46 protein-coding genes and 7 pseudogenes (1 of these 53 running past the window's edge) are annotated in these 57,671 nt (G+C 64.7%); 26 read left to right on the top strand and 27 right to left on the bottom strand.

Annotation, left to right across the window (positions count from 1 at the left end; translation table 11 throughout):
* On the bottom strand, positions 1–14 hold the 5' end (the start) of the coding sequence (locus tag IE00_RS14090) for a hypothetical protein (protein ID WP_072297840.1). Its footprint begins 172 nt before the window's first position; 14 of the gene's 186 nt are visible here — the first part of the coding sequence; its start codon is at positions 12–14; the stop codon falls past the left edge of the window.
* Positions 15–50: 36 nt separating this feature from the next.
* Positions 51–873 (bottom strand): annotated as a pseudogene (locus IE00_RS14085) (manganese catalase family protein).
* Between the two features lie 274 nt (positions 874–1,147).
* Here IE00_RS14085 and IE00_RS14080 point away from each other — a divergent pair.
* The 3 genes from IE00_RS14080 to IE00_RS14070 all read left to right on the top strand — a co-directional run bounded on the left by IE00_RS14080 (position 1,148) and on the right by IE00_RS14070 (position 3,703).
* Positions 1,148–2,368 carry an MFS transporter gene (locus tag IE00_RS14080; RefSeq protein ID WP_240493911.1) on the top strand — a complete coding sequence of 407 codons (1,221 nt, stop codon included), beginning with the start codon at positions 1,148–1,150 and terminating at the stop codon, positions 2,366–2,368.
* Between the two features lie 127 nt (positions 2,369–2,495).
* The gene (locus tag IE00_RS14075; RefSeq protein ID WP_072297839.1) at positions 2,496–3,197 is read left to right on the top strand and encodes a cytochrome c oxidase assembly protein; all 702 of its coding nucleotides are present in this window, start codon (positions 2,496–2,498) and stop codon (positions 3,195–3,197) included.
* Positions 3,194–3,703, top strand: a complete 510-nt coding sequence (locus tag IE00_RS14070) for a CopD family protein (protein ID WP_072297838.1) — start codon at positions 3,194–3,196, stop codon at positions 3,701–3,703. Before IE00_RS14075 ends, IE00_RS14070 begins: the two co-directional genes overlap by 4 nt.
* Here the strand turns inward: IE00_RS14070 and IE00_RS14065 are convergent.
* Positions 3,673–4,191, bottom strand: coding sequence for a DUF2231 domain-containing protein (locus IE00_RS14065; protein WP_072297837.1), 519 nt, complete (start codon positions 4,189–4,191; stop codon positions 3,673–3,675). The genes IE00_RS14070 and IE00_RS14065 overlap by 31 nt on opposite strands.
* 45 nt (positions 4,192–4,236) lie before the next feature.
* On the opposite strand from IE00_RS14065, the gene IE00_RS14060 reads away from it, so the two are divergent.
* From IE00_RS14060 to IE00_RS14045, 4 genes are all read left to right on the top strand, one after another.
* Positions 4,237–4,866: a cytochrome c oxidase subunit II gene (locus IE00_RS14060; RefSeq protein ID WP_371328447.1), complete on the top strand. Its 630-nt coding sequence runs from the start codon at positions 4,237–4,239 to the stop codon at positions 4,864–4,866.
* On the top strand, positions 4,863–7,310 hold the full coding sequence (gene ctaD / locus IE00_RS14055) for a cytochrome c oxidase subunit I (RefSeq protein WP_072297835.1): 2,448 nt from the start codon (positions 4,863–4,865) through the stop codon (positions 7,308–7,310). The genes IE00_RS14060 and ctaD overlap by 4 nt, the downstream gene beginning before the upstream one ends.
* A complete protein-coding gene (locus IE00_RS14050; protein ID WP_072297834.1) occupies positions 7,310–7,615 on the top strand; it encodes a hypothetical protein in 306 nt (101 codons plus the stop codon). The genes ctaD and IE00_RS14050 overlap by 1 nt, the downstream gene beginning before the upstream one ends.
* A gap of 215 nt (positions 7,616–7,830) precedes the next feature.
* The gene (locus tag IE00_RS14045; RefSeq protein WP_072297833.1) at positions 7,831–9,108 is read left to right on the top strand and encodes a GAF domain-containing sensor histidine kinase; all 1,278 of its coding nucleotides are present in this window, start codon (positions 7,831–7,833) and stop codon (positions 9,106–9,108) included.
* Between the two features lie 96 nt (positions 9,109–9,204).
* Here the strand turns inward: IE00_RS14045 and IE00_RS14040 are convergent, their stop codons facing one another.
* Positions 9,205–9,921: a response regulator transcription factor gene (locus IE00_RS14040; RefSeq protein ID WP_072297832.1), complete on the bottom strand. Its 717-nt coding sequence runs from the start codon at positions 9,919–9,921 to the stop codon at positions 9,205–9,207.
* A complete protein-coding gene (locus tag IE00_RS14035; protein WP_072297831.1) occupies positions 9,914–11,314 on the bottom strand; it encodes a sensor histidine kinase in 1,401 nt (466 codons plus the stop codon). Before IE00_RS14035 ends, IE00_RS14040 begins: the two co-directional genes overlap by 8 nt.
* A gap of 486 nt (positions 11,315–11,800) precedes the next feature.
* On the opposite strand from IE00_RS14035, the gene IE00_RS20815 reads away from it, so the two are divergent.
* The gene (locus tag IE00_RS20815) at positions 11,801–18,145 is read left to right on the top strand and encodes a peroxidase family protein (RefSeq protein WP_072297830.1); all 6,345 of its coding nucleotides are present in this window, start codon (positions 11,801–11,803) and stop codon (positions 18,143–18,145) included.
* 109 nt (positions 18,146–18,254) lie between these two features.
* On the opposite strand, the gene IE00_RS14025 is transcribed toward IE00_RS20815, so the two are convergent.
* A complete protein-coding gene (locus IE00_RS14025) occupies positions 18,255–19,142 on the bottom strand; it encodes a LysR family transcriptional regulator (protein WP_072297829.1) in 888 nt (295 codons plus the stop codon).
* 141 nt (positions 19,143–19,283) lie between these two features.
* On the opposite strand from IE00_RS14025, the gene ampC reads away from it, so the two are divergent.
* On the top strand, positions 19,284–20,435 hold the full coding sequence (ampC, locus tag IE00_RS14020; protein WP_072297828.1) for a class C beta-lactamase: 1,152 nt from the start codon (positions 19,284–19,286) through the stop codon (positions 20,433–20,435).
* Between the two features lie 61 nt (positions 20,436–20,496).
* Here the strand turns inward: ampC and IE00_RS14015 are convergent, their stop codons facing one another.
* The 8 genes from IE00_RS14015 to IE00_RS13980 all read right to left on the bottom strand — a co-directional run bounded on the left by IE00_RS14015 (position 20,497) and on the right by IE00_RS13980 (position 30,531).
* Complete coding sequence (locus IE00_RS14015) at positions 20,497–23,130, bottom strand: nitrate reductase (protein WP_072297827.1); 2,634 nt, start codon at positions 23,128–23,130, stop codon at positions 20,497–20,499.
* A gap of 9 nt (positions 23,131–23,139) precedes the next feature.
* Complete coding sequence (locus IE00_RS14010; protein ID WP_072297826.1) at positions 23,140–23,985, bottom strand: formate/nitrite transporter family protein; 846 nt, start codon at positions 23,983–23,985, stop codon at positions 23,140–23,142.
* A gap of 37 nt (positions 23,986–24,022) precedes the next feature.
* Positions 24,023–24,487, bottom strand: coding sequence for a cyanase (cynS, locus tag IE00_RS14005; RefSeq protein WP_072297825.1), 465 nt, complete (start codon positions 24,485–24,487; stop codon positions 24,023–24,025).
* Positions 24,488–24,497: 10 nt separating this feature from the next.
* Positions 24,498–24,833 carry a nitrite reductase small subunit NirD gene (gene nirD, locus IE00_RS14000; RefSeq protein ID WP_072297824.1) on the bottom strand — a complete coding sequence of 112 codons (336 nt, stop codon included), beginning with the start codon at positions 24,831–24,833 and terminating at the stop codon, positions 24,498–24,500.
* Positions 24,830–27,259 (bottom strand): nitrite reductase large subunit NirB, encoded by a 2,430-nt coding sequence (gene nirB / locus IE00_RS13995; protein ID WP_072297823.1) that lies wholly within the window; start codon positions 27,257–27,259, stop codon positions 24,830–24,832. The genes nirD and nirB overlap by 4 nt, the downstream gene beginning before the upstream one ends.
* A 12-nt stretch (positions 27,260–27,271) precedes the next feature.
* Positions 27,272–28,477, bottom strand: coding sequence for a nitrate/nitrite transporter (locus tag IE00_RS13990; protein ID WP_072297822.1), 1,206 nt, complete (start codon positions 28,475–28,477; stop codon positions 27,272–27,274).
* Between the two features lie 288 nt (positions 28,478–28,765).
* Positions 28,766–29,947 carry an ABC transporter substrate-binding protein gene (locus tag IE00_RS13985; protein WP_072297821.1) on the bottom strand — a complete coding sequence of 394 codons (1,182 nt, stop codon included), beginning with the start codon at positions 29,945–29,947 and terminating at the stop codon, positions 28,766–28,768.
* Entirely contained in the window at positions 29,944–30,531 is a 588-nt protein-coding gene (locus IE00_RS13980; protein ID WP_072297820.1) for an ANTAR domain-containing response regulator, read from the bottom strand. The genes IE00_RS13985 and IE00_RS13980 overlap by 4 nt, the downstream gene beginning before the upstream one ends.
* A gap of 280 nt (positions 30,532–30,811) precedes the next feature.
* Between IE00_RS13980 and IE00_RS13975 the strand changes: the two genes are divergently transcribed.
* The 8 genes and pseudogenes from IE00_RS13975 (at position 30,812) to IE00_RS20595 (ending at position 36,226) form a co-directional block, all read left to right on the top strand.
* The gene (locus tag IE00_RS13975) at positions 30,812–31,807 is read left to right on the top strand and encodes a cytochrome c oxidase subunit II (RefSeq protein WP_072297947.1); all 996 of its coding nucleotides are present in this window, start codon (positions 30,812–30,814) and stop codon (positions 31,805–31,807) included.
* A gap of 184 nt (positions 31,808–31,991) precedes the next feature.
* Positions 31,992–32,339, top strand: a pseudogene (locus IE00_RS20910) (cbb3-type cytochrome c oxidase subunit I); the annotation flags it as partial.
* 76 nt (positions 32,340–32,415) lie between these two features.
* Positions 32,416–33,048: pseudogene (locus IE00_RS20905) on the top strand (cbb3-type cytochrome c oxidase subunit I).
* A gap of 310 nt (positions 33,049–33,358) precedes the next feature.
* Positions 33,359–34,186: a hypothetical protein gene (locus tag IE00_RS20900; RefSeq protein WP_240493907.1), complete on the top strand. Its 828-nt coding sequence runs from the start codon at positions 33,359–33,361 to the stop codon at positions 34,184–34,186.
* Between the two features lie 11 nt (positions 34,187–34,197).
* Positions 34,198–34,584 (top strand): hypothetical protein, encoded by a 387-nt coding sequence (locus IE00_RS13965; protein WP_072297819.1) that lies wholly within the window; start codon positions 34,198–34,200, stop codon positions 34,582–34,584.
* Positions 34,581–35,180, top strand: a pseudogene (locus tag IE00_RS13960) (cytochrome c oxidase assembly protein). The gene IE00_RS13965 and the pseudogene IE00_RS13960 overlap by 4 nt, the downstream one beginning before the upstream one ends.
* Positions 35,181–35,516: 336 nt before the next feature.
* Positions 35,517–35,975, top strand: coding sequence for a c-type cytochrome (locus IE00_RS20600; RefSeq protein WP_072297818.1), 459 nt, complete (start codon positions 35,517–35,519; stop codon positions 35,973–35,975).
* Positions 35,900–36,226 (top strand): c-type cytochrome, encoded by a 327-nt coding sequence (locus IE00_RS20595; protein WP_240493906.1) that lies wholly within the window; start codon positions 35,900–35,902, stop codon positions 36,224–36,226. Before IE00_RS20600 ends, IE00_RS20595 begins: the two co-directional genes overlap by 76 nt.
* Here the strand turns inward: IE00_RS20595 and IE00_RS20185 are convergent.
* Both IE00_RS20185 and IE00_RS13945 read right to left on the bottom strand, forming a co-directional pair.
* On the bottom strand, positions 36,124–36,348 hold the full coding sequence (locus tag IE00_RS20185) for a hypothetical protein (protein WP_170864161.1): 225 nt from the start codon (positions 36,346–36,348) through the stop codon (positions 36,124–36,126). The two genes, IE00_RS20595 and IE00_RS20185, sit on opposite strands and share 103 nt — an antisense overlap.
* Positions 36,349–36,437: 89 nt before the next feature.
* Positions 36,438–37,025 (bottom strand): type II secretion system protein N, encoded by a 588-nt coding sequence (locus IE00_RS13945; protein WP_072297816.1) that lies wholly within the window; start codon positions 37,023–37,025, stop codon positions 36,438–36,440.
* A gap of 714 nt (positions 37,026–37,739) precedes the next feature.
* On the opposite strand from IE00_RS13945, the gene IE00_RS13940 reads away from it, so the two are divergent.
* Together IE00_RS13940 and IE00_RS13935 are read left to right on the top strand one after the other, a co-directional pair.
* On the top strand, positions 37,740–40,055 hold the full coding sequence (locus IE00_RS13940; protein ID WP_072297815.1) for a multicopper oxidase family protein: 2,316 nt from the start codon (positions 37,740–37,742) through the stop codon (positions 40,053–40,055).
* Between the two features lie 133 nt (positions 40,056–40,188).
* The gene (locus IE00_RS13935) at positions 40,189–41,220 is read left to right on the top strand and encodes an SCO family protein (RefSeq protein ID WP_170864162.1); all 1,032 of its coding nucleotides are present in this window, start codon (positions 40,189–40,191) and stop codon (positions 41,218–41,220) included.
* 53 nt (positions 41,221–41,273) lie between these two features.
* Here the strand turns inward: IE00_RS13935 and IE00_RS13930 are convergent, their stop codons facing one another.
* From IE00_RS13930 to gspL, 8 genes are all read right to left on the bottom strand, one after another.
* The gene (locus tag IE00_RS13930) at positions 41,274–41,726 is read right to left on the bottom strand and encodes an A24 family peptidase (RefSeq protein WP_072297814.1); all 453 of its coding nucleotides are present in this window, start codon (positions 41,724–41,726) and stop codon (positions 41,274–41,276) included.
* 293 nt (positions 41,727–42,019) lie between these two features.
* A complete protein-coding gene (locus IE00_RS13925) occupies positions 42,020–42,871 on the bottom strand; it encodes a general secretion pathway protein GspK (RefSeq protein ID WP_072297813.1) in 852 nt (283 codons plus the stop codon).
* Positions 42,871–43,446: a type II secretion system protein GspJ gene (locus tag IE00_RS13920; RefSeq protein WP_072297812.1), complete on the bottom strand. Its 576-nt coding sequence runs from the start codon at positions 43,444–43,446 to the stop codon at positions 42,871–42,873. The genes IE00_RS13925 and IE00_RS13920 overlap by 1 nt, the downstream gene beginning before the upstream one ends.
* Positions 43,446–44,561, bottom strand: a complete 1,116-nt coding sequence (locus IE00_RS13915; RefSeq protein WP_072297811.1) for a penicillin-binding protein activator — start codon at positions 44,559–44,561, stop codon at positions 43,446–43,448. Before IE00_RS13915 ends, IE00_RS13920 begins: the two co-directional genes overlap by 1 nt.
* 164 nt (positions 44,562–44,725) lie before the next feature.
* Positions 44,726–45,961: a type II secretion system F family protein gene (locus tag IE00_RS13910; RefSeq protein WP_072297810.1), complete on the bottom strand. Its 1,236-nt coding sequence runs from the start codon at positions 45,959–45,961 to the stop codon at positions 44,726–44,728.
* A 4-nt stretch (positions 45,962–45,965) separates the two neighbouring features.
* On the bottom strand, positions 45,966–47,426 hold the full coding sequence (gene gspE / locus IE00_RS13905) for a type II secretion system ATPase GspE (RefSeq protein ID WP_072297809.1): 1,461 nt from the start codon (positions 47,424–47,426) through the stop codon (positions 45,966–45,968).
* Complete coding sequence (gspM, locus tag IE00_RS13900) at positions 47,423–47,884, bottom strand: type II secretion system protein GspM (RefSeq protein ID WP_072297808.1); 462 nt, start codon at positions 47,882–47,884, stop codon at positions 47,423–47,425. The genes gspE and gspM overlap by 4 nt, the downstream gene beginning before the upstream one ends.
* Positions 47,881–48,951, bottom strand: coding sequence for a type II secretion system protein GspL (gene gspL, locus IE00_RS13895; protein ID WP_072297807.1), 1,071 nt, complete (start codon positions 48,949–48,951; stop codon positions 47,881–47,883). The genes gspM and gspL overlap by 4 nt, the downstream gene beginning before the upstream one ends.
* Positions 48,952–49,072: 121 nt before the next feature.
* Here gspL and gspG point away from each other — a divergent pair, with 121 nt between their 5' ends.
* The 6 genes from gspG to IE00_RS13865 all read left to right on the top strand — a co-directional run bounded on the left by gspG (position 49,073) and on the right by IE00_RS13865 (position 54,232).
* The gene (gene gspG / locus IE00_RS13890; protein WP_072297806.1) at positions 49,073–49,552 is read left to right on the top strand and encodes a type II secretion system major pseudopilin GspG; all 480 of its coding nucleotides are present in this window, start codon (positions 49,073–49,075) and stop codon (positions 49,550–49,552) included.
* The gene (locus tag IE00_RS13885; protein ID WP_072297805.1) at positions 49,549–50,043 is read left to right on the top strand and encodes a prepilin-type N-terminal cleavage/methylation domain-containing protein; all 495 of its coding nucleotides are present in this window, start codon (positions 49,549–49,551) and stop codon (positions 50,041–50,043) included. Before gspG ends, IE00_RS13885 begins: the two co-directional genes overlap by 4 nt.
* Entirely contained in the window at positions 50,040–50,402 is a 363-nt protein-coding gene (gspI, locus tag IE00_RS13880) for a type II secretion system minor pseudopilin GspI (RefSeq protein ID WP_072297804.1), read from the top strand. Before IE00_RS13885 ends, gspI begins: the two co-directional genes overlap by 4 nt.
* Positions 50,399–50,980 (top strand): type II secretion system protein N, encoded by a 582-nt coding sequence (locus IE00_RS13875; RefSeq protein ID WP_083554390.1) that lies wholly within the window; start codon positions 50,399–50,401, stop codon positions 50,978–50,980. The genes gspI and IE00_RS13875 overlap by 4 nt, the downstream gene beginning before the upstream one ends.
* Before the next feature lie 5 nt (positions 50,981–50,985).
* Positions 50,986–53,148, top strand: coding sequence for a type II secretion system secretin GspD (gspD, locus tag IE00_RS13870; protein ID WP_083554388.1), 2,163 nt, complete (start codon positions 50,986–50,988; stop codon positions 53,146–53,148).
* A 397-nt stretch (positions 53,149–53,545) separates the two neighbouring features.
* Positions 53,546–54,232, top strand: coding sequence for an MmgE/PrpD family protein (locus IE00_RS13865; protein WP_083554386.1), 687 nt, complete (start codon positions 53,546–53,548; stop codon positions 54,230–54,232).
* On the opposite strand, the pseudogene IE00_RS13860 reads toward IE00_RS13865, so the two are convergent.
* Positions 54,231–54,846, bottom strand: a pseudogene (locus IE00_RS13860) (IS5 family transposase); the annotation flags it as partial. The gene IE00_RS13865 and the pseudogene IE00_RS13860 overlap by 2 nt on opposite strands.
* Before the next feature lie 932 nt (positions 54,847–55,778).
* Positions 55,779–56,459, bottom strand: a complete 681-nt coding sequence (locus IE00_RS19810) for a hypothetical protein (protein ID WP_139291456.1) — start codon at positions 56,457–56,459, stop codon at positions 55,779–55,781.
* 170 nt (positions 56,460–56,629) lie between these two features.
* On the opposite strand from IE00_RS19810, the pseudogene IE00_RS19525 reads away from it, so the two are divergent.
* Positions 56,630–56,897, top strand: a pseudogene (locus IE00_RS19525) (IS3 family transposase); the annotation flags it as partial.
* A gap of 37 nt (positions 56,898–56,934) precedes the next feature.
* Here IE00_RS19525 and IE00_RS19520 read toward each other — a convergent pair.
* Positions 56,935–57,375, bottom strand: a pseudogene (locus IE00_RS19520) (DDE-type integrase/transposase/recombinase); the annotation flags it as partial.
* Between the last annotated feature and the right edge of the window lie 296 nt (positions 57,376–57,671).

Raw genomic sequence — 57,671 nt, 5'->3', positions numbered from 1 at the left:
TCATGCTGTTTCATGGCAGCCTCCGGTTCGTGTCAGGGTGTCGGTGCGCGTTACTGCTGTTCGGTCTGGGTGCCGCTGTTCGGGCGGGCCTTGCCTAGGTCGGGTTTCTGACCCAAAGGCTCGGGACGTTCCCGCACCGAGAATTCGGCGCGTCCGTCCAGCGAGGGGCCAGAACTCCACCGACCTTCGGGGGTCGGTTCGTCCAGCGACGTGTTCAGGAAGTAATAGGAATGTTCGGTCGCCTCGTGGTCCTGGGGCGTCGAATTGGGGACCGGCAGGGCCTGTTCCCAACCGCCCAGTTCCTCGATCACCGCCAGCCACTGCTGCTGATGCATGGTGTCGCGCGCGATCAGGAAGGACAGCATGTCCTTCATCCCGGCATCATCCGTCATGTTATAAAGCCGCGAGGCCAGAACCCGCCCGCCGCTTTCGGCGGTGGCATTGGCCATCATGTCGGCGGCCAAGTTGCCGGTGGCATAGACATGGCTCATGTCGAAGGGGACGCCATTGGCGTTCACCGGCATCGCCGACAGCCCCGACGACAGGATGTGGCGCGGGTTGGCCCCGCCCATGATCGCGTTGACGACGGGGTCCTTGGCAGCCTCTTCCTGCACGCTGAGTGGCGCCCCTTCCAGGTTCAGCGCGACGGCATGGCCCAGGAATTCGATATGGGACAGTTCCTCGGTCGCCGTCATCATCAGCATGTCACGGTACTTGGCATCGCCGCGCGCCCATGGCCTGAAAGAAATACTGCATGGCGACGCGGATCTCGCCCTCGACCCCACCGATCGCCTGCTGAAGGTACTTGGCAAATTGCGGATCGGGACGGTCGACGCGGACCTGGCATTGCAGCTTGCTGGAATGGTGAAACACGGGGCTTCCTCCTTGGAAACAGGGATGACCGCCCGTTGCGATCACAGGGAAGAAACAGGGGCGGCGCGGCCATCGTTCCCCCGGCAAATATAGATCAATCCGGGCTGTTTTCCGCCGATGACGGGATGGCCCGCCAGACCCCGCCAAGTCACGCTCTGGGCGGCCAAGGGCGCGGTTTTGCCCCGTCGCCGCGCGTGACGACCGGGGCGGCGACAGGGGAAGGTCCATGGAACAGGGCGGAAACGCATGTGTTCGCCTGCAGATGCCCCCCTGAATGCCCCTGTCGGAGACGCTGACCATGTCACCCTTCCTTACTCTGTCGATCGCGGGTTTCGCGGCGACCGCCATCAGCTTTGGCCCCGCCCGGATGGGGTTCGGCCTGTTCCTATCCCAGTTCAGGGACAGCTTCGGGATCGGGACGACCATGGCCGGCCTGATCTCGGGGGCGGGCTTTGCGGGCTTTCTGCTGGGGCTGATCGCGGCCTATGCCGCGACGGCATGGCGCGGCCCGCGGCTGCCGGTGCTGATCGGCCTGTTTCTGGCGACGACCGGCATGGCCATCGTGGCCGTGGCCCCCAATGCGGGAACGCTGTCGGTGGGGGTCGTCATGGCCATGAGCAGCGCGGGCTTTGCCTGGTCGCCCTTCAACAACGCGGTGCATCAGCAGGTTGAACCCGACATGCGGTCCCGGTCGCTGTCGGTTGTCAGCACCGGCACCAGCCTTGGCGCCGCGCTGGCAGGCGCCATCGCGCTGGCGCTGATGTTGGGCGGGGCATCCTGGCGGATCGCATGGGCGGCCTTCGCTGCGGCGGCGCTGGCCAGCCTGATCGGCAATCTGGTGGCGATGCGGGGCGTTGCGGGTCAGCCGGGCAGGGGGCGGTCGAACTGGCGGGTGCTATGCGTGATGCCAGCGCTGCCGCTTTATCTGTCGGCACTGTCCTTCGGGGTCACCACGACCGTCTTCATCTCGTTTGCGACGGACAGGGTCGTACGGGCGGGCGGGTTGGAGGGGCTGCCCCTGCAGGCATCCCCCGCCGTGATGTTCATCATCTATGGCATCGCCGGGCTGGCCGCCCTGGGGACGGCGGCGATCAAGGACAGGATCGGCCTGCCACGTCTGGTGCGGGGGCTGCTGGTGGTTTCGGCGCTGTCGCTGGCGCTGATCGCGGTCCTGCCCACCAGCTGGCCCGGCGTGGCGGCCGCAGCGGGCCTGCAGGGCATCTTCGTCATGATGATGAGCGCGGTGCTGGCCTTCTGGTCCGAACGCCTGTTCCCGGAACTGCCCTCGTTCAGCTTCACCGCGACGCTGCTGGCGGTGGCCCTGGGCAGCGTGATAGGTCCCGCGCTGGCGGGGGTCCTGTCGGACGGCCTGTCCCCGGCCGCGATGTTTCTGGCGGCGGCGGCCCTGTCGGGTGCCACGGCCATCGCCATGCGCCCCCGGCTGATCCGCGAAACGCCGCTGGATTGCGAAGATCAGCCGGGTCCCGCGCGCTGATTTGCTGCGTGCGAACACCATCGGTTGATCCGGGCCGCGGAAGTCTGCATCTTCGGGGAAACCAATCGCAGCCTTTGCGCTTGTATCATCACGACAAATGCCTGCCACGCGCAGAGGATGGAACATCATGCCGATAACGATCCTTCCCGGCAGCTATTGCGGGGCCGCACCGCCGCCCGGAACTGCATGGCAATCCTGGAACCTGGACCCCGTTCTGCTGGGCGTCCTGCTGCTGATGTGGCTGGTCGTCAGGCGTCAACCGACGGGTACGCCCGCCATGCTGGTGCTGGCTGTGGCCTTCGTGTCGCCGCTTTGCGCGATCTCGGTCGGGCTCTTCTCGGCGCGGGTGGTGCATCACGTGCTGCTGGTGGCGGTGGCGGCGCCCTTGCTGGCGGCAGCGATGCCGCGTCGGGCAGGGCATGTGGGGGTGCATTTCGCCATCTCGACCAGCGTCCTGTGGCTGTGGCATGTGCCGGCGGCCTATGACCTGGCGCTGGCCGACATGGGCGTCTATTGGATCATGCAGGTCAGCCTGCTGGCTTCGGCGGTGCTGTTCTGGAACGCCGTCCTGTCGCAGAAACCATCGGCGCAATCGGTGCTGTGGTCGCTGGCAGGGCTGATCCAGATGGGGATGCTGGGCGCGATCCTGACCTTCGCACCCGCGCCCCTTTACGAGGCGCATGCCATCGCGCCGCTGGCCTGGGGCATCAGCCCGCTGTCCGACCAGCAGCTGGGGGGCCTGATCATGTGGGTGCCCGCGATGATCCCCTATGCCGCGATGATCGCCCTGCAGGCGCGTCGCGGCTGGCAGATGGCGGAACGCGCATGAACGGTCTGGAGGCGGTCATCCCGCATCTGAAATCGCTGCATATCGGCATGCTGGTCATCTGGTGCGCGGGGCTGTTCGCGCTGCCGCTGATGCTGGCGCGCCATGATCCGGCCATCGGGCAGGCGGATTATGCCCGCATCAGGCGGGCGACGCATTATGCCTATGCCTTTGTCATCACGCCCGCGGCGGTGATCGCCATCGCCTCGGGGACGGGGCTGATCTTTCTGCGCGGGGTCTTTTTCACCTGGCTGTTCGCCAAGCTGGTCTTCGTGGCGGCCATGGTCGGCTTCCATGTCTGGATCGGCTATGTCCTGGTCGAGGTGGCCGAACGCAAGGGCGTCCACAGGGTCCCCCGTGCGACCATGCCGCTGCTGGTGCTGATGGTGCCCATCACCTGCGTCCTGGTGCTGGTCCTGGCCAAGCCCGACCTGGACCAGATCCCCTTGCCGGACTGGCTTTACGAACCGCTTGGCAATCAGTTGCCCTTCGAAGTGCCAAGACGATGATCGAACACGAGTTTTCCCCCATGCCAGCCCGTGATCATGACCACGATGACCGCAAAACCCGACAGCAGTATGCCATAGGGCAGGACCGCCTGTTCATATCCTTCGTGCAGCCGGTATCCCCAGTTCGCCCCCAGGATCGACAGCAGCATGACCGCGATCACGAAATGCGTCCAGGCGGGCGCGCGGATGCGGATGCCCGACACCAGCAGCAATTCGGCCGTGCCGGTGGCCCCTGCCGCCAGTCCGAACAGGAAGGCCGTGCCTGCCGCCCAGATCGCGGCGCGCGCCCAGAACAATTCGCCCGACCAGAAATACAGCATGTCCGCACCGAAGGCGCAGAAGGTCAGCGCCACGGGAAAGGCGACGGTCATCGCGTGCAGCGGATGACCCCAGATCCCGACGATGGATTCGGTCCGGTTATAGCCGGGATAATCAAGGATCGGGTCGTCCAGCCCCCTGGATTTCTTCTGAACCATCTTCGGTCTCATGCGCGCCCCCTGATGCGGTTGTCCGTTCTCCTTGTAACACCAACCGTGCTGGCTGGTTGCGAAGAAAAGCTGTCCACCGTCCATCCGGCGGGACCTGCGGCTCAGGCCATCGCGGAATTGTGGTGGGTGCTGCTGGCGGGATCGGTCGCGATCGCGGCTCTGGTGGCGGGGCTGGTTCTGTGGGCATGGCGGCGCCCCGAGGGTGCGGTATCCGAACGCCGCTTCGTGATCTGGATGGGGCTGGCCTTTCCCATGACCGTGCTGGCGGCCCTGCTGGCCTATGGGCTGGTCATCGGCGAAAGGCTGCTGCCGCATCAGGGACCGGATGTCGTGTCCGTCACCGCCGAGGCGCGCCAATATGCCTGGCGCTTCGGCTATGCCGACCTGCCGGGGCGCGTGACCGAGGATGTGCTGCACATCCCGGCCGCCCGGCCGGTGGACGTGGCGATCACCTCGCTTGACGTGATCCATGCCTTCTGGGTGCCGCGCCTGGCGGGCAAGCTGGACGCCGTGCCGGGGCATGTGAACACCTTGCGGATCGAGGCGGCGGCCCCCGGCGAATATGCGGGGCTTGGCGCGGAATATAACGGCCCCGGATATCGCGGGCACCGGTTCACCGTCATCGCCCATGACGCGGCCGGATGGCAGGCATTTCTGGAAGGGGACGCACCATGAACGCCTTGCAAAGGCATCGCGCCCTGTCGCGCATCTGGGCATCGGACCCGGGCTGGCGGGGGTGGTTCACCTCGGTCAACCATACCGATCTGGGGCGCATGTTCATGGCGGTCTCGGCCTTCTTCTTCATCGTGGGCGGCATCCTGGCGATGCTGATCCGCGCCCAGCTGGCCAGCCCGCGGTCGGCCTTTCTGGGACCGGATCATTACAACCAGATCTTCACGATGCACGGGACTATCATGATGTTCCTGTTCGCCATCCCCATGTTCGAAGGGCTGGCCGTCTATCTGCTGCCCAAGATGCTGGGGTCGCGCGACCTGGCCTTTCCACGCCTGACGGCCTACGGGTTTTGGTGCTATGTCTTCGGCGGCGCGATGATGATCTTCTCGCTGCTGGCGGGGATCGCGCCCGACAGCGGCTGGTTCATGTACCCGCCCCTGTCGTCGACGATCAATTCGCCGGGGATCAACTCTGATTTCTGGCTGATCGGCATCACCTTCGTCGAAATATCGGCCATCGCCGCCGCGGTCGAGATCACAGTCACCATCCTGCGATACCGCGCGCCGGGCATGTCGCTGGCCCGCATGCCGATCTTTGCGTGGTACGCGCTGGTGACGGCGGTGATGATCCTGACGGGCTTTCCGCCGCTGATCCTGGGGTCCATCCTGCTGGAGCTGGAGCGGTCCTTCGGCCTGCCGTTCTTCCAGGTGGCCGAAGGGGGCGATGCGCTCTTGTGGCAGCACCTGTTCTGGCTGTTCGGCCACCCCGAGGTCTATATCATCTTCCTGCCCGCAGCCGGGGCCATTTCCACGATCCTGCCGGTCATGTCGCGCACGCGCCTGCTGGGGCATCAATGGGTGATCGCGGCGGCGATCTCTCTGGCGGTTCTCAGCTTCGGGCTGTGGGTGCATCACATGTTCACCACCGGCATCCCGCATCTGGCGCTGGCGTTCTTCTCGGCGGCCTCGACCTTGGTCGCGGTGCCGACGGCGGTGCAGATCTTTGCCTGGATCGGCACCATCGCCAAGGGCCGACCCCAACTGCACCTGCCGATGATGTGGATGCTGTCCTTCTTTGCCACCTTCGTCATCGGCGGCCTGACGGGGGTGATGGTCGCGGTCGTGCCCTTCGACTGGCAGGCGCATGACACCTATTTCATCGTGGCCCATTTGCATTACGTCCTGATCGGCGGTTTCGTCTTTCCGATGCTGGGGGCGCTTTACTATTGGATGCCGCATGTCACCGGTCGCAAGACCTTCTTCAAGCTGGGCAACACCGCCTTCTGGCTGATCGTGCCCGGGTTTCACGGCACCTTCCTGCTGCTGCACTGGGTCGGGCTGTTGGGCATGCGCCGCCGCATCGACACCTTCGATCCGGGCCAGGGGTGGGAGGTGATCAACATCATCGCCTCGGTCAGCAGCTTCGTCATGGCGATCGGCTTTGCGCTGGTGGTGATCGACGTGGTGGTCAACGCCGCCGTGGCGATCCGCGGGTCGCGCGACCCCTGGGGGGCAGGGACGCTGGAATGGGCGATGCCGACACCTGCCGCGCCCTACAATTTTGCCAGCCTGCCGCAGATCACGTCGCGCGAACCGCTGTGGGACCAGCCGGACCTGCCGGTCTGCCTGGCCCGGGGCGAGGGGTATCTGGGTGATCCGTCCCGCAACCGGCGCGAGACGCTGACCGTCGAACCGACCACCGGCACGCCGGAATACATCGTCGTCTTTCCCGGCAACACCGCCCTGCCGGTGCTGATGTCGGCGGTGACGGGGCTGTTCTTTTTGGGGATGCTGATCAAGGCCTATTGGTTGGTGCCGATTTCGGGCGTCGGGGTGCTGGGCTGCGCTCTGGTCTGGGCGTGGGGCCTGCGCCGCACGACCCCCGAAGGCCTGCTGCCGGTCGGACGCGGTCTGTCCCTGCCCGTCGCCTCCGAGGTCGCCCATCCCCCCGGCTGGTGGGGGTCGCTGTTCCTGTTGCTGGCGAACGGGACCTTCTTCGGATCGCTGCTGTTCGGATATGCCTTCCTTTGGACCATCGCGCCGAATTGGCCGCCCCAAGCCTGGGCCCAGCCCGGGCTGCTGCCCTTGGCGCTGCTGGCCGGTGGGGCGGGCGCGGGCCTGGTCGCCGCGCGTGTCCGGACGTTGTGGTGGCTTAGCTGCGCGGCCATGCTGGCCATGGCGCTGGCGGCGGTGATGGTGCTGCGCGCGGTTCCCGATCCCACCCAGCATGCCTATGCGGCGACGGTCTGGGTGCTGTCGGGTTATGCCATCCTGCATCAGGGGCTGGCACTGGTCATGGCGGCATTCTTCGGCGCGACGCAGATCGCGGGGCATGCGCCTGAAACCACGGTCGGGTTGCAACGGATCGCCCGGCTCTGGTCCGATTACGCCGTGGCCGTGTCGGTCATCGGGATCGGCGCCGCGATTCTGCCGGGGTTGGGCTGATGGGGACCGTCATCCGCATCGCCCTGCCGCTGACGATGTGGCTGGCCGCCTTCAGCGCCGTCTATGGGCTGAACGGCTGGCTGTGCACGACCGGAGTATCGTCCGCCACCGCCCGAACCCTGGTGGCCGCAGCCGTCCTGCTGGCCATCGCGATGCAGGCCGGTCTGATCTGGTGGCTGCGGCGGTCGGACTGGGCCGCGGCCGGACCCGTGCTGCGCCATGTGGCCCTGACACTGGGCGTCGTGGCGCTGATCGGGACGGTCTGGACTCTGGTGCCGGGTCTGATGCTCAGCAGATGCATGTGACAGGCCAAGGGCCGGGTCCGGCGTCCTGACGGCTGACATTCGAGGAGGCGACGCACACAATAATTGTTGTCTGGACAGGAATTATCCTTTCAATTTTCTGCAACCTGCTGCCAATAGGGAAAGAATACAAATTCGGGAATACGACGCGGTTTGGACGGTGGCCGTCCCTGCAACCGGCGGGCGTGTTCCCGATCGACCAGTGACAGGGGGGCCGGATGGACCACGTGACAGGGCGGCAGGCAATCATTCAGGACCATGCAGCCTTTCTTGAGGGGACGCATGATTTCCAGGCCGATATCGCCATGCTGGCAGGCAGCAACCTGATCGGCACGATCCTTGAAACCGTGATGCTGGCCACGAACATGCGCTTTGCCGCGGTGGCGCGGGTCACCGCGGATCGATGGGTCGCCTGCCGCACCATCGACGAGGTCAATTTCGGCCTGAAGGCCGGCGATGAGATCGAGATCGAGTCCACCTTCTGCCAATCGGTCCACAAGACCTCGAACAAGGTGGTGTTCAACGATGCCGCGACCGACGAGGTCTATGGCGGTCATCCCATCGCGGCCCGGTTCGGCATCGCCAGCTATGCCTCGATCCCGATCCATCGCAGCGACGGGACCTTCTTCGGCACGCTTTGCGCCATCGACAACGAACCGCGCGACGTCAAGCATCCGCGGGCCGTCGCGATGCTGGAGATGTTCGCCGACATCATCGGCCAGAGCCTGGAGACCGAAGAACGGCTGGAGGCGCATGAGCTGATGGTCGCCCACGAGCGTGAACTGACCCGCATCCAGGAAGAATTCGTCGCCGTCCTGGGCCATGATCTGCGCAACCCCGTGGCGGCGCTGGATGCGGGCTTTCGCCAGTTGGGCAAGGAGCGGATGACCGAGCGGGCGCAGATCATCCTGCCGATGATGCGGTCGTCGCTGCGCCGCATGAACGACCTGATCGAGAATATCATGCTGCATGCCAAGGCCCGATTGGGCGGCGGCATCCGCATTTCGGCCGAAATGGACGCACCCCTGGCCGGGGCCGTGACGCAGGTGGTCGAGGAAATCCGCGCCGCCTCGCCCGATCATCAGATCGCGCTGGACATGGCGATCGACCGTCCCGTCAGCTGCGATGCGCAGCGGGTCGCGCAGGCGGTCTCGAACCTTTTGTCGAACGCGGTTCGCCACGGCACGCAGGGTGCGCGCGTTCACGTGCATGGCGGGCTGGACGACCGCGGCGTCGTGATCAGCGTGACGAACGAAGGTCCCCCGGTTCCCGCCGAGTTGCAGAACGAACTGTTTCATCCGTTCCGTCGCGGCACCCATGCCGCGGGCGAGGGGCTGGGGCTGGGGCTTTACATCGCCTCGTCGATCGCGACCGCGCATAACGGTTGCATCGAGGTCACCTGCGAGGGCGGGACGACGACGTTTTCCTTCCGGCTGCCGCTGCTGACCTCGGTTGCGCCTGCCAACCGGACGCAGGAAATCTGGAAGGCCGGTTGACCTGCGATCACGACAGACGGCTTTCGCCGCAGGGCCGGGTCCGGACGAGCGCCGCCCGCTGACATGTGGACGGCGCGCGATGCAGCGCCGCCCGGATCAGGACATCCGATAGCCGAAATCGCGTTCCCGGCCGCCATCCTGGTCATGGGCTGCCAGCATCAGGCCGCGTTTCGTCTGGCTGGACATGTTATGGGCATGCATCGCAAGTTCGGTCCGGTTTCGCACATCCAGCTTGCGGAAGATGTTGGTCAGGTAATGCTTGACCGTCTTCTCGCTCAGGTTCAGGGACCGGCCGATCTCCTTGTTGCAGCATCCCCTGCGGATCAGGACATAGATCTCGCTTTCGCGCTTGCTGAGGATGCTGGTATCGGCTTCGGCCTCCAGGGCCGGCAGGCTGCCGATCGAGGCCAGGATCCGCGCCCCCAGATGCGGGGTGATATGGGCGACGCCATTGGCCAGGCGGTTCAGAACCTGGCACAGTTCGTCGCCGCAGATCCCCTTCAGCACATATCCCGACGCGCCAAAGCGCATCGCGTCCAGCACGTCCTGCGGCTGTTCGGATATGGTCAGGACAAGAATGCGGGTCCGGGGCCGGCTGCGCATGATCTCGCGGACGGCGGCCAGGCCCGTTCCGGGGATGCCCAGATCCAGGATCAGGATGTCGGGCGCATCGCGTTGCACCATGTCGATCGCATCGGCGGCCGTATGGCCCGTTCCGGTCACGCGAAACCCGCTGAAGCTGGCGATGACATGCATCAGCCCTTCGCAGACGATGGGGTGGTCATCCACGACAGCCACGGTGATGTCAGCCATGCCGGTCCTCCGCCTTGATCAGGGGAAAGCTGGCGCGGATTTCGATGCGCTGATCGGGCTGGTCCAGGATCTGGAAGGTTCCGCCCAGGCTTTCGATACGGTGGCGCAGGTTGCGCAGGCCCATCGGACGGCGCGCCGCGTCATGGACCGCGTCCCGGCGGTGGCGCGCACGATTGCTGACCGTCACAACCATGCGGTCGCCCTCCAGGTGCAGGCGGACCTGCTGATCCTTGCCGCCGGCATGTTTGAAGGCGTTGTGCAGCCCTTCCTGGACCAGCCGGCAGATGGCGATCTTGACCGGCAGCTGGGGTTCGGCAAGTCCCTCTTCCATCGTGACCGTCACATCCGTCGACGTGCGTCTGCGGTGATCGTCGATGATCGTGGTGACGGCGCGGGCCAGCGGCATTTCGGGCAGCGGCGTCTGGCTGGTGCCGCTGAGCAGGGCCTGGACCTCGCTCATGGCTTCTTCCAGGATCTGGCGGACCGACTGGACGCTGTCTTCCTGCGGTGCGCCCGACAGGGGGGCGGGTTTCATCCGCAACAGGGCAACGGTCAGCAGCTGTCCGATCCCGTCATGGATGTCGGCATTGATCTGGCGCATCTGGGCCTTCTGATCCTCCTGCTGGCGCCGCGCCTCCTGCTGGATGCGCGACTGGGTTTCCATGCTGTGATCCAGACGCCTCGACAGTTCGGCCAGGCGCGCGCCCAGATCGCGGTGCTGACGGCGGATCAGCGCGTCGCCATGGTGCAGGACCAGCCCCAGGACCGACAGGAACATCGCGCCGACGATGGCCAGGATGGCCCAGGTCTGCCAGCGCGCGCGGCTCAACGCGTCGGTGGCGACGGCGGCGTTCTGGTAATACTCGGCCACCGCGACGATGCGGTTCAGGGACCGGATGCGAATGGGCACATAGATCTCGAACAGGCGGGGTCCGGTCGAGGCGACCGCTTGGCCGGGGGCCGGATGGAAGGCATGGCCGACGCTGACCGAAATCTCGCCCGCCAGGGCGGTTTCCAGTTCGGGACTGACCGGCAATGCCCGGCCGGTCAGACCGGGGCGCGACGCATAAAGGACGGTGCCGTCGGCATTCCAGATTTTCATCTCGACCACGCCAAGCGAGGCGGCGATGTCGTGGTAATAGCTGTCCATCACCTGCAGCAGCTGGGGGTCCAGCCTGTCGACCGCCAATTCCTCGGCATGGCGGTTCAGCATCGACTCCAGAACGGTGGCCGCGCGATGGCCGACCTCGGTCTCGACCATCTGCTGCAGCCGCGAGGCCGTCCAGACGCCCAGGATTGCCAGGCCTATCAGGACGATCAGCGCGCAATGCGTCAGGTATTGGCGCAGCGGGGCGTTCTGGTCACGGCTGTGTCGGGCCGGCGGCGCATGCATGAGAGTGGTTTGGTCAGACAATCGTGTCAACGCGCCCTCCACTCGTTGCATCATATCGTTCCAGACTGTCTGGGAAGGTATCAAAAGCAGGCCCGATCACATAGGCGTCATTCGGTCCGAACCGGCCATACTGTCCAAAAGGACAGGTATCCCGCCGGACCAATCGCCGGTTCGCGGCACCGGGAATTATCCTAGGTTGTGCGGGATGGGGACCGGCGCCGCGGCGCCCGGTCCGGCCCGCACCCCGGGCCAGGCGCGATTCGCGGGTCGGACCCGAATGGCGACCAAAGTCCCTAGTCATGCCGACCCTTCGCCGTATAGCGGACTGTCCGTCATGGCGTAACCTTGCCGTGTCGTCCGTCGTCCCACAGCGGAGGCGCGACATGTATCTGGTAAATCGGCCCGCGCCGTCGCGCATCCCCATCGGCCATGTCGCCGGAGGTTGCGCCGCCTTGCGCCCGCCTCTGGTCACGTCAGGAGATGACAATGCCGACGAGTTTTCACGTCAACGCGCACGACCTTCAATTCATCCTCAAGCAGATCGAGGTATCCGAGCTTCAGGCTTCGACGCCGGGGATGACGACGGTTCAGGCGATTCAGGCGGTCTATGGTGTCAGTGCGGCCGATGCGGCCCTGATGCCCGTGGGCCTGCGCACCGTTGATGGCAGCGACAACAGCCTGCTGCCCGGGTCGGAAAGCAACGGTGCGGGCGACACGCCGTTCCCGCGCCTGCTGGACCCGGTCTATTCCAACGAGCAGGACGAAAATCCATTCTTCGGGATCGGCAACACCAATTACGGCAATAACGGGAACGTCGTGGACAGCGATCCGCGCACCATCTCGAACCTGATCGTGGACCAGACCCCGGCGAACGCGGCGGCGATCTATGCGGCGCTGAAGGTCGCGGGGATCACGGGGGCCGATGCGAATGCCGCCGTCGCCGCCATCACCACCGCCTATCAGGCGACGCTGAACGCCAATGGGGCGAATGCCGCCGTGCAGGCCGCCACCGAGGTTCAGGCCGAGGAAGCGGCCGAACATGGCACCGCGGCGGCCGTCCTCAGCGCGGCCATGTCGCGCGCCGACGCCCTGACCGATGCGGGCACATTGGCCCAGATCGCGACCGACGCGGCAGAGGCCGCCGATGACGCCCTGGACCTGCTGCTGACCGACGTGGCAAACGGCGTCGATGCGTCGGGGTCCTTCGCGGCCGCACAGGCGGCCGCCTTGGCGGCCAAGCAGGCGATCGACGCGGTCGCCGATGCCTTGGGCGACAATGCCGTCGCCGCGGTTCAGGACATGGCCTTGGCGGCGCAGGCGTTGCTGGATGCGCTGGACCTGGCCATGGATGACTCGGTGGTCGACTTGGCGGACCAGGCGGCCCTGCAGGCCGCGCAGGCCGCCTATCAGGCAACACTTGGTCCCGACGGCCATGGCGCCGACAGCATCGCCGCGATCGAGGCCGCACGGTTGGAAGCGGTGGCCGATGTCGCGGCCGCCGTGATCGTGCGCGACGCGGCCCTTGCCGAACTGGACGCCGCACAGAATGCCCTTGATGCCGCCATCGCCGCGGCCGGCACCGCAGGCACCCCCGCACAGACCGCCGCCGCCCTGGCCGAAATGCTGGAGGATTACGGCCTCAGCACCGGCCCCGAGGGTGGCCTGGTCATCGACCACGTGTCCCCGGATGTCGGGCTGACATCGCCCTTCAACAGCTTCATGACCATCTTCGGACAGTTCTTCGACCATGGTCTGGACCTGGTGAACAAGGGCGGCAACGGCACCGTCTTCATCCCGCTGCAGGCCGACGATCCGCTGATTGCGGGCGCCGACAAGGTCTTTGGCACGGCTGACGATCTGCCCACGAACCTGCGCTTCATGGCGCTGACCCGTGCCACGCCCGTCGTGGACGAAAACGGGATCGAACAGCACACGAACGCCACGACTTCTTTCGTGGACCAGAACCAGACCTATACCTCGCATGCCTCGCACCAGGTCTTCCTGCGCGAGCAGGTCCGCATGGAGGTCGACGGCGTCACCCGCGCCTATTCCACCGGCCATCTGCTGGATGCGCGCGCCGAAACCGGTTCGCTGGACGGTGCGGTCGGCAACTGGGCCGACGTCAAGGCGCAGGCCCTGTCTGTGCTGGGCATCCGGTTGCAGGACATGGATGTCCACCGCGTGCCGCTGCTGCTGACGGATGCCTATGGCAACCTGATCACCGGGCCGAACGGCTATGCCCAGATGGTCATGGAACCTGACGGCGACCATCCTGAACCCTGGCTGCTGGAAGGTACCGCCGAAGGGATCACCACAGCAGGCAGCATGGCGGCCGGGCCGGCCTTCCTGGTCGACATCGCCCATCACGCCGCGCCCAGTGCCGGGATGACGCCTGATGCCGACACCGTCACCGGCGACGACCACAATCCCAACACCTATGACGACGAGATGCTGGACCTGCATATCGTTTCGGGCGACGGGCGCGGAAACGAGAACATCGCGCTGCAATCGCTGCACGCGATCTTTCATTCCGAACACAACCGCATGATCGAGGAGAACAAGCACACCATCCTGGAGACGAACGACCTGTCGTTCATCAACGAATGGCTGCTGGTGCCCCTGGCCGAGGGGACGAACCTGTCGACCATCGATCCCGACGACCTGGTCTGGAACGGCGACCGGATGTTCCAGGCTGCACGCTTCAGCACCGAGATGCAGTACCAGCACATGGTGTTCGAGGAATTCGCGCGCCGTATCGCGCCGGGCGTCGATCCCTTCGTCTTCACCAACTCGGCCGATATCGACGCCTCGATCGTGGCGGAATTCGCCCATGCGATCTATCGCTTCGGGCATTCGATGCTGACCGATACCGTGGACCGGCTGGGGGCCGACCTGAAGCCGGTGAACGGTGACGCAGAGCAGATGTCGCTGATCGAGGCCTTCCTGAACCCCGAGGCCTTCACCGGCACCGGCGCCACCCTGGACGAGGCGCAGGCGGCCTTCATCCGCGGCCTGACCTCGGATGTGGGCAGCGAGATCGACGAATTCGTCGTGCCCGCCCTGCGCAGCAACCTGCTGGGCCTGCCCCTGGATCTGGCGGCGCTGAACATCGCCCGGGCGCGGGAAACAGGCGTGCCGTCGCTGAACGAGACGCGCGCGCAGCTGTACAATGATTTCGGCCTGCCGGACCTGAAGCCCTATGCCAGCTGGGCCGAATTCACCCAGTATCTGAAGAACCCGTTCTCGATCGCGAACTTCATCGCGGCCTATGGCAACCACGAGTCGATCGAAACCGCCACCACGCTGGAGGACAAGCGCGAGGCCGCCAGCCTGCTGCTGTTCGGTGACGGCACCAACAATGACGGCGTCACCATCCGCGGCGTGACCTATACCAACGAGGATCGGCTGAACTTCCTCAACGGGCGCGGCGGCTATGGCGCGGGCAACGACCGGGGCGGATTGGACAATGTCGACCTGTGGATCGGCGGCCTGGCCGAGAAGGTGACCGAATTCGGCGGCATGCTGGGCACCACCTTCGGCTTCATCTTCGAATACCAGATGGAGCAGCTGCAGAACGGCGACCGCTTTTACTATCTGTCGCGGACCCAGGGTCTGAACCTGCTGGACGCGCTGGAGGCGAACACCTTCGCCGATATCGTGATGCGCAATTCGGACCTGAGCGACGTCTATGCCACGCATATCAACGCCAACCTGTTCCTGACCCCGGACATGATCCTGGAACTGGACCGGGAGATCGCGCAGCGCGACTATAACGGCGACGCCGAGGGTCTCGATCCGATCTGGGACGATCCGCTGCTGCAGCAGCTTGATCCCAAGGTGATCCGGGTGGATTCCGGCGTCACCGACAGCAACGGCCACCAGGTCGGCGGAGAGTTGCATTTCCGGGGCGGCGAGCATGTCGTGCTGGGTGGCACCGAGGGCAACGACCGTCTGACCTCGGACCTGGGCGACGATGCGCTGTGGGGTGATGGCGGCGACGACTATCTGAACGCCGGTGCCGGGGCCGACCAGGTCTTTGGCGGCGACGGCAACGACATCATCGAGGATACCTTCGGCGACAACTTCCTGCGCGGAGAGCGCGGCCATGACGTCGTCTCGTCGTCCCGCGGCATAAACCTGCTGTTCGGCGGCGAGGGCAGCGACGCCCTGCTGATCGGGCAGGATGCGGGCGAGGGCTTTGGCGGCGAGGGCAACGACTTCATCCTTGGCGGTTCGGGCAGCGACAACCTGCTGGGCAACGAGGGCAACGACTGGATCGAGGGCGGTGAGGGTTTCGACATCATCTCTGGCGACAACTCCGAGCTGTTCTTCAACTCGACCATCATCGGCCATGACGTGGCCTGGGGGCAGGGCAACGACCAGGATTATGACCTGGAATCGGGCGACGACATCGCCCTGTCGGGGATCGGCGTCCAGCGCTTCGAAGGGATGTTCGGCTTTGACTGGGCCAGCGGCAAATATGACGTGGCGGGCGTGAACTGGGACTTCAACATCCCGATCTTCACCTCGGCCCCTGCCGACATCCTGCGCGACCGCTTCGACCTGATGGAGGCCATGTCCGGCTGGAAGCATGACGACATCATGCTGGGCGACAACCGTGGGACGACCACCGGCGATATCGACCCCAATGCCAGCTTCGACGAACATGTCCTGGATGCCGCCGGCATCGACCGGATCGAGGGTCTGCGAGCCTGGTTCGACGGCGCGCTGGAAACCCTGGGCGGAACCGGTGCCACCAGCTTCCGGGATGGCAACATCATCATGGGCGGCGAGGGTTCCGACCGGATGATGGGACGCGGCGGCTTTGACGTCATCGACGGTGACGCCTGGCTGAACGTGCGCATCCGCATCATGATCGACGGGGCCGAGTATTCGGCGGAATCGCTGAACAGTTCGCGGGCGGCGGCGGGTCAGTTCGCAGGGCGCGTCTATGCCGTGGGTCCCGATGGACAACCGGACTTCTCGGTCGCGGCCTTCGGGGGACGGTCCCTGACCTCGCTGCTGCTGGACCGGTCGATCAGGCCCGACCAGATGTCCATCGTCCGCGAAATCCTCGGCTCGGACCCCGGCAGCGCACGCGACACGGCGGTCTTTGCCGGTAATTTCGCCGAATACGAGATCGAGGGCCGCGGCGTCCAGCTGCCCGGCAGCCTGCTGATCCAGGCCGCCTATGACGTGGACGGCGACGGGTTCATCTCGGTCCGCGACCTGGGCGGGGACGGACGGGTGGCCTTCGACGATATCGACCTGATCCGCAATATCGAGGATCTGGAATTCGCCGACCAGACCGTGGCGATCGATGCCCCGATCGGCATCAACGTCAACCTTGCGCTTGGGGTGGACGCGGTACCCGCCTCGTTGCCCGCGAACGGGTCGACCATCGGCGGGATGACCGCCCAGGGCGTGCCCGGCACCTTTGCCCTGGCCGCCGGCAGCAGTTCGCTGTTCAGCATGGCCGCCGATGGCACGCTGGCCCTGGCCGGGTCCCTGGGCACCAACCAGACCCATCAGCTGGACGTGACCTTCACCACCGCCGGCGTCAGCCGGACCGAAAGGTTGCAGGTCGTGACCGGCAGCAACGCGGCCAACATCATCGCCGGATCGACGGATGACGACCTTGTCTATGGCATGGGCGGCATCGATATCCTGGCCGGCAATGACGGCGACGACGTCCTGTTCGGCCAGGCCAGCAATGACCAGCTGAGCGGCGGCGACGGACGCGACACCCTGTCCGGTGGACGCAACAATGACCAGATCCAGGGCGGTGCGGGCGACGATCTGATCCTGTTCGCCTGGGGCGACGGCAATGACGTCGTGGACGGCGGCGAGGGCACCGACCGTCTGCGCATCGACGGCACCACGGCGAACCAGACGTTGACCGTGGGCTGGGACGGCACGGCGCTGACCTCGCTGGCCGGCTTCACCTCGATCACCTCGGTCGAACAGATCCATGTCGATCTGGCCGGCAGTTCCGACACCCTGGCCTATTCGGTCGGATCGGCGGGCGTGGTGGTCGATCTGGGGGCGGGCACGGCGTCGGGCCTCACTTCGGTCGCCAACATCGCCAACGTGCGCGGCGGCAACGGGGCGGACGTGCTGACCGGCAATGCTTCGGCGAACGTGCTGAATGCGGGCGGCGGGGACGACTTCTTCGTCGCACGGGTCGATGATGCCAGCGACCTCTATACCGGGGGGGCAGGCTTCGACACGCTGGACCTGACGGCCTATGCGTCAAACCTGACGGTCGATATGTCCTTCGCGACGGCCACGGTCACGGGGTCCGGCACGACGGCGGCGCTGTCCGATCGGGTTCAGCAGGTCGAGGCGCTGATCATGGGCGCCGGTGACGATCTTGCCTTCGGCAACAACTCGGGCAACCGGTTGCAGGGCGGTTCGGGCAACGACACGCTCGCCGGGGTGAACGGCAACGACACGCTGGAGGGCGGCGACGGCAACGACATGCTGGTCGGCGGCGCCGGGCTGGATATTTTGACCGGGGGTCTGGGCGACGACACCTTCGTCTTTGCCACCACGTCCCACAGCTCGCTGGCGGCATCCGATGTCATCACCGATTTCGGCCAGGCGGGCGCGCCGGGCGGCGATATCATCGATATCGGCGACATGGCCGGGCTGACCTTCCTGTTCCTGGGATCGCAGGGCTTTGCGTCCGGGGGAACGAACCAGGTGCGGGTCTTCAACGACGGGGTCGATACCTTCGTGCAGATCGATACCGACAACGACACCGCCGCCGAGGCACAGATCCGCATCCTGGGTCTGCATGATCTGGGGGCATCCGACTTCGTCTTCTGATCGCTGATCCGCCGCTGACATGTCCCAAGCCGGTTTCCCAAAAAGAGACCGGCTTGTGGCATTTTCTTCGACGTGTCCTTAAAGAACCCGCCACCCCGTCAGCGATCCCTCAAGGTTCTTCCCGACAGGATGCGGCCACCGTTTCGGTCAGCCAGGTGCGGAAACAGCGCATGCCTTGGGTTTCGGTCCGGGTCTGCGGCCAGGTCAGCCAATAGCTGCCCATGTCGACCGCATGGTCGAAGGGACGCGCCAGGCGCCCGCCATCCACCCAGTGCCGGAAAAGCCTGTGCGGCAAAAGGGCGACGCCATGACCTTGGGCGGCCATTTCGGCAAGTGCCAGCGAACTGTCAAGCGTGGGGCCGCGCAGTTTCGGACAGCCGAGGCCGACCCCCTCGAACCAACGCTCCCATTCAAGGCCGCGATAGGATCGCAGCAGACAGGTCGCGGCCAGATCCTCCGGCTTGGACAGCCCTGCGGCAAGGTCGGGCGCGCAGAGCGGTGTCAGCGGCGCCGGCATGATCAGGCAGGACGCCGTTCCGTGCCACGAGCCGTCGCCGAACCGGATCGCCAGATCAAGCCCTTCGCCCGTCAGCGTCACGCGGTTGTTGTTGGTGAAGATCCGCAGATCGACACCGGGATGGGCCGCCTCGAAGACCGCAAGACGCGGGATCAGCCAGCCCGTCGCGAAGGTCCCCACGACACCGACATTCAGCGATTCATGGTATCGCCCGTCGGAAAACCGGTCCAGCGTATCCCCGATGCTGTCCAGCGCCCGGGTCAGGACGGGCGCAAGGGCCATCCCTTCGTCGGTCAGCACCAGCCCGCGCGGCACCCTGCGGAACAGGGCGACGCCCAGCCGGTCCTCCAGGTTGCGGATCTGGTGACTGAGGGCGGCTTGGCTCACGCACAGTTCGACGGCGGCATGGGTCAGCGTCAGATGCCGCGCCGCAGCCTCGAAGGCGCGCAGGGCATTCAGCGGGATGTTCGGTCTGTCCATGCAGATCCATCACATTTTCTCAACGCAGGGACAAGAAATGATCTTTTGCAGGGGAAAATGCCGCCCGCTAAGCCTGTACCGGAAAATATAACTCAACACGGGGCGCGCGGCGGGCGCGTTTCGTCACAGGCGGGACTTCCCATGAAAACCATCCTTCACTGCTGTGTCGCGGCCCTGTTCTGTGGGGCGCCCGCGCTGGCTGCCCCGTTGGCGGACCAGACGTTCCAGCGCCTTGCCGAAACGGTCTTCGACCCCGTCACCGCGGCCCATGACATTCCGGGCATCGCCGTCGGGGTGACCTATCGCGGCAAGACATATGTTCACACCGACGGTCTTGCGGTGCGCGATCCGGCGCAACCGGTCACGGCCGAGACGCTGTTCGAGCTGGGTTCCGTCAGCAAGCTTTTCACCGCTGCCCTGGCGGGGCTGGCGCAGGAAAGGGGCCTGCTGTCGCTGGACGGTCCCATGTCGACGGCCATGCCCGCGCTTGGGGGAAGCGCGTTTGACACGATCACCCTTTACGATCTTGCCGCCCATGCGACAGGCGGGCTGCCGCTGCAGGTGCCGGACCAGATCACGGATGATGCCACGCTGACCCGGTGGCTTGCGACCTGGCGCCCGGATGGCGATCCCGCCAGCGTCCGGTCCTATTCCAACCTTGGCATCGGGCTGCTGGGGCGGATCGGCGCGCAGGCCTTCGGCAGCGATTTTGAAACCGCCCTGACCACCCATCTGCTGCCGCCGCTTGGTCTGAAGGACACCCATGTCACGGTGCCGCAAGACGCCATGTCGCGCTATGCCTTCGGCTTTGACCGTTCCGATGACCGCCCGATCCGGGTCAGTCCCGGCATGCTGGACGCCGAGGCCTATGGGGTGAAATCGTCCGTTTCGGACATGATCCTGTTCATGGAAGCCCAGCTGGGCGTCACACCCGCCACCCCCGAGGTGACCGCCGCCTTGGCGCAGACCCGCAAGGCGCGCTATGACACGGCCCATTTCGCGCAGGCGATGATCTGGGAGGAATATCCCTGGCCCCTCACCGACGAACAACTGGCCGCAGGCAACAGCAGTGCGATGGCGCTTGATCCGCAACCGCTTGCACGGCGCTCCGCACCGCTGGACGGCGCGGCCTTTCTCAACAAGACCGGGTCGACGAACGGCTTTGGCGCCTATGTGGCGATGGTTCCGTCCGAAAGGATCGGGGTGGTGGTGCTGGCCAACCGCAACTATCCCAACGCCGTGCGGGCCGAAGCGGCGCTGGACCTGATCAACGGCATCCTGGATCATGACTGAACTCGGTCGGGATGGCGCGGAACCATCACTGCCGTGTCGGGTCCCGTTTCAGGGGGCGCGGCTATCCGGAAACCGGCGTCAATGCCGCCCTGGCCCCGGCCTGAACGATCAGCGCCTTGATCTCGGGTCGGCATGAACCGCAATTCGCGCCAGCGCCCAGGGCCTTTCCGACGTCATCGACGGATAGCAGGTTCTGCGTCGTGATCGCCGTGATCAGGCGGTTGATCCCGATCCCGGCACAGGCGCAGACGGTTGCACCGTCGTCCTGCCGGCCCATGGCCGGGCGGCCCGCCAACAGCGATGCATCGACATCCTGCACCAGGCATTGCGCCAGATGGCTGCGCGACACTGCGACCGGTTCTTCGGAGACGAACAGCACGGCCATCAGGCGATCATCCGCGACAAAGCCAAGCCTGACGATCCCGCGCCGGTCGTCGCGGACGATCATCGGCGTGGTCGCGATCCCGAACAGGCGCTGCCCTGCCGCGACCCAATCGTCGGGCAGGGTCAATCCGGCCAGTTCGGCCTGATGGCCGCCGGTCAGGGTGGCGGTGGCCCAATAGTCGGCCGTGGGTCTGATCGATTGGCGCGAAACCGCAAAGCCGTACCATCTGGCGGCGAAGGGCGTGATCGACACATTCGTGGATTTCAGCGCAGGCTGCCCCGACAGCGTGTCCACGATGGCTTCGGTCAGGCCGTTGACGCGACCGGAGGCGGCATTCTGATCGCTCCAATGAATGGGCGCGAAGGGATGGCCTGGCGCGGCGCGGTCGGTGACCAGGACACGCAGGACAACCTCGCCGCGCGGCGTGGACACGCGGGCCAGACTGGCGGGGGCAAGGCCCAGGCATTCCGCGTCGCCGGGGTGAATTTCCAGATAGGGTTCGGCCATGTGGCGCGACAGACGCGGTGCGGTGCCGGTGCGTGTCATGCTGTGCCACTGATCGCGCACCCGTCCGGTGTTCAGCCGAAAGGGAAGGGCGGGCGTCACCGGCTGCGGCAGGCGTGGGGCGAGGGCCACCATGCGGCCCCGCCCCGTCGGCGTGTGATAGGTGCCATCCCCGAAAAAACGCGGGCCTTGGCGTGGGCCGGCGCTTGGCCAGACGAATGGTGTCATCGCGTCGTAATCCGGGCGACCGATCGCCGCGCGGTCGGAAATGTCGAAATCGCTGCCCAAACGGCCGGCCAGGCCCGAAAGCGCCGCATATTCCGCGAAGATCTGGGAGGGGTATGACCAGCCGAAGGCGTCATGCCATCCCATCCGCCGCGCCACATCCGCAAGAATGCGCCAGTCGTCGCGGGCCTGGCCGACCGGGGCCAGGGTCGGGCGCTGGCGGCTGATCCGGCGTTCCGAATTCGTGACCGTGCCGTCCTTTTCCCCCCATCCCGTCGCGGGCAGCAGGACGTCCGCCAGGCGCGTCGTGTCGGTCCGTGCGACGATGTCGGACACGACGACGAAGTCGCACCCGGCCAGGGCGCGGACGATGCGGTCGGCATCCGGCATCGACATGGCGGGATTGGTGCCGATGATCCACAGCGCCTTGATGCGGCCGTCCTCGATGGCGCGGAACATGTCGACGGCCTTCAGGCCCGGCGCCTTTGGCATCATGGGGGCGTTCCAGAAGCCCTGGACCGCCTGCCGGTGATCGGGATTTTCGATCTCCAGATGGCAGGCCAGCATGTTGGCCATGCCGCCGACCTCTCGGCCACCCATGGCATTGGGTTGCCCGGTGACCGAAAACGGTCCCATTCCGGGGCGTCCGATGCGGCCCGTCGCCATGTGGCAGTTCAGGATGGCGTTGACCTTGTCGGTGCCGCTGTCGGACTGATTGATGCCTTGGGAATAGACGGTGACGATCTTGTCGTTGTCGCACCACAGGTCGAAAAAGCGGCGCAGATCATCGGCGGACAGCCCGATCATCGCCGCATCGGTCGCGCGGGCCGATGCCAGCGCGTCGTCCAGCCCGTCCACGCACCCGCCATCGGTCAGACCCCGACGCGCCGCCTCGGCCAGCAGCAGGTTGAAGAGGGCCGTGTCCGATCCGGGCCGGACGCGCAGGTGCAGATCGGCGATCTGGCAGGTGGCGGTGCGTCGCGGGTCGATCACGATGACCTTTGTGCCATGTGCCTCGCGGGCGGCGGCAAGACGCTGGAACAGGACGGGATGGCACCATGCCAGGTTCGAGCCGACAAGAACGACGCAATCCGCCTGCTCCAGATCCTCGTAGAGGCCCGGCACCGTGTCGCTGCCGAAGGCGCGCCGGTGGCCTGCCACCGATGACGCCATGCACAGCCGGGAATTCGTGTCGATATTGGCGCTGCCGATGAACCCCTTCATCAGCTTGTTGGCGACATAGTAATCCTCGGTCAGCAACTGGCCCGAAACGTAGAAGGCGACCGCATCGGGGCCGTGTTCGCGGATGGTCTTGCCAAAGCGGTGGGCGACCAGGTCCAGCGCCTCGTCCCATTCCGCGCGGCGTCCCCCGATCTGGGGTGTCATCAGGCGACCGGCGGGGCCGATCGTTTCCCCAAGTGCCATCCCCTTGACGCAAAGGCGCCCGAAATTGGCCGGGTGGTCCGGATCGCCCTGGATCGCCAGGCCGCCGTCGGGCTGATGCGTGGCCAGCACGCCGCAGCCAACGCCGCAATAGGGACAGGTCGTCCGGACCGGGCGGGCGGCAGCGTGCATGGTCATGGCCGTTCCTTACTCTGCCGGGACCGCGACGGGGCGGTCGTCGGTCATGCGCTCAAGCTCGGGCGAGGTGCGGTGGTGGGTGGCATAGATCATCGCGCCCACGAAGGTCAGCCCGCCGACCAGATTGCCGATGACGGTCGGGATCTCGTTCCAGATCATGTAATCCATGATGGTGAAGTTGCCGCCCAGCAGCAGGCCCGCCGGAAACAGGAACATGTTCACGATGGAATGTTCGAAGCCCATGTAGAAGAACACCAGGATCGGCATCCACATGGCCATGATTTTGCCCGACACGCTGGTCGACATCATCGCGGCGACGACGCCGGTGGAGACCATCCAGTTGCACATGACGGCGCGCACGAACAGCGTCAGCATCCCCGCCGCCCCATGTGCCGCATAGCCGATGGTGCGGCCCTCGCCGATATGGCCGATCGTTTCGCCGACCGCGTTCGGGGCCTGGGACCAGCCGAAGGTGACGATGATCGCCATGAAGACGGCGACGGTGAAGGCGCCCGCGAAATTGCCACAGAAGACAAGGCCCCAGTTCCGCAGCATTCCCCTGACCGTGACGCCGCGCCGCTTGTCGATCAGCGCCAGGGGGACCAGCGTGAAGACCCCGGTCAGCAGGTCGAAGCCCAGCAGATAGAGCATGCAGAAGCCCACGGGGAACAGCAGCGCCCCGATCAGGGGATTGCCGGTGTTCACCGTGACGGTGACGGCGAATGCCGCCGCCAGGGCCAGGATCGCGCCGGCCATATAGGCGCGGATCAGCGTGTCCTTGGTCGACATGAAGACCTTGGCCTCGCCGGCGTCGATCATCTTTTTCGCGAAATCCGATGGGGTGACGTATGACATTGGGGTGGTCCTTGCTGCAGGGGGGAAGGGGCGGCCGTTACCAGTTGGCGTAGGGCAGGTACTTGCCCGACATGGTGAGGCGGACGCGGTCGCCCTTGGGATGGGGTTCACGTTCGAGATGCATCGAGAAGTCGATGGCCGACATGATGCCGTTGCCGAATTCCTCGTTGATCAGCGCCTTGACGGTCGGGCCATAGACGCCGACGATCTCGTACAGGCGATAGATGCAGGGATCGGTGGGGACGGCCTGGTCCCAGACCTTCAGCGGGCTGTCGGTCAACGGTTCGATCACGCTGTCGGGCAGACCCAGCAGCGCGGCCAGCGCCCGCGCCTTCTCCTCGGGAAAGGCGTTCATGCCGGTTGCGGCGGAATGCAGCCATACGGGCGACATGCCGATCGCGTCGGCCAGCTGCTGCCAGCTTTGGCCGGCGCGCTTCTTGGCGCGCAGGATCATTGCGGTGGCATCGTCGCGGGTGGTTTCGTCGATGGTGATCTTGTTCATGGCGGTCCTTTCAGGCGACTTGATGGCGGGTCAGAAGATCGGTCGAAATCAGCACACGCCCGTCGTCGACCCTGACGGGCCAGGTGCGGACGGTTCCTTCGTCGGCCCCCAGGGCTGTGCCGGTGTTCAGGTCGAAGACCCAGTTGTGCAGCGGGCAGGTCACCTGGTGGCCGTGCACGATGCCTTCCGACAGGGGGCCGCCCTTGTGCGGACAGCGGTCGTCCAGCGCGAAGACGCGGTCATCGGCCGTGCGGAACAGGGCGACGCAGCCTGCGGCGGTGCGGATCAGGCGGGCGCCCTGCCGGGGAATGTCCTCCAGCGATGCGATATCGACGAAACGGGTCATTCGGCGGCCTCCAGGGTCAGGTCGGCAAGGGGCCCCCATTTGGGCGTCTCGGCTGGGGTGGACAGGTCGGCCCAGGGGTCGCGGCGATAGACGGACTGGCTGATCTCGAACCGCTCGACCAGGCGTCGGCGGTTGGGCAGGTCATCGACGACGCGGGCCGTCACCCAGTCCAGGCCGACCTTGGCGACCCATTTCCACGCGCGATCAAGATATCTGGCCTCTTCGCGGTACAGCTGCACGAAGGCGGTGATGATCTCGACCGCCTCATCCTCGGAGGAGGTCGAGGCAAGGTGTTCGGTCTCCTTCACCTCCATCCCCGCCGCGCCGGCCACGCTGATGTTGAAGCCGCTGTCGACGCAGACGATGCCGACATCCTTGCAGGTCGCCTCGGCGCAGTTGCGCGGGCAGCCGGACACGCCCAGCTTGACCTTGTGCGGCGTCCACGACCCCCACAGCAGCTTTTCCAGCCTGATGCCCAGGCCGGTCGAATCCTGCGTGCCAAAGCGGCAGAATTCGCTGCCGACGCAGGTCTTCACGGTGCGCAGGCCCTTGGAATAGGCGTGGCCGGATACCAGCCCGGCGGCGTTCAGATCGGCCCACATATGGGGCAGATCCTCCTTGCGGACGCCCAAAAGGTCGATGCGCTGGCCGCCCGTCACCTTGACCATCGGCACGTCGTATTTATCGGCCGCATCGGCGATGGCGCGCAGTTCGGCAGGCGTGGTGACGCCGCCCCACATGCGCGGGACGACCGAATAGGTGCCGTCCTTCTGGATGTTGGCATGGTTGCGTTCGTTGACAAAGCGCGACTGGCGGTCGTCCTGGTATTCCAGCGGCCATTCGGCCAGCAGGTAGAAGTTCAGCGCCGGGCGGCAGGAATGGCAGCCGCCGACCGTTCTCCAGCCAAGATCCTGCATGACCGCGGGAATGGACTTGAGGCCCATCGACTTGATCAGTCGGCGCACGTCCTCGTGGCTGTGATCGGTGCATTTGCACATGCCGGCGGGGGCGTTGACGACGGTTTCGCCCAGGGTCAGCGCCATGACCTGTTCCACCAGCCCGGTACAGGTGCCGCAGGACCCGCTGGCCTTGGTACCGGCGCGCACCGCGTCCAGCGTGGTCGCGCCGCCCTGCACGGCCTGGATGATCGCTCCCTTGCAGACGCCGTTGCAACCGCAGATTTCCGCCTCAGGCGGCAAGGCTGCAACGGCCGCCATAGGGTCCGGTGCGGCCCCCCCCTGAAAGGCTGGGCCGAAGATCAGCGTGTCGCGCATGTCGGCGATATCGGTGCCGTCCTTCATCAGGCCGTAGAACCAGTTGCCGTCGGCGGTGTCGCCATACATGACCACGCCGATGATCCGGTCGTCCTGCAGGACCAGCCGCTTGTAGATGCCGCGCCCGGGATCGCGAAAGACGATATCCTCGCGCCCTGCGGCATCCGCAAAGTCGCCTGCGCTGAACAGGTCGCAGCCGGTGACCTTCAGCTTGGTCGCGGTCTGGACGGGGCGGAATTCGGCGGGTTGATCGGCCAGGGTCCTGGCCAGGACCTTGGCCTGATCGTAAAGCGGCGCGACCAGGCCGAACAGCTGCCCGCGATGTTCCACGCATTCGCCAAGCGCGAAGATATGCGGATCGCTGGTGCGCAGCGCGTCGTCGACGACGATGCCGCGCTCGACCTCAAGATGCGCATCGACGGCGACGCGGGTCTCGGGGCGGATGCCCACGGCCATGCAGACCAGGTCGGCGGGATAGACGGTGCCATCCTCCAGCAGCACGGCCTCGGCCCGGTCCTTGCCCAGGATCGCCTTGGTGGCGCCCTTGCAGTGGACGGTGATGCCGCGACGCTCCAGATCCTTTTTCAGCAGGTATCCCGCGGCCGGGTCCAGCTGACGTTCCATCAGGTGATCCATCAGGTGGATCACGGTGACGCGGGCGCCCTGCGCGGCCATGCCTGCCGCAGCCTCCAGCCCCAGAAGGCCGCCGCCGATCACCACGGCATCCTTGCCGGCAGTCGCCATCATCGCCTGCGTGTCTTCCAGATCGCGATAGGCGACGACGCCGGGCAGATCCTTGCCGGGGACGGGGATGATGAAGGGCGCGGACCCCGTGGCAATCACCAGCGCGTCATATTCCGCGCTGCTTTGGTTGGAATGAACCACCCGCGCGTCGCGGTCGATGCGGATGACGGGCTGCGCGAAGCGGCAATCGACGCCATGATCCGCGTACCAGTCGGCATCATGCGTGACGATCTGGTCATAGGTCTTTTCCCCCGACAGGACCGGCGACAGCATCAGCCTGTTGTAATTGCCGCGCGGTTCCGCGTTGAACAGGGTGACTTCCCACGCGTCGGGCGCGGTTTCGAACAGATGTTCCAGCAGGCGGCCTGAGGCCATGCCGGCGCCGATAACGACAAGTTTCTTTTTCATGGCTGTTCCTTCTCAGGCGGCTTGCAGCGTAGCGGGGCGGGTCTTCCGGCGGATCGAGGCATGCATCCAGACGGCGCATGCGGCGACCAGGACAAAGAGGACCATGAAGCAGCTGGTCCATTGTCCGGTCGCGTCCTTTAGCGCCCCGAAGACCAGCGGCAGGACAAAGCCGCCCAGCCCGCCGATCATGCCGACCAGCCCGCCAACCGCCCCGACGCTTTGCGAGTAATAGGTGGGAATGTGCTTGTAGACGGCGGCCTTCCCCAGGCTCATCATGAAGCCGAGGACGAAGATCACCGCCAGAAAGATGGCCAAGGACACGCTGGCCGACAGGATGGCGGTCGCGGCCAGCGAGACCGCGAAGGTCGCATAGAGCACCTTGCGCGCGCCGATCCGGTCCGACAGCACGCCGCCATAGGCCCGAAACACCGAGGCCGGGATGGAATAGGCCGCGCCGACCATGCCGGCGGTCTTCACGTCCAGGCCATAGACGCCGATCAGATAGTGGGGCAGCCACAGGGCCAGGGCCACGAAGGCGCCGAAGCTAAAGAAGTAATAGGCCGAAAAGCGCCAGACCTGGGGGTTTCGCAGCGGTGCGAATTCGGCCCGCAGGCTGCGCTGCGGCACGGCGCCGCTGCGTCGGGCGACGGTGACCGGATCATCCTGGCTGAAGACCCAGAAAAGCATCGCCGTTATGGCCAGTGCCAGCGCCCAGATTTGCGCCGTCGCCTGCCAGCCCAACGCGACCATGACGAAGGGTGCCGTGAATTTGGTCACGGCGGCCCCGACATTGCCGACCCCGAAGATGCCAAGCGCCGTTCCCTGCCGCCCATCTGCGTAAAAGCGCGACACATAGGCGACGCCGACCGCGAAGGACCCGCCCGCGACACCGACCCCAAGCGCCGCGACCAGCATCTGCGGATAGGTCGTGGCCCAGCTGAGCGCCAGGGTGGCCAAGGCGGCGGTCAGCATCGTCAGCGTATAGACCAGGCGACCACCCAGGCGGTCGGTGGCAATGCCCAGGGCGATGCGCGTCAGCGATCCCGACAGGATCGGCAGGCCGACCAGGAACCCGAACTGGGTGTCGGTCAGGTTCAGCTGCTGGGCGATCTGGATGCCGATGATGGAAAAGATCGTCCATACGGCAAAACAGATGGTGAAGGCGAAGGTGGAAAGGCCAAGCGCGCGGCCCGGGGCCGGCTGCGGAATGGGGGACATGGGATGCTCCGATGACTGGCGTTGATCGGACGGCACGGAAGGGGCACCCGCGCGTGCGGGCGGCTGTCCGTGCAGTCAAGCTGTCTGAGGTCCGCGTCCTCGCGGAAATCGTGCCGCATCGTTGCGAGCAGGCATCTGGCGCGCCATTGCGCCCGGCCCATGTCATGACGATCGCCAGCCAGGGCGCCGCTTGCAAGCGGCGGGCAGGGGCAACAGGCGGCAGGGTCCGGAAAACCGGGCCTGCGCCCGTCAAATCAGCGAATGTTGTCGCGACTGCCCGATTGGCGGTCAGTTTGTCGACGGATCGGGGGCGGACGGGTCGAAGACGAAGCCGTCGAAAAAGCCGTCGGCGCGCAGAATCATCTGGCCGCGTTCGGCGGGAACGATGCGGTCGCGCGCAATGCCCCCCTCGACCCGCAGCGAGGCGCCGGGCAGGGCCGCACCGGCAGGGCGCAGGTGCTGGCGGTAGAGATCGGTCCGGAACCGCGCCATGGCGGCCTGCTTCGCCGGACCGGGATCAAGCCCGTGCCGGCGCGCGATGCCGTCGGCAAAAAGGGCGGCCAGGCTTTTCCACGGAAAACTGGCGGCCCCCGCATTGAAGGCCAGAAACTCGGGAACATCGCGCGTCTGCCCCCCCGGAGAGATCAAGAGCCGACCCGTCAGACCCCGTTCGGCCAGTTCCGACGGCAGATCCAGATAACAGGGCCTGGAGATGATTTCGGCCGCCGTGCCGCGATGGCCGGGGTCGTCCAGCCACCGCCCGGCCCGCCACAGGGCCCGCATCAGCGCGCCGGTCTGTTCGGGGCGGTTTTCGGCGTCGTCATGGCGCAGGACCAGTCCCTTTTCGGGCGGCGCCGCCCAGATCGCCGTGCCGGGCAGCAGCAGGGCCGCTATGCCGCGTTCCACCGCGAACGAGGCCCAGGGTTCGCCCACGCAGAAGGCGTCGATGTCGTTTGCGGCCAAGGCATCGGCCATCATCGGCGGCGGGACGGTCTTGATCTGCAGATCCGCCGGGGTGAACCCGCAGGCGGACAGCCAGCGGTGGATCAGCTCGACCTGGGTCGAGAACATGAAGGGCACGCCCACCCGCAATGTCCCCCGGATCGCGCGTCGCAACGCCAGCCCGGCGCGGCGGGCATCGGCAAAGTCGAAACCATGCCCATCGGCGCGCATCCGACGCTCCAGCTCTCGGCTGACGGCGACGGCCTGGCCGCCATGGGACAGGAACATCACCAAGTCCAGTGCCGGCAGATCGGGTCCCAGGCCCAAAGCCTGACCGACGGGCATCGGCACCAGCATATGCGCGGCGTCGATCAGCCCGGCACCCAGCATGTCGCGGCTTTGCGCCCAGGCACCCAGGCGGATCAGGTGCAGCTGCAAACCCTCCTCGGCGGCAAAGCCCAGCTCGTGCGCGACGATCAACGGCGCCGCATCGATCAGCGGGATGTATCCAAGGCGCAGCGTGATCATCGTCCCAGCAATCCCGCCGCGGTGATGAGATGCTGCGCGATCTCGCCGATGCGCTTGCCCTGATCCATCGCGGTCTTGCGCAGAAGGGCATAGGCTTCGTCCTCGCCGATGCCGCGCGCCTTCATCAGCACCGCCTTGGCCTGATCGACGATCTTGCGTTCTTCCAGGGCCGCGCGTGTCGCCGCCAGTTCGGCCCGCAGCTGCTGCAGCATGTGGAACCGGACGATGGCCGCGTCGATGACCGGTTTCAGGCGGTCGGCGCGCAGCCCGTCCACGACATAGGCCGAGATTCCCGCCTCGATCGCCAGCCGGGTCAGCCCCTCGTCCGAGCGGTCGACAAACATGGCGACAGGGCGTTCCGCCGGTCCCGACGCCAGCGCAAGCTCCTCCAGGATGTCGCGGGAGGGGTTGGCGATGTCGATCAGGACGACATCGGGCCTGATTTCCGCCACGCGCCGCGCAAGCGCGGTTTGTTCGGCGATGATGCGGATATCGTGATCGCCAGCCTCTCTCAGCCCGTCCGCGATGGACTGCGCCCGGACATGGTCCTGTTCGACAACAAGGATCAGAAGCTTTTTCGACATGGGCCCCCCACGGGACCGATCCCATGGGCAACCGGTCCCGGCAAGGCAAAACAATGTGGCAAGGGGGCCCTGCCACCGATCTGCCGGATTTATCGGCAGAAGCCTGTTCACTTCGGGGCGGGGCGGCGGGGTCTGTCACCTTGTGGTCTGGCTGGCCGTGGCGGGGCAGCGCCGCGTGACGATGCGGATCAGCGCGATGCCGGATGTCCGGGCCGCAGAAAGGGTTTGCAAACCTGCCGCTTTCGCGGGATCGGCAGTGGCAGGGCATCATGGACCGGTCATGCCGATCCGCCGGAATTTCACGACCTGCGCCAACGGGATCTGCCCGCTGCTTGGCATCCTGTTTCTGGGCGGCTGCGCGGGGCGACAATCGGCACTGGCACCCGGGGGCGAGGATGCGGCGCAGCCTTACCTGATCTTCCTGGTGATGCTGGGCGGCGCGGTGGTCCTGTGGCTGGGCCTGAACGGGCTGTTCCTGCACTTTGCCCGGGTTAATCGCGGGCATTTCGCCCGGCGTCTTGCCAATCGCATCATCATCGGCGCAGGGGTGCTTTTGCCGACCGTGGTGGTGGGGGCCTTGCTGGCTTGGGGGCTGTCCATCATGCCGTCGCAGCGTGCGCCGGGCGATGGCCTGGTCATCCGCACCACCGCCGAGGAATGGTGGTGGTGGGTCGAATACTGGCCGCCGGGCGCCCATGCGCCGATCGTGTCGGCCAATGAGATCCGCTTTCCTGCCGACGGCCGGACCGAGCTGGCCCGCACCTATATGCATTCGCTGTGGGTCCCGTCCCTGGGGGCCAAGATGGACATGATCACGGGGCGCCGGAACGTGATGACGCTGCAGCCCGACCTGGAAGGGTTCTATCGCGGGCAATGCGCCGAATTCTGCGGCGCGTCCCATGCGTTGATGGCGTTTGAAACCGTCGTGATGGCCCCCGATACCTTCGCGACCTGGCTGGAGGAGCAGGCCGCCCCCGCATCCGCGCCGCAGGGTGCCGTGGAAAGCCGGGGGCAGGCGATCTTTCGCGATGAGGGATGCGGCGCCTGCCACGCCATCCGGGGCACGGCCTTTGCCGGGTCGGTCGGTCCCGACCTGACGCATCTGGCCTCGCGTATGTCCCTGGCCGCAGGGATCATGGAGGTCGAGCGCGAGGATCTGATGAACTGGATCGCGCATACCGGGGACATCAAGCCCGAGGTGGCCATGCCTGCCTATGACTGGCTGCAAGCGGCCGAACTGTCCGCCCTTGCCGCCTATCTGAAGAGTCCGGAATGATCGACCGCACACCCCGGGGGCCTTACCCATCGACCGAGGCGATGCTGGCCGAACTTGTCCCGCACAAGATCCGCGACGCGCAGGAGGATCGGCTGCGCCGCGTCCGGAAGACCAGGACCGGCATCGGCTATCCGTCAAGAATTCCGAGATCGGCAAGTGATATTCGCTGACCTGCCTGGCATTCATGCTGGCGGCGGGGGTTCTGGCGCTGCTGATGCACGTGCAGCTGGCCTTTCCGGGGATGCAGTTCCTGGATGCCGACTGCTTCAACCAGTTCTTCACGAGGCACGGCTCGGCGATGATATTCCTGTTCGCCGTGCCGCTGTTCGAGGCGATGGCGATGCTGATCCTGCCCGCATTCCTGGGCGCGCGGGACATGCCCTGTCCGCGGCTGTCGGCCTTTGGATACTGGTCGTTCCTGACCGGCGGTCTTCGTGCTGGGATCGGTCCTCTTCGACGCGGCGCCCAAGTCGGGCTGGTTCATGTATCCTCCGCTGGCGACCGAGGATCCGGGTGTCGGTTCGGACATCAGGGCCTTTCGTACATCGAGATCGCGTCGATCGCGGCCGCGGTCGAGCTGAACGTGGGACTCCTGAAATGCCCCTGGCATGCGCATCAAGACGATGCCGATCTATGCGTGGTATGTGCTGGTGGTCGGCGGAATGATCCTGTTCGCCTTTCCGCCCCTGATCGCCGGCGATCTGCTGTTCGAGCTGGAGCGCGCGCTGGACTGGCCGTTCTTCGACGCAACCCGCGGGGGCGACCCGTTCTCCTGGCAGCGCCTGTTCTGGATCTCTGGCCACCCCGAGGTCTATATCGTCTTCCTGCCCTCGGTCGCCATCGCGGCCATGGTCGTGCCGACGATGGCGCAGCGGCCGATCGTCGGCTATTCCTAGATCGTGCTGTCGGCGGTGGGGACGGGGTTCCTGTCCTTCGGCCTGTGGGTGCACCACATGTTCACCACCGGATTGCCGCTGATCTCTCTGGCCTTCTTTTCGGCGGCATCCGAGGCGGTGGTGATCCCCACCGGCATCCAGCTGTTCGTCTTCCTGGTCACGCTGATGGTCAGGAAGCTTCAGAAAAGCCTGCCGATGCTGTGGATCGCCGGGGGCCTTGCGATCTTCACCGTGGGCGGGCTGACCGGCATCATGCTGGCCATCGCCCCATCGACTGGCAGGTCCACGACACGTATTTCATCGTGGCGCATCTGCACTCCGCGCTGTTCGGGGGGTTCAACCTGACATTCCTGCCGATGCACTTGACGGGGCTGCTGGGCATGCCGCGTCGCGTCTTCACCTATCCGGGCGATCTGGGCTGGAACAGGCTGAACCTTATCGCATCCGTGGGGCGTTCATCATCGCGGCGGGTTTCCTGGTCTTCACCTATGACCTGCTGCGTCCCGGCAAGCCGCGCCTGCAGACCCGCAAGCCCTGGAACGCCGGCACCCTAGAATGGAGCAACACGCTGTCGGACGACGATTGGGGTGTCCGGTCCATTCCCTACATCACCTCGCGCTATTCGCTTTGGGATCAACCCAAGCTGGTCGAACGCATGGCTGCCGGGCGCTATTACCTCCCCGACGCCCCCGAAGGCCAGCGCGAAACCCTTGTCACCACCGTCATCAACGCACGGCCCGCGCAGGTCCAGCGGGTGACCGGCGATGCCTGGATCACGCTACTGGCGGCGGGGTTCATCGGCGGCTGCTTCATCCTGCCGACCTTGCACCTTTATGTGCGGCGCGTCATATCCGGGCTGCTGGGCGTCGCCCGCATTCCGGAAAAGGAAATGAAGGATGCGGGGCTGGGACTGACCCTGCCGACCTATGCCTCGGGCCCGGCATCGGTCGGATGGCGGGCCATGTGGATCACCATGCCGGGGGATGCGAGGGCCTTTGCCTCGGTCGTCTTCGGTTTCTTCTTCGACTGGACCGCGACCGCAGAGTTTCCCCCGGCAAACGCGACGCATGCGGACGGGACCTGGGTCGCGCTCTCGGCGCTGGCGCTGGCGCTGGCCTGGATGTTGACCCTGGCCGCGCGCAGCCTGAACCGCAGCGGCAGGGTCTTGGCCACCCGCGCGGCGTTGATCGCCGCCCCCGTGGCGGCCCTGGCCGGAGGCGGTCTGACGGTGCTGTCCGTGCTGGACCTGTCGCCGTCCAGCCATGTCTATCCCGCGATCTACTGCGCGCTGGTCATCTGGACCGGGGCGCATGTGCTGGTGGGTGTGCTGATGCAGGCCTATTGCCTGGCCGGCACGATCTTTGGCAAGATCGACCGCGATCATGATGCCGATCTGTGGAACGTCTCTCTCTATTGGCACTTTCTTGTCCTGACGGTGCTGGTTACGGCCGCCGTCATCGGTCTTGCGCCGAGACTGCTATGAAGGGGGATCGGATGACCGGCATCAGCCAGCGGCAGGACCAGGATGAGTTCCGCGGCGCCACGGTCAGCCTGTTCCGCATCGCACTGGCCCCCACGGTCTGGGCCTTCCATTTCCTGTTCTTCTACGCGGGCGCGGCTGTCTGGTGTGCCAAGGTCGGCACGCAGGACGGCGTCACCTTTCTGCGGCTGTCGATCCTGGGGCTGACGTTGCTGGCGCTGCTGGTGATTAGATGGCAGGGCTGGCATTCCTATCGCCAATGGGCGCCGCATGACCACGACGACCATGTCGAAGGGCCCGCCCGTTTTCTGGGCCACGCGGCCTTTCTTTTGTCGATCATCTCGTTCGTGGGCGTCGTCTATGTCGCGCTGCCGTCCCTGTTCATCGAGAGCTGCCGATGACGGTCCGGTCCCTTTGCGCCTGTGGCGGGGTCCTGCTGCTTGCGGCGATCTGGTTGCTGCCGCTGGAGGATGCGGCGCCGCGCTTTCCGCTGCACATGGTCCGGCACATGGTGCTGGTCACCTTGGCGGCACCACCGTTGGTCCTGGGCTTTCCCACGCCTGGCCGGTGGTTTGCCATCTCGCCGCTGATTGCGGCAGGGCTGGAATTCCTGCTGGTCTGGGCCTGGCACATGCCTGCGGCGCACGAGCTTGCCTATCGGCTGCCGATGGGTTTCGCGTTGTAACAGGCCAGCTTTCTTCTGGCGGGACTGTTCGTCTGGGCGGGATGCCTGCGCGGCGCGGCGACGGGGGATGCCGGGCAGGCGCTGGCCGGGGCAGGGGGGCTGTTGCTGACCTCCATGCACATGACGCTGTTGGGCGCGCTGCTGACCTTGGCACCGCGCGATTTGTATGCCGGGTTTTGCGGAACGGCCCCTGATGCGGCGGGGCAATCCATCGGGGGGATGCTGATGCTGGCCATCGGAACGCCGGTCTATCTGTTGGCAGGCGTGGCCCTTGCCGCACGCGCCCTGTCCCTGCGGGAGGTTCCGGCATGAGCAGATAGCGCATCATCGCCGCCATCCTGGCCGCCGTTGGGGCAACCGGCGCCTTGGCCGGGTCGGCTGTGATGTTGCTGGGCCTCTACAACATCTCGGCACAAAACGGTCATTGGGCGATCACGAACTGGGTCCTGCACACCACCTTTGACACCGCGGTCGAATTGCGCGCCCCTTCGGCCACCGAGGTGCCGCAGGATTTGGCCGACCCCGCGCTGATCGAACTGGGCCCCGCCATTATGACAGCGCCTGCCGCATGTGCCATGCCCGCCCCGGCGCAGATGCCGATGCGTCCATCGCTTCGATGGTTCCCCGCCCGCCCATATCGCAGAGGCCGTGGCCGACCGGCGGCCCGAAGAGATGCACCGGATCGTCAACGAAGGGGTCAAGATGTCGGGGATGCCCGCATGGCCGGCATCTTCCCGCCCCGACGAGGTCTGGGCGGTGGTCGCCTTCCTGACCGCCATCGACCGGGGCATGACCGCGCCCGATTATCTGGCGATGACCGACCCGGCCCCCGAAGGGTCTTGCGCGGGGTGCCATGGTGCCCAGGGCACAAGCCGCACCCCCCGGCTGGACATTCTTGACCCCGAATACCTCCAGATGACCCTGGACGCCTATCGGACCGGGCAGCGGGCCAGTGACATCATGGCCCATGCCATCACGCAGATCGAACCGTTTCAGTGTAAACGGCTGGCGGCGATCGCGAAGCGGCCGGCATGCTGGCACAGAACGGAACGCAGGATGTGCCCGCCTGCCTGTCCTGCCACGGCGGGGACAACCGAAACCCGGTGATTCCCGGTCTTGATGGGCAGGGCAGGGAGTATCTGAAGCAACGGCTGGTCCTTTGGCGGGCGGGAAAACGCGGAGGCGGAGAGCGTGCCGCGCTGATGCATTCGGCGGCCGAACAGCTGACCGAACAGCAGATCGCCCAGATCGCAACCTATTTCGCCGCAAGATCGCCCCGGTCGCGCGAAGGTTCCGGCACCACCGATTTTGCGACATTCGCCTGGTCTTGGTGGAGCGTAAGCTGCGCCGGGGTCTGAATATTGACCTGCTTGCCTGAAAATACCGGGCTGGTCTTCTTTTGACCGTTCAGGACATTCGCAAGGGAGAGGGATGTGTGACGATGATGGTTGTCGAAATCAGCCCCTGGGGCCGCGATCATGATCCTAGCAGGGTCCCGATTTTGAAACGCGGTCTGAGTCAGTCATTCAGCAAGCTGTGGCCCATGCGCTTGATCAGGCTGAAGCCCGCTCACCGATCGGACGATGATGCGCCTAAGGTGGCATCAATTTGCGTGTTCGCCTGGTCGAAAATCAGATTGCGCAGGGCATCCAGATCGCCATTTGCGCCGACCGCTTGCGATGCACCGTCAGATCGCGGCAAGGCCAAAGGGTCGTCTTCGGTCAGCGACAGGATCTTGGTTTCGCCGTCCGAGCGCAGCGTGATGTGGTCATCAAAAATCTCGACAAGCCGCCGGTCCTTTGCAATCTCATCGCCGACAAAGAACCTGCGCGGTGGCTGCGTTCCAACAGCAATGAAGGCACTGGATCGCGACGGTGAACGGGTCAATACGATGCCAAGCAGCTTTAGGCGAATATCCGAGGGCATCGCGGCATCCGGTGGCGGGGCTTCATCGGCCTGTCCGAACGGCATCCAGCCGACAAGACTGTCGATGGCAATTCGCGGATCTGCCGCCGCATCGTCTCTCTGAACGGCACGTGGCTCTTGGTTCATGTCGGACAAGGAACCAGCCACGGTGTTGGCATGCATGCCAAGCGACAGAACGACCCCGGCAGCCGCCGCCCAAACGATCCAATCAAACTGACCCTTTAGTTCCATGTCGCGTCATCCCTGCAAGATAGGGGCCGTGTCACATCCTGCGCCGCTGTCAGGCTGCCTGGGAAAGATGACCGGCTTTTCCTTGGTCCTGATCCTGACAGCTGTGCAGGCCATCAGTGATCCGACCGATGTTACGCCTGACCATGGCGGCGGGCTACAGCTGAATTGGTGGACCTTCGGGGATGAAGGACGAACAATCGATGGGCCTGAGGCCCGGCGGAACACGCAAATTCGACCCGCCATCCTGGATCGCCCGATTCGCAAAAAGATGCGCAGGCGGCGTTCGACGGGCGGCTCGCACCCTGTTTCCGCGAACCTGCCGCGGTCGTCTGTCTGTCTCGTCAGCAATTTTTCTGACATTGGCCGGGGCAGGTCGTAAATTTCGACAAGGTTCCCCTGAAATCACGCCCGAAAAGCAAGCCGATTTGTCCGGATTTTTAGGCATGAAAACAACTCAAAGATGTATTCGACTTCAAATCTTGGTGCCGTGAAAATCGGCAATTTACACTATTCTCAAATCTATACGAAGACTTACGACTATTTTACATTATCGGATAAAACTTTCGCACCAATTAACCAAAAATTTTCAGATTGACCGATGCTTTTACATCGGGAAATTTCTGGCGCCATAACTAATAAAATGTTAATATTCTATGAGTTAGCGGATGCTGCGCAAGTGGCTCTGCATGGCACGTCAGTATGTCAGGGGTGATTATGTTTTTTCTACCCAAAGGTGTATCCCGCGCTAGAATCCGCGAAGCTGAAGCCGCTCGGCGAAACAGGTTGGAGATCGTCCAGGCCCTTTCGACTGGACAGGTGACCCGAAGAGAACTGGTCAAATGGGGAATCTTCACCACCGGAGGCGCATTGGCCTGCATCAACGGTCTAAGTCCCTATGCACCCAGTGTCTATGCCGCCACCCTGCCGACGGGAATTCCCAGAAGTCCGCTTTTCGGGGCCAAGCCCTTCACCCAACCGTTGCGGCGTCTCAACCTTCAGACGCCTCTGCCTCTGACGCCGCGGCTTGAAAACGGGGAAACCGTTCTGGATTTCCCGTCGGGCGGTGAGTTGCCGGCCCGTCGGCTGTCCTATCATACTGAATTCACCGAAAGCCGGGGCCAATTGTTCACCAATCCTTGGAACGATCACGGGCCTCAGGACGGACGGCCGCCCGGTGAATATTTCGCCCATCAGCGGTGGAATGAATTCCTTCCCAAAGTTGCATACATGATGTCTTTGGCGCCCATCGAGAGCAATATCTCGTTCCACGACAATTTCCCCGAACAGGACGATAACAAGATTTGGTCGTTCGGAGAAGGGCGGACGGGGAAATCCACGATGCCGCCGCCTTTGATCAAGATGCGGTATGGCGAACCCGCCATTATGAGAAGCTATAATATGCTTCCGGAAAATCCGTATGAAAATGGCGGATTTGGATCGAACAGTCAGGCGACCCATAATCACAATGGGCATAATGCCTCGGGAAGTGACGGGGCGTCGAATGCGCATCATTATCCCGGGCAGCTCTATGATTATCATTGGACCACCTGTCTGGCCCGGGCGGACATGATCAACACCTCGGCGGCGCATAACAGCGCGTCGGGTCCTGACGGCAATGGCGGGCTTGTGAATGTGGCCGGCGATTACCGGGAACTGCAGGGATCGATGTGGTTTCATGACCACCGCTTCTTCTATACCGCCGAAAACGTGTACAAGGGTCACATCGGCGCCCTGAACTACTATAGCGGGCCGGATCGCGGCAATGAAACCATCCAGGACGGCGTCAACCTGAGATTGCCGAGCGGCTCGGAGCTGGATTGGGGCAATATCGACTTTGACGTCAACCTGATCGTGTCGGATGCCGCGCTGGACCAGGATGGCCAGTATCAGTTCGATATCTTCAACACGGTCGGCTTCATTGCCGATCAGGTTCTGGTCAACTTCACCTACAAGCCGTTCTTCGAGGTTCTTCCCCGCAAGTATCGCTTCAGGATCCTGGCCGGCAGCATGTCGCGGTTCTGGAAGTTCGCGCTGGTCAACAGCACGGGAAAACTTGTTCCGATGACCGTGATTGCGACGGATGGAAACTTCCTTCCCGAACCGGTCACCGTCACGTCGCTTGACTGGCAGAGCGTCGGAGAGCGTTTCGACGTGATCGTGGATTTCTCGATGTTCCCGATCACCAGCCGACTGCGGTTGATCAACATGCTGGAGCATGAAGACGGCAACCGGGCCAAGGGTCAGGTCAGTCTTCGTGATACGCTTCGGGGCAATTCTGCAGACCCGGCCGTCGGGGACGTCATGCAGTTCCGTGTCGTGGGCGAGGTGGAAAGCGTGGACGCACCCGGCAAGGTGCATAGGGCATCCGACATCGACCGCAGCGTCGTTCCCGCGAAACTGACGGATGTCATTCCGATCGAACAGCCGGTGCGCGAGCGGGTCATCGAATTCAAGGGCGCCGATGGCCTGGCTGATGAGCTGACCGGCGAATGCTTCCCCGATTGCGGCGAGAAGGAAAGCTTTGGCTATACCCTGAAGATCAACGGTGAATCGAACCATTTCCTGAATGCCAACCGGATTTCCATGCTGATCCCACGCCCAGGAGAGGTCGAGCATTGGACCATCATCAATGGCGGCGGCGGGTGGGACCATCCGATGCATCTTCACTTCGAAGAAGGTCGGACCATCAGCCGGGGCAGCAGGGCGCTGACCGCCCTGGAACGGAATTCGCGCAAGGATGTCTGGCGGCTTGGCGTGAACGGCAAGCTGAAGATCCAGGTGCGGTTCGGAGAGTTCGGCGGGGCCTATGTCACGCATTGCCACAATACCGTCCATGAGGATTGGGCCATGCTGATGCGCTATGACGTCCTGACGGATCAAAAGAACGACAAGGTTTCCGAGACGCATCGGTCGGTCATCCCGACACCCAGCCCGTCGCCCAACGGCGTCACCTATGTCACGCCGGAAATCCTGCCCGAGGGCAACCCGTTCGCCAGATCGTTCAGGCCATTCCCCAAAGGCCGGATCTAGATCCGGCCCCACGCTTCCGGACTGGCCGGCGTGGCGGGGTCATCGTCGCGCGCAAGCAGTCGAACGAATATCCGGCGCTGAAACACCACGATGAATGATCCCTCTGCCACCCGCAGTCTGGAAGGAGCAAGTCATGCCCGATGCACGTCGTTCCTGGTGGAACCAGAGGAAGCGGATCCGTTCCTGTCTTCTGGGCCTGGTTGCCGCTTCGGCATTGTCCGTTGTGACGACCGGGGCCGCGAAGGCGCAATGGGACGGGTCCTATTTTCCGAACGTCGAACTGGTGAACCAGGATGGCAAGGCGGTTCGCTTTTGGGACGATCTTCTGCGCGACAAGATCGTGGTGGTGAACTTCGTCTATACCGATTGTCCGGATATCTGCGGGCTGGCGACGGCGCGAATGGCCCAGGTGGTCGATTGGCTGAGCGAGAGGATCGGCAAGGACATCTTCGTCTACTCGATCTCGCTTGACCCCGAAACGGACACGCCGCAGCGGTTGAAGGCGTTTGCCGATGCCTTCCAGGCTCCGGAGGGTTGGATGTTCCTGACAGGCAGCCCGGAAAATGTGGACATCGTTCGCTTCAAGATGGGAGAGCGCAGCGAAAGCCTGGCGCAGCATCGCACCGACATGGTCATCGGCAATGCCGCGACCGGTGAATGGCGCCGGGCGTCTTTGATGGGCAGCCTTGTCGTCCTGACCGAGGAGATCCTGTCCCTGGATCCGGAATGGTCGCGTCCGCGCGCTGAATTTGCCACCACGCAAGAAGCGCTGGTCATCGACAACACCCGCGGAGAGGGTCTGTTCTTCAGCGGCTGCGCGGCGTGTCACACCATCGGCGAAGGCATCCGTGTCGGGCCGGATCTCTCGGGGGTGACATTGCGCAGGGATCCGGCATGGCTGACGGAATACCTGATGGCCCCGGACCGGATGCTTGCCCGCAAGGACGACGTGGCGGTTGCGCTCGATAGGGCCTTTCCGGTTGTCCGCATGCCGAACCTTCAGCTGAATGACACCGATGTGGACGACCTGATCCATTACCTTTCGGCCCAAACGGACCTGCTGGGTCAGCCGCAAGAGGTGTCGGGTGACGATCACGCAGGCCATTCGCATCACGACCATGGCGGGCATGCGGATGGCCATGGGCACGCCACGCATTCTCACTGAATATCTTGTCGCAACCGGCGGCCCTTGGGCGTCAGGCAACCCGTGTCAGACCGTCACCCGCCAATGATCCACAGCAGGAAAAAGCTGGCGGCCAGCCATGGGCCAAAGGCCAGCGTCCCATCGGTGTTGCGCGACAGAAGGGTCTGAACCGCCACCTGTGTCAGGCCGCCAAGCGCCGCAATCAGCACCAGCACGGGCAGCATCTGCCATCCCAGCCACGCGCCCGCCGCCCCTAGCAACTTTGCATCCCCCAAGCCCAACCCCTCATGGCCTCGCAGCCTGAAAAAGACGCCGCCGATCGCCGCGAAAATCAGATAGCCCGATGCGGCACCGATGGCCCGGTCCCCCAACACCCGGAACGGCGCGCCCGAATGGACGTCCCATGCCGCCAGCGCCAGCCCCCCGATGATCAGCGGCAGGCTCAGGATATCGGGGATGCGCCGGAAGCGGATATCGGTGATGGCGATGGCAAGCAGCGTCGCCGCGAGGCAAAACGAGATGAGCATAAGCGACGCTATCCCAGCCCATGAATTGGCAAAAGCCTTGGGTAACACGCGCTGGTCATTTTGTTGTCTTGGTCAAAGCGTGGCAGCGCCTTTCCGGCGGCGTCCAGACGCGTCTTGGCTGCAAAAGCCATGGCCAGGGTTTCGGTGACGGCGCCCTGCCGGACAGCCGTTGGGGACGCCTGTCTTCAGATGGCAAGGGATGCCGGACATGGATACTGTCACGCCACATCCGGACTATGATCGCGACGATGCGCCGCGATTGGTGCGCAGCCATATGACGACCTGGGGCCAGTTCAAAAGCCGCCCCTGAACGGCGTCTCGCGAGCCACTACGGCGACGGCGGGTCGTTCGTCGGGTTCCGCCGCGCGCTGGATCAGCGCGATCGATTGCTGAACGGTCCGGCCCACCTGCACGGTCGCCGTCACCCGGAACCACGACGAGGTGAAGCCCGTCCCCGGCAGCAGGACCTGCTGCGCATCCGCCACATCCTCGGCCGTCAGCAATCCGTTGCGGTCGCGTATCGCGACAAGCGATGTGGCCTGGTCCGGGGTTTCGGCCAGCGCGCCGATGACCCCCGGCGATGCGGTGTTGAGGTTCACGTCGGTCGAACTGGGCAGGACGGTCAGAAACTCCGACAGCTGGTCTACCTCCTGCGCGGTAAGCCCGGCCTGGATGATCAGGTCCTCAAGCCGGTCCAGGGGCTGCTGTTGTGCCAGCCGGGCGATGATCCGTGCCGCCACGTCGGGCGGCAGGGTCAGCGCCCGGCCCACCCGGTCCAGCACCTGCGCCCCAAGCGCGCCGCGAATCGCGTTGCTGTTCAGATTGATGCGCGATTGTGCATCCTGAATGGCCAACGCAAAGCTGCCCTGTGCAATGGCGATGGGTTCCTGGGCGATCTGCGCCCAAGGTTCGGACAGGTTGTCGGTCTGTGGGGCCTCGGCCATGTCGCGGGTCAGGGCCGCGATCAGGCTGGCCTCGCCCGCGGCGATCAGGGCCTGTGCCTGTCCTGCCTCGCTGAACCGCTGGCTGCGGGCGATCGACAGATCCGACAGGCTGATCGTCGCATAGAGAACCGACGATGCCAGGGCCAGCATGACCAGCACGTTGATCAGCACGACGCCATCCTGCGGGCCGCGGGCCGCCATCAGCGCGGCTCGGAGGGCAATGTGGCGACGCGGCGCAATTGCCGGTCGTCGGTCAGTGTGATCGTGGCCGCCACCGCCACCGGATTGAGCGGGCGCTGCGACGGTTCCCGGGTCGCGTCCGCAGGGGGCCATTCTTCGATCCATCCCACGCCCGGATCATAGAATTGCCACGCGATCGCCGACACATCGTCGAACAGGGGCTGGCGTGCCACGGGATCTCCGCTGGCCGAGGCGACATCGCGCGACACCATGCCGTCCCGCAGCTGATAGGTCAGCGTGATCCAGCCCGCGTCGGTTTCGGGGGCGCTGCGGGCGATGGACAGAAACACCCCTTCGTCGCCCGCCTGCCAGGACAGGGTGCCGGACCGCGCCTGCCCAAAATCGGTGGACAGCAGGTACATCCCGCGCTGCATCTGGCCCAGACGGTCCAGCCGTCCCTCGGTCCGGGTCTGGGTGCGCAGGATCTGATCCAGGATGCCGAATCCCGCCCCGCTGATCAGCGCGAACAGGACCAGCGCCACCAGCACTTCGACCAGCGTGACCCCCGCCGTGGAAGATCGCTGGACGGGGGGCATCAGGTGCCGGTCACCTCGCCCAGGGCCTCGATGCCGCCTTGGGCGATGCCCAGCACGGTCAGATCGCGCTGGCAGCGGCCATCTTCGGCAAAGCGGAAGTTGCCCAGGACGCCGGTGAATCCCGCCCGCCGCAGCAGGCCCTTGCGGTTCAATTCGCCCGCATTGCCCATGCCTACGGAAATCAGGGCCGCATCATAGCCCAGTGCCGCGATGACGCCCGGCGCTTCGCCGAAGGCGGCTTGGAATTGGTTCGCGAAGGGCTGGAACAGGATGGGTGGGGCTGCGGCAAACCAGGCCCCCAACAGGTTCGGGTCGGTTGCCGAATCGGACACGCCCCACTGGACCGAACCCAGCACCTGCATGCCGCTGCCTTGCAGCTGTCGGCCGAATGCGGTCAGGGTCGCGCCGCCATCGGGCAGGAACACCGCTTGCGGCAAGGTGCCGCCACTGGCGCCTTGGATCGCCGCGACCAGTCCGGGCTGTTCGGGGTCGCGCAGCAGCGTTGCCGTCAACGTGATGCCGCCGCCCCGCGCGATGCCCATCGCGGATGCGACCGAAGCCACGCCAAGAGGCGTATCGCGCGCAACCAACGCGATCCGCGTGATTCCCTGCGCGCGGGCATAGCTGAACATCGTCGAAACCGATTGCGCGGGTGTGATGCCCATGACGAACGCGCCTTGCTCGCTCAGCCTGTCGTCGTTGGAAAACGTCACCACCGGCACATTGCCCGCGACCGCCAGCACGGCAGGCGTTTGATCGCCCCGCAGCGGCCCCATCAGCATCCGCGCGCCCCCGGCCAGCGCCCTGCGCGCGGCCTCGGCGGCGCCATCGGGCGTATCGGCCGTGTCAAAGACCGCGGGTGCGGCGGATGGATCCAGTCCCTGCGTTACCAGCGACGCGGCCCGTCCCATATTCTGGCCCACGGCGGACAACGATCCCGACAGGGGCAGCAGCAGCGCCGCGTCCCGCCCCCCCACGCCGGGTCCGATGGATGTCATCGCCCCGCCGCCGCAGGCCGCCAGCGGCATGGCCAGGGGAAGCGCCCAGGATGCCAGAAGCGATCGGCATATGGACCGGCGGGAAATCGCGGCTGCGGACGGTTGCTCTGTCGTCATCGGTGGTTCTCCTTGGAATCATCGCGCTGCGCGTCGGTCTTGTCTGATCCATGAAAGCGCGGCTGACCCGCCATCCGTCAACCCTGCCTTTGGGCAGGATGGGGGTATCAGGACGGGTGATCCGTGGGTGGCCGATCTGCTGCAGGGCATGCGGCAGATCGGCGTCAGACCACGGCAAGGCTGTTCATCGACACGATGGGCAGCAGGATCGCCAGCACCATGATCATCACGAAGCCGCCCATGACCAGCAGGATCGCCGGTTCGACCAGCGCCACCAGCGCACGTATCCAGGCATCCAGATCGCGCTGCTGATCGGTCGCGGCCCGTTCCAGCGCGTCGCCCAGGTGACCGCCCGCCTCGCCGCTGGCGACCATCGCGATCAGCATGGGGGGAAAGATGCCGGCCTCCTCCATGGCACGTTTCAGGCTGGTGCCCTGTCGGACCTTTTCGGTGGCTTCCTCGACACGGCTGCGCACGAAGCGATTGGGCGTGACGTCAGAGGCGGCGGCCAACGCCTCGATCAGCGGCACGCGGCTTCGAACCAGCGTGGCCAACGTGCCGGCGAACTGCGATGCGTTCATGCGCTGCACGACGCGGGCGGTGGGGCGGTGGGTGGCCAGAACCCGGTGCCAGCGCAGGCGGTTCCGCCCGATTGCCAGCCAACGTCGGAACCCGAAGGCCGCCGCCGCCATCACCGCCACCGCGATCAGCCCATAAGCGCGCACCCAGTCCGATACCGCGATCAGCGCCCGCGTCAGAAAGGGCAGGTCCGCCCCCCGCGCGCTGAAGACGCGCATGATGTCGGGAACCACGAAGGCCATCAGCAGCATGATGATGGCCAGACTGACAAGGGCCAGCAGGGCGGGATACAAAAGCGCCAGTTGAACCGTCTGGCGGTTGCGGGCGCGGTTTTCGACGAAATTTGCCAGATGGGCCATGACCTGATCCAGCCGACCCGACTGTTCACCGGCCCCGACCGAGGCGCGGTAGAAGTCCGAAAAGACCTGCGGATAGCCGGTCAGCGCCTCTCCGAATGACTGCCCCTCCAGGACCGCGCCGCGCACCGTCAGCAGGACGCCCGCGACCTTGGGCGGCTGGCCCGCGGCAATGGCCGACAGCGCATCTTCGACCCGCAGGCCCGCGCCCAGCAGGGTGGACATCTGGCGGGTGATCAGCGTCAGCGCCGACAGGGGGATGCGTGTGCCCCGGCTGCGACGGGGTGCGAAGGCGCGTCCGTCCCGGTCGGGTCCGGCTTTGGCGGGCACCACCCCCTCGACCTCCAGCGGCAGCAGGCCCAGCCTGCGCAGCCCCTGACGCGCCGCGGCTGCGGTCGTGGCCTCGAACATGCCGGTTTGCGATCTGCCTGCGGTGTCGATGGCCTTGTATCGGAACGCGGCCATGGCCTCAGACCTTCTGCACGACGCGGGCGACATCCTCGACGGTGGTGATCCCGGCGCGGATCTGACGCAGCCCGTCGGCCACCAAGGCGGGTCCGTCCCGGCGTGCGGCATCGGTCAGGTCGGATTCGGACGCACCTTGATGGATCAGCGCTTCCAGATCCCGGTTGATCGCGATCACCTCATAAATGCCGGCCCGCCCGCGATAGCCCAGATCATGACAGGCGGCACAGCCTGCCGCGCGGAACACCGTCTCGCCCGGGATCAGCCCGTCGATCAGCGCGGCATCGTCATGGGTTGCGGGCCCGGGACGGCGACATTCGGGGCACAGGCGCCGGACCAGCCTTTGGGCCACGACGCCGATCAGGATCGGCGCCAGCAGAAAGCGTTCGACGCCCATGTCGATCAGCCGCGACACGGCGCCGATGGCGGTGTTGGTATGCAGGGTCGACAGGACAAGATGCCCGGTCATGGCCGATTCGACCGCGATCTGGGCGGTTTCGCGGTCGCGGATCTCGCCCACCATGATCACGTCGGGGTCCTGGCGCAGGATGGCCCGCAACCCGCGGGCAAATGTCAGGTTGGTGCGGTCGCTGACCTGCATCTGGCCGATCCCATCCACGGAATATTCGATCGGGTCCTCGACCGTCATGATGTTGCGGGTGCGGTCGTTCAGGTGATCCAGCGCCGCGTAGAGCGAGGTCGTCTTGCCCGACCCGGTCGGCCCCGTGACCAGCAGCATGCCGTCGGGACGCGCCAGAAGGCGGGCAAAGATGTCCGCGTCGCGCGGACTCATGCCCAGACGGTCCAGCCCCAGGCGGGTCTGGTCGCGATCCAAGAGGCGCATCACCACCCGTTCGCCATATTGCGACGGAATGGTCGAGACGCGGACATCGACCTCGTGGCCGCCCACGCGCAGCGAGACGCGCCCATCCTGCGGCAGGCGCTTTTCGGCGATGTCCAGCCGGGCCATCACCTTGATGCGGCTGACCAGCAGGGGCGCCAGCGCGCGTTTGGGTTCGACCATCTGGCGCAGGATGCCGTCGATGCGGAACCGTACGACAAGGCGTTTCTCTTGCGTTTCGATATGGATGTCGGATGCGTTTTCGCGGATCGCCTCCAGCAGAAGGGCGTTGATCAGGCGCACGACGGGTGCGTCGCCCGATTGGTCCAGCAGGTCGTCCACCACGGCGGCCGTATCGGCCAGCGATGTCAGATCGTCGTCATCGCCCGCCGCATCCGATGCGTCCGACGCGTTGTCGCGATAGGCCTGCGCCAGCCGCGCATCGAAATCGGCCTGGGTGACGGGGGCAAGACGCAGGGCGGGGCCGGACAGACGACGCACCTCCGCCACGGCAGTAAGGGGGGCTGCGGGGCGGATGACGCAGACCGGACCCTCGGCGCCCTGTTCCAGCAGAACCCCGTGCTGGCGGGCAAAGGCATAGGGCAGGCGCATGTCCACCGTCATTGTTCCAGCACCATGATCGCGTTGACCGTTCCCGGGGCGGGGCGGCGGGACAGGTCCAGTTCGATGGCCCGCAGGCCGCTGTCGCGGTCCATCGCCTCCAGCCACAGGACCAGCGTCTGGAAGGCCGCGTCGTCCAGGGTGACGCGGATGCGTTCGCCCGCGGGCTCCAGTCGGCGGATCGTCAGGTCGAACCTGGCCGCGGCCTCGGTCACGATGGCGTTGAGCGCGCGGGCATCCACCGGCGCTGCAGGCGCCGCACGCGCGCCGCCCGATTGCAGCGCGACCAGCGCGCGGTCATAGAGCGCGATCTGCTGACGGGCGTCCTGACGGCGCGACTGGATCGGTTGCCAGATCAGCGTGACGGCGACCCAGATCAGCACCATCGCCGCGCCGATGCCCAGCAACCAGCGTTCGCGCGGCGTCCGTTCCATCAGCCAGTCAGCGATCGACCCGGTCATGGCGCACCCCGGGAAACCGTCATCTGAACCTCGGCCGCGCCCTCGCGGGTGGTGGCGGCACCCGCTTGAACGGACAGGCCCGCAGTTTGCAGGGCGACCTCGATCTGTTGCAGGGTGGCCAGGTCAGGGGCCTCCAGCGTCATCGTGATGGTGTCCTGCACGTAGCTCAGATCGGACAATGTAACCTGTCCCGCATGAGCGGCCATCGCGGCAAAGGCCTCGGGTGCCAGATCCAGAAACCCCGTCTTCGGTGCGGCCCCCAAGGCGCTCAGGGCCTGCGACAGGCTGGCCGCCAGATCCGCGCCGACCGGCTGCCCCGCGGCGGCCAAGGCGGCGCGCAGATCATCCTCGCGCGCGCTTTGGATGCGGGTCAGGGCGACCATGTCCACGGTGGCGATCAGCAGATGGCCCAACAGGAACGCCGCAAGGACGCGCAGGGCCAGACGCAGCCGGCGCGGAACGTGGACGCCACCCGCCGGCCCGATCGCCGTCATCAGGTCGAATCGCGCCAGATCGGGATCAAGGGCGGGGGGCAGGGGCAAAGTCTCGGCGACCGCCATTCCGTCGGGCAACGCACCGCCAAAGAAACGCAGCGGCGGCGACCCCGCCATCGCCCATAACAGGGCCGCGCTGGCCGGATCGGTCGCAAGGCCCGTCCCGTCGGCAAGACGCACCAGCACGCGCCCGTTCTGGCTTTGGACCGCCCAGCCGGTATCGGGGATGGGCAGGCGCAAGACGTCGGGCAGCAGCCTGTGTCCTTGCGGCACGGTCGCCTCGGCCAGCACCTGGCGGGCCACCACCGCGACCAGCCAACGCCCGTTGGCCATCTGCGGGCCCAGGACGACATGAACCTGATCCAGGGGTTGGGCCAGATCATCCTCGACCGCGAAACCGATCGCCGTCCGGCGCTGAGATGCGGACATGGCGGGCAGGGCAACCGACAGCAGAAGAACGTCTTCCGAGGGCAGAAATGTCACGCCGTTCGGCACGGCACCGGGCCGGGTGGCGATCAGGGGGCTGGCCACGTCATGGTCGGGCAGGGCTGCTGCAGAGAACGTCGCATTCATCTGTTGCCAGTTCGCTTGCTATGATGCGCGATTGCCTTATGCTGATGATAAGATGCCAAACGACGCACGGTTTCAAGGGATATGAGGCCGCGCCCACCATATCCGCATAGCAGGCCGAACCATGCCTCTGACGCCTTGGTGCCCCCGTAAAATCCGCCTCGCCGACAGCGGCGTGACATTGATCGAGATGATGGTCGTGCTGGTCATCATCAGCGTCGTGGCCGCCCTGGTCGTGCCCCAGGTCATCGGTCGTCCGGACGAAGCGCGCGTCACCGTCGCCGGAGCCGACATGCGGACCATTTCCTCCAGCCTCGAGATGTACCGGCTGGACAACCGGACCTATCCGACCACGGCGCAGGGGCTGTCGGCACTGGCGTCGCCACCCGTTCAGGCACCGTTGCCGGCGAACTGGGCCACGGGTGGTTACCTGCCCGCCGTGCCCGCCGATCCATGGAGCAACCCCTATGAATATCGATCACCCGCGGAAACGGGCCCTTACGAGATCCTGTCCCTGGGGGCAGACGGCGTGCCGGGGGGCGAGGGCGTGGATGCCGATATCCGTCACGGTCCGGGCGTCGCAACCGCGGGTGCGGGCCAATGACGACAGGTCGCCATCCCGGCAGGCCCCTGCGTGACCGTCAGGCGGGCGTGACCCTGATCGAGGTGATGGTGGTGCTGGTCGTGGTGGGCATTGCCGCCGGTGCCACGGTCATGGGTCTGAACGGTGCCGACCGCAGCGCCCGGGCGCAGTCCGAGGCGGTACGCCTGTCGCGTCATCTGTCGCTGGCCGTGGACGAGGCGCTGGTTTCGGGGCTGGCCCTGCGGCTGGTCTGGGACGCGGGCGGATATTCTTTTCAGCAATGGCAGGCGGCCGGTGACGAATGGGGACCGGCCCCGGTTCCGGCATTGGCCGCCCGCCACGACATCCGCCCGCCATTGCGGATGGGGCTTGCCGATGGTGGTGCCGCGGTCCTGATTTCCGCAAGCGGCAGCGGCCCCTTCCGGCAGATCCTGTTCGCCGGAACGGGTGTGCCCTGGGCCGTGGGCTTTGACGGCTTCACGGCGCTGGCCACAGCACAGGCGCCATCATGACACGCGCGCCCGATGCCGGTTTCACCCTGATCGAGACGCTTGTCGCGCTGGCGATCCTGGCGATGTCCGCCGTGGCCTTGCTGAGCGCCACCGAGGCGCATATTCGCACTATTGCGGCGCTGGAGACGCGCGCCGCCGCGCAATGGGTGGCCGAAAACCATCTGGCCGAACTGTCGGTGGGGGCGAAACCCGATGCCGACGCCGCGCCGATGCTGGGCATTGCGCTGTCAATCACGGACACACGCAGCCCGACCAGCGACCCCGATCTTGAACAGGTCGATCTGGCGGCATCCGATCGCGCAGACGGAATCGTTTACGCCAGATTGACGGGCTTTGTGGTGCGGGGGTCGGAACCATGACGGGCACGGCCCACATCGGTGGTCACATGCAGGCACGGGCGGGACGGGCAGGGGTCTGGATGCTGACATCGGCGTCGCGGGCGGTCATCGCAGGCAGGGAAGGTTCGGCGGCCAGCTACCAGATCGGCGCGCAGGTGCGGGGCGATATCAACCTGGTCGAAATCAATCCCGATCACATCGTGCTGCGCGTCGACGGACGGCCGCAGACCCTGTCGTTTCCCACCAGAGCGACCGCCCCGGCAACCGCCAACCCTACGATCAAGGAGGTGACCGAAGCTGCGCCGACGGGTCCATCCAATGCGGCCAGACAGGTGATCGGGTCTTCCCCGGCCTCGCGGCAGGCCAATGCGACCGGCGTTCGGGATGACCGGAAAGCCACGCCGCCATCGGATGTCGTTCCAATGATCTTGCAGGCTGGTATGCATCCGCATGACATGCTCATATCGACGAAGGGCAGTCAGGTGGGGGCCATGAAAGCTGACCGGCAATTTCACGATCAGGTTGCTGAATCGGGCCGTGCTGATGTCGACATGCGGCGCGGCGGACGGGTGATCGTCTTGGGGCTCTCTCTCGGATGATGGGGATGACGGGTCGATTTGCCCTTGCGGTCCTGTGGTTGGGGCTGGGTCTTGCGGGCCAGGCTGTTGCCCAGGTGGCGGACACCCCCGCCCCGGCCACAGGCGAACCGGCCATCATCGAAGAAACGGTCCTCCCTCCGCCAGAGGAGCCTGCCGCCCCCGGTCCGTCCGAGGCGACGCCGGTCGAAGGCCTGTCCCCCGAGGCATATGTCCCCCTTCCCGCAATCGGGTCTGACGATCAGGTCTTGCCCGATTCTGGCCCGACCTTTGTCATCAACCTTCGCGACGCCGACATCCGGTCATTGTCCGAACAGGTGTCTGAAATCACCAGCCGCACCCTGGTGCTGGACCCCAATGTCACGGGGGTGGTGACGGTGATCTCGACCACTCCGCTGACGGCGGCGGGGGTGTGGGACCTGTTTCAGTCGGTTCTGTCCGTGCAGGGATTCGCGGCGCTGCCGGCGGGGGATCTGTGGCGCATCGTTCCGCAGGCCGCCATCCGCGAGGGCGGGACGACACCTCAGGAAACGCCCAATCCCGGGCGGCTGGACGTGATCACCGAATTGGTGCCGCTGCGCAACTTCCCGGCCGCGACCGCCGTCGCCGCCCTGCGCCCGCTTGTCGCCAGCTTCGGCTATATCGAGGCGATCGTGGATACCAACACGCTGGTCGTCACCGACACCGCCGAAAATGTCCGCCGGATCGAGGATATCGTCCGCGCACTGGATGTCGACAACGGGCAGGAGGTCTATTCGATCCGCATCCGCAACGCCGACGCGCAGGAGGTCGGTGCCGCATTGCAGGGCGCACTGGGATCGGCCGTCGAGGGAGCGGCGGGAAATACCCTGATCCCGCGCGTGACCGTCGATGCGCGGTCGAACACGATCCTTCTGAACGCCGATTCCAGGACGATCGAGGTGGCCCGCGACATCGTGGCCGATCTGGACGTGCCGGGCCCGCCGGTTCCTTCGGTCCTGCCCGTCACGCGGGTCTACAGCCTGCGCTTTGCCGATGCGGAATCCATGGCCGAGGTGTTGCAAGGGTTGGTCGGTTCCGGGGGGATCGCGACCAACCCCATTGCGGAATCGCTGCCCGATCCCGATTTCTTCTCGGGTGAGGTCGTCGATGCCACCTTGGGGCAGCTGGCCACCGCGCCGCCGGTGTCCTCCCTGCAGGCCGAAGATATCTCGATCCAGGCGGTGGTGGATTCCAACGCCGTCGTCGTGCGCGCCCGCGCCGAGGTGCAGGCCGATCTGGCCGCCCTGATCGGACAGTTGGACCAGCGCCGGCCCCAGGTCCTGATCGAGGCCGCCATCGTCGAAGTGTCGGGCGATATCGCCGAGGCCTTGGGTGTGCAACTGGGGTTCGGCGCCGCCGCACCGCCCGCCGGGTTCGCGGCGACGTCCTTTTCGCCGGGCGGGCCGACCTTGCGCAACATCCTGACATTGCTGGGCACGCGCGTCGCCGGAAGCGTTTCGCCTCAGGGCCTCTCCATCGGTCTGTCGAACGAGGATGAGTTTGGCATCCTTCTGCAGGCGCTTGGATCATCGACGAAGGCCAATCTTCTGTCGAACCCGTCGATCACCACGCTGGACAACCAGGCCGCCGAGATCGTCGTGGGTCAGAACGTGCCGTTCCGCACCGGGTCCTTCACCAGCGAAGGATCGACACAAAACACTATCGAACGGCGCGACGTGGGCATCACCATGCGGGTCATTCCGCGCGTCAATCAAGGCGACGTGGTGCAGCTGGACATCGAACAGGAGGCATCGTCGCTGGCACAATCGACCGTGCAGGGCGCCGCCGATCTGATCACCAACACCCGCAGCATCAAGACCACCGTGCTGGCCGACAATGGCGGTACCATCGTGCTGGGCGGATTGATCTCGGATGACAGGCAGTCGACCCAGACCGATGTGCCGGGCCTCAGCCGCATCCCCGTGGTGGGCGGACTGTTCCGGTCGCGCCAGGAATCCGCTCGCCGCCAGACGCTGTTCGTCTTCCTGCGCCCGACCATCTTGCGAACAAGGGGCGACGCCCAGGCCATCGCCGGCAGCCGGTTCCAGCGCCTGCGCGCAATCGAGGCAGTCCCCCCGCATCAAGGAAGCCTGCTGCTGGCGCCTAAACCCGTCCAGCGTCTTCCGGTCGAGATCGACGGGCTTTATTGACGTCGGTCGCGGTCTGGTTCGATCCGGTGAAGACTGCGGTTCAGGTTCAGGGAGGTGACGACGCAAGCTAAACAGCGATGCGCAGGCGCCGAATTTTCGGCTCACTTCCCCTAGGCTCGCTGCAATGGGCGCGTGGCACGGACAATCAGGCTTCCAGCTTATGCAAAGGTTCTTTTTGTGCGCGCGAACTGGGTCAACGCATCTTCCGGCAACTGTTATTCTGAGAATTGCTGGTTTGGACGTCTGTGGTTGTGGGACCAAGCTGTAGAGCAAGCATCGGAGATCGCAGCAGGCTCGCATTCATGCAAACGGATCGTGGCCGTCCACAGTTCGGACGTCGACGGAACTACGTGGGGTATTGCACGACACCGCGTCCATGTTCGAATAAGCCCCGTAAATGGTCATTTCGTGCGACGACCCGGATGACAATTGTCGGTCAGGTGCCATCTCAGGCACGGATACCCGTGCAGGCAGCGCCAAGGCCCAGGCCATGGACGGACTTGGCACGGACTGGGTTTTCCCATGCATATCCTACAAGCTCCACGCCTTCTGCCACGGGCTTCACGCAATGCTCGAAGCAGCGCGGGACCTGCGTGCGGGAGGACTTGTCACCCAGGACATCGAGAGTATCGCCGTCGTGACCCATCCGCGCTGGCTTGTCGTCTGCGATCAGCCCCGGCCTGCCACCGGCCTTCAAGCCAAGTTCAGTTATCGTCTGACCGCCGCGATGGCGCTGGCCAATGTCGACACCGCCTCGCTTGATGTTTACAGCGATGCCACCTGTGCTCGCGACGACCTCCGCGCCTTGCGTGACCGCGTGACGGTGCAACCGGACCATACCCTTAGTGACTGCGAGGCACGGGTGCGGGTGCGCGCCCGTGGCGAGACCTTCGAGGCGCATCACGACATTCTCGGTGACGTCAACCCAGCAGGGATCAAGCCTCGCCTTCGGGCGAAGGCGGCGACGCTGCTCGGTCGCCAGGCCGCCGATGACCTTCGGGCTGCGATTGATGGGCTTGGAACGGCTGAGGGAGGGCTCGCGGTCCTGACGCAACGCATCGGCAAGCCGTGCACCACTGCTTAACGGTGCCGACTTTCTGGTCGTTCGGGATCTGGACCGGAAGATTAGGGAGCACGGGTCTGTCGCGCTAGCGGGGAGGGGTGAACTCCACCGCCCGAATGTCGCCGGTCGCCGTGTCCATCGCCAGATAGACCTTGCGGTACGGGCGGCGGCGTCGGGCGCCATGCTTCCTCGCCAGCCACTGTCGTTCATCGGGCTTGCGCGGCCGCACCGGGGCCACGGTCCCTCTTCATCCCAGAGCCTTGATTCCGGTGCCATCGACCAGCAGGTTTAGGGGTCAGGAACCCGACGCCGCGAAACCCAGAACTCAATTGTCTTCCGGCGGCAACTGAGCGTGGGGAAGTCCGGGTCCGGGCAGTCCAGACCAGCCATCTCGGGGAGGCGGCGACCATTCCGGTCGTTTGCGAAAACTGCAGGCCGACGAGCACACTGATCGTCAAACAGAACCGGATGGCGGCGTCGGAGAAGACCGGCGGACGTCCGGGCTCGACTGCCTTCGGCGCAAGCCAGTCCATGTCACGGTCCAGCCAGACGAGCAGAGATCCGCGCCGCTTCAGCGCGTCGCAATAGGATTTCCAGTTGGTCGTACGGTAGAGGGCGGGGTCGGACTTGCTCATGGCTGGCTCTCAACCCACCAGATTCACGCCGTGAACCCCGCAAGCTGATGGGATCTGCAACAACGCTATGATGGGCGCACACCTGCTCAGTTGAACTATTTCGCTTTAGTGGCCAAGGGTCTACAATCTATTAAGTTGAACATCTCACTTCTGAATTTGATCTCTGGATAAATTTTGAACGGCTAGACTAGTTATTCGAAAATATAGAGTATAACTCTTGTTATTCTTTAAGCGTGCATCACTTCACCCCATTCGCCCGAGGTTTACCGTCCGTCTTAGAGCAAGGATTCGTGCTTAATCTGTTCCACAAACCCTATCCTGACAGCGGATAGGGTTTGAAGGCTACTGGCTACGCATTCCCACAGCACTAGTGCAACTTAAACCTCTTCTCCCTTTTCTGCCGCATGTCATGCATTGCAAGTAAGATCAGAGGCTCAGGGTTGAGCGGGGGCTGTCAAAAGAATCTCTGGCCGATTATGCTTCCTGAAGATCAGCGAGCCAGCATAACCCTACTGCAAGGTTGGTCAAAAAACCCCATGAAAATAGAGAGCCGCCAATCGCACGCGTGATTACTTGGGGGATTTCGCCAAAAGGCTGCTGATTCTAGCTATGTCCCAATAAGAGAGACTTAAAGCAAAAGGGACAAGGCCGAGGATCATCAGCCGGCAGGGCGCTCACGAGAGTGGCTGGCCGAAGACTGTTCATCACCAGCAGGGTTGTGAACGGTGCTGCTGCAAATATTATGATATAATATGGACTTTTTGAGCATGCCTAGACGCTAAGACGATGCGGGATCTCCGTCAAAGCGAGGAACGCTTCGATGACCCTGCTAGCCCAAGGGACGCAGGTCAAGGCTGAAGAGAATATTTTAGCGGACCAACTCCACTTGCGCGATGTTGTGCGCAGCCATCCGGTCATGTACCAGAGCGGTATCAGCGCTGAGCAGCTCTTACCTCAACATGATTATTGAAAAAAACGAAGCTGCTTATGAGGATTATGCTCCCACCCATCATTTCCATAAATTCCTCAAGAATCAACTGCATAACTTTAGAGGGTAGTAGAGAATAATACATGGTTATTTCCATGAGAACTGCCCCAGATACGAGAACGCATAGACCAAAAACAAAAATTTGAAGTGATTCCTTGTAATTCAACCACATTTGCAAAATGTTATTGTAATTTATTGTTAAAATTAAAGAAAAAATTACCCCATATATTGTTATCCAAGCTCCCTGGTTGCCTCTGATCAGAGGTACAAATTGGGCATACTTTGCTGAAAGAGGAGTGAGCTTTTCATGAATTGACGAAGCTTCATCTGCCGATAAGAATATCAACCCCAAGCCTACAAGCAGGTAAAACCCAAGCCGAGGAGATCCTGGGCGGCGAAACCTAAGGGCAGCTAAAATGAACAATCCGCTCACCAGTAGCTGGCTTGAGGAATACCATGTCGGAATGCTTACTTCGCCATCAAGGTCAAACCATTGTTTTATCGTCCAGAAATCCAACGCTATCGAAATTGGAAACATAAACGAAAGGATAATATTAAAGAAAGTTAGGTAAATCAGAATGGTACGGGGTTGGACTGGGAAATAGATTTCATTATTTTTTTCCATTGCATCGGCGGCCTTCTGTTACAAAAAATTCATACTATTAGATTTCTTATCAAAAGGTAAACCCAGCACGTTACTTTCTAACCAAAAATACATCTTACAATGGCGTTATCGTAGCGCTTCTGCCTGTCGCGCAATTCACGCGGGCTGGCTGGATAGAAAAGCGTGCCTGCATGAGCAAACCTGATGACGTCACCAGCAACAAGGTTGTGCGGCAGCTCGAGGATCGCATCCGCGAACTTGAACGGCATCTCGGCCGCAAGACGCTTGAGGTCGAGATCCTGCGCGAGGCCCTGGACAAGTCACGCTCAAAAAATTGACCTTGCATGTGCGGTCGTCGCTGACAGGCGGTTTCCGGTGAAGGTCGTGGCAGAAACCCTTGGTGTGGCCCGCTCGAACCTGGTTGATCGACTGAAGGGTAGGACGAAGCCGCGCTGGCGCCCTGAACCGCTTCTGGTTTGCCGGAGGCTGGTTTTCGTTAGTGACGCAACCATGGTTTCGCTTCCAGAGCTGCGTGAAAGTTAGCCTCGGCTTCGGCTGGCGGGACGTTCCCGATGGACTCTAGCAGGCGGCGATTGTTTAACCAGTCGACGCATTCCAGCGCCGAGTATTTCACGGCCTCGAAGCTGCGCCACGGGCCGCGGCGGTGGATGACTTCCGCCTTGAAAAGGCCGTTGATCGTCTCGGCTAGGGCGTTGTCGGAACTGTCGCCGACGCTACCCACAAACGGCTCGATACCGGCCTCCGCGAAGCACACAGTGTAGCGAATAGACAGGTATTGCGAGCCCCTGTCGCTGTAATGAACCAGCCGCATTCCCCTTGCGGGACGGCGATCATCCACCGCCCGTTCCAAGGTATCGAGGACGAAGCCCGCATGCGCCGAGTTGCTGACAAGCCAGCCGACGATATTGCGGCCATAGCGCCGCTCCCGGTTCTCGCGTTTCCAGCGCCTTCATCTTTTCGGCCATCTCGCAGGAGACGAAGGCGTTTGCCGCTATCAACCTCGGCCTTCCTGACCCAATCGTTCAGCGTCTGCGGCACACAGCCGATTTTTTCCAAGATCGACAAGACCGCCTGCCACCGCGATCCATGCCGACCCTCATTGTCGAGGACCAGCTGGCCTGCCCCTATCGGGTGGTCCGGTTTCAATCTTAGTGCATTACGTGTCTTGTCGCTACAGCTGGGGTGGCCGGCGAAGCGGCTCCGGATGGCGAA

It is taken from the genome of Paracoccus sp. SM22M-07, assembly GCF_001887735.1.
Taxonomy (GTDB): Bacteria; Pseudomonadota; Alphaproteobacteria; order Rhodobacterales; family Rhodobacteraceae; genus Paracoccus.
This window is presented reverse-complemented; position numbering and strand designations above follow the sequence as displayed.

What these genes read in the sequence shown, in the direction of transcription:
- IE00_RS14080 (WP_240493911.1), top strand. Translation starts at nt 1,148, where the DNA reads ATGCCCCTGTCGGAGACGCTGACCATGTCACCCTTCCTTACTCTGTCG.
- IE00_RS14075 (WP_072297839.1), top strand. Translation starts at nt 2,496, where the DNA reads ATGCCGATAACGATCCTTCCCGGCAGCTATTGCGGGGCCGCACCGCCG.
- IE00_RS14070 (WP_072297838.1), top strand. Translation starts at nt 3,194, where the DNA reads ATGAACGGTCTGGAGGCGGTCATCCCGCATCTGAAATCGCTGCATATC.
- IE00_RS14065 (WP_072297837.1), bottom strand. Translation starts at nt 4,191, where the DNA reads ATGAGACCGAAGATGGTTCAGAAGAAATCCAGGGGGCTGGACGACCCG.
- ctaD (WP_072297835.1), top strand. Translation starts at nt 4,863, where the DNA reads ATGAACGCCTTGCAAAGGCATCGCGCCCTGTCGCGCATCTGGGCATCG.
- IE00_RS14050 (WP_072297834.1), top strand. Translation starts at nt 7,310, where the DNA reads ATGGGGACCGTCATCCGCATCGCCCTGCCGCTGACGATGTGGCTGGCC.
- IE00_RS14045 (WP_072297833.1), top strand. Translation starts at nt 7,831, where the DNA reads ATGGACCACGTGACAGGGCGGCAGGCAATCATTCAGGACCATGCAGCC.
- IE00_RS14040 (WP_072297832.1), bottom strand. Translation starts at nt 9,921, where the DNA reads ATGGCTGACATCACCGTGGCTGTCGTGGATGACCACCCCATCGTCTGC.
- IE00_RS14035 (WP_072297831.1), bottom strand. Translation starts at nt 11,314, where the DNA reads ATGCATGCGCCGCCGGCCCGACACAGCCGTGACCAGAACGCCCCGCTG.
- IE00_RS20815 (WP_072297830.1), top strand. Translation starts at nt 11,801, where the DNA reads ATGCCGACGAGTTTTCACGTCAACGCGCACGACCTTCAATTCATCCTC.
- IE00_RS14025 (WP_072297829.1), bottom strand. Translation starts at nt 19,142, where the DNA reads ATGGACAGACCGAACATCCCGCTGAATGCCCTGCGCGCCTTCGAGGCT.
- ampC (WP_072297828.1), top strand. Translation starts at nt 19,284, where the DNA reads ATGAAAACCATCCTTCACTGCTGTGTCGCGGCCCTGTTCTGTGGGGCG.
- IE00_RS14015 (WP_072297827.1), bottom strand. Translation starts at nt 23,130, where the DNA reads ATGACCATGCACGCTGCCGCCCGCCCGGTCCGGACGACCTGTCCCTAT.
- IE00_RS14010 (WP_072297826.1), bottom strand. Translation starts at nt 23,985, where the DNA reads ATGTCATACGTCACCCCATCGGATTTCGCGAAAAAGATGATCGACGCC.
- cynS (WP_072297825.1), bottom strand. Translation starts at nt 24,487, where the DNA reads ATGAACAAGATCACCATCGACGAAACCACCCGCGACGATGCCACCGCA.
- nirD (WP_072297824.1), bottom strand. Translation starts at nt 24,833, where the DNA reads ATGACCCGTTTCGTCGATATCGCATCGCTGGAGGACATTCCCCGGCAG.
- nirB (WP_072297823.1), bottom strand. Translation starts at nt 27,259, where the DNA reads ATGAAAAAGAAACTTGTCGTTATCGGCGCCGGCATGGCCTCAGGCCGC.
- IE00_RS13990 (WP_072297822.1), bottom strand. Translation starts at nt 28,477, where the DNA reads ATGTCCCCCATTCCGCAGCCGGCCCCGGGCCGCGCGCTTGGCCTTTCC.
- IE00_RS13985 (WP_072297821.1), bottom strand. Translation starts at nt 29,947, where the DNA reads ATGATCACGCTGCGCCTTGGATACATCCCGCTGATCGATGCGGCGCCG.
- IE00_RS13980 (WP_072297820.1), bottom strand. Translation starts at nt 30,531, where the DNA reads ATGTCGAAAAAGCTTCTGATCCTTGTTGTCGAACAGGACCATGTCCGG.
- IE00_RS13975 (WP_072297947.1), top strand. Translation starts at nt 30,812, where the DNA reads ATGCCGATCCGCCGGAATTTCACGACCTGCGCCAACGGGATCTGCCCG.
- IE00_RS20900 (WP_240493907.1), top strand. Translation starts at nt 33,359, where the DNA reads ATGGCTGCCGGGCGCTATTACCTCCCCGACGCCCCCGAAGGCCAGCGC.
- IE00_RS13965 (WP_072297819.1), top strand. Translation starts at nt 34,198, where the DNA reads ATGACCGGCATCAGCCAGCGGCAGGACCAGGATGAGTTCCGCGGCGCC.
- IE00_RS20595 (WP_240493906.1), top strand. Translation starts at nt 35,900, where the DNA reads ATGCTGGCACAGAACGGAACGCAGGATGTGCCCGCCTGCCTGTCCTGC.
- IE00_RS20185 (WP_170864161.1), bottom strand. Translation starts at nt 36,348, where the DNA reads ATGATCGCGGCCCCAGGGGCTGATTTCGACAACCATCATCGTCACACA.
- IE00_RS13945 (WP_072297816.1), bottom strand. Translation starts at nt 37,025, where the DNA reads ATGGAACTAAAGGGTCAGTTTGATTGGATCGTTTGGGCGGCGGCTGCC.
- IE00_RS13940 (WP_072297815.1), top strand. Translation starts at nt 37,740, where the DNA reads ATGTTTTTTCTACCCAAAGGTGTATCCCGCGCTAGAATCCGCGAAGCT.
- IE00_RS13935 (WP_170864162.1), top strand. Translation starts at nt 40,189, where the DNA reads ATGCCCGATGCACGTCGTTCCTGGTGGAACCAGAGGAAGCGGATCCGT.
- IE00_RS13930 (WP_072297814.1), bottom strand. Translation starts at nt 41,726, where the DNA reads ATGCTCATCTCGTTTTGCCTCGCGGCGACGCTGCTTGCCATCGCCATC.
- IE00_RS13925 (WP_072297813.1), bottom strand. Translation starts at nt 42,871, where the DNA reads ATGGCGGCCCGCGGCCCGCAGGATGGCGTCGTGCTGATCAACGTGCTG.
- IE00_RS13920 (WP_072297812.1), bottom strand. Translation starts at nt 43,446, where the DNA reads ATGCCCCCCGTCCAGCGATCTTCCACGGCGGGGGTCACGCTGGTCGAA.
- IE00_RS13915 (WP_072297811.1), bottom strand. Translation starts at nt 44,561, where the DNA reads ATGACGACAGAGCAACCGTCCGCAGCCGCGATTTCCCGCCGGTCCATA.
- IE00_RS13910 (WP_072297810.1), bottom strand. Translation starts at nt 45,961, where the DNA reads ATGGCCGCGTTCCGATACAAGGCCATCGACACCGCAGGCAGATCGCAA.
- gspE (WP_072297809.1), bottom strand. Translation starts at nt 47,426, where the DNA reads ATGACGGTGGACATGCGCCTGCCCTATGCCTTTGCCCGCCAGCACGGG.
- gspM (WP_072297808.1), bottom strand. Translation starts at nt 47,884, where the DNA reads ATGACCGGGTCGATCGCTGACTGGCTGATGGAACGGACGCCGCGCGAA.
- gspL (WP_072297807.1), bottom strand. Translation starts at nt 48,951, where the DNA reads ATGAATGCGACGTTCTCTGCAGCAGCCCTGCCCGACCATGACGTGGCC.
- gspG (WP_072297806.1), top strand. Translation starts at nt 49,073, where the DNA reads ATGCCTCTGACGCCTTGGTGCCCCCGTAAAATCCGCCTCGCCGACAGC.
- IE00_RS13885 (WP_072297805.1), top strand. Translation starts at nt 49,549, where the DNA reads ATGACGACAGGTCGCCATCCCGGCAGGCCCCTGCGTGACCGTCAGGCG.
- gspI (WP_072297804.1), top strand. Translation starts at nt 50,040, where the DNA reads ATGACACGCGCGCCCGATGCCGGTTTCACCCTGATCGAGACGCTTGTC.
- IE00_RS13875 (WP_083554390.1), top strand. Translation starts at nt 50,399, where the DNA reads ATGACGGGCACGGCCCACATCGGTGGTCACATGCAGGCACGGGCGGGA.
- gspD (WP_083554388.1), top strand. Translation starts at nt 50,986, where the DNA reads ATGACGGGTCGATTTGCCCTTGCGGTCCTGTGGTTGGGGCTGGGTCTT.
- IE00_RS13865 (WP_083554386.1), top strand. Translation starts at nt 53,546, where the DNA reads ATGGTCATTTCGTGCGACGACCCGGATGACAATTGTCGGTCAGGTGCC.
- IE00_RS19810 (WP_139291456.1), bottom strand. Translation starts at nt 56,459, where the DNA reads ATGGAAAAAAATAATGAAATCTATTTCCCAGTCCAACCCCGTACCATT.